At 62.5% G+C, this 55,711-nt stretch carries 56 protein-coding genes and 1 tRNA gene (2 of these 57 only partly in view); 20 read left to right on the top strand and 37 right to left on the bottom strand.

The genetic code is table 11. From position 1 onward, the window contains the following. The 5 genes from ACQR1W_RS12795 to ACQR1W_RS12775 form a co-directional block, all read right to left on the bottom strand. A protein-coding gene (locus tag ACQR1W_RS12795; RefSeq protein ID WP_434851083.1) for a hypothetical protein crosses the window boundary here: on the bottom strand, positions 1-1,019 show its 5' portion. 70 nt of this gene lie to the left of the window's left edge; only the first 1,019 of its 1,089 coding nucleotides appear in the window; its start codon is at positions 1,017-1,019; its stop codon lies off the left edge, out of view. A gap of 474 nt (positions 1,020-1,493) precedes the next feature. Continuing rightward, on the bottom strand, positions 1,494-1,871 hold the full coding sequence (locus ACQR1W_RS12790) for a hypothetical protein (RefSeq protein WP_434851082.1): 378 nt from the start codon (positions 1,869-1,871) through the stop codon (positions 1,494-1,496). Continuing rightward, positions 1,868-3,652, bottom strand: coding sequence for a hypothetical protein (locus ACQR1W_RS12785; RefSeq protein ID WP_434851081.1), 1,785 nt, complete (start codon positions 3,650-3,652; stop codon positions 1,868-1,870). Before ACQR1W_RS12785 ends, ACQR1W_RS12790 begins: the two co-directional genes overlap by 4 nt. Next, positions 3,649-5,109 carry a hypothetical protein gene (locus tag ACQR1W_RS12780; protein ID WP_434851080.1) on the bottom strand — a complete coding sequence of 487 codons (1,461 nt, stop codon included), beginning with the start codon at positions 5,107-5,109 and terminating at the stop codon, positions 3,649-3,651. The genes ACQR1W_RS12785 and ACQR1W_RS12780 overlap by 4 nt, the downstream gene beginning before the upstream one ends. A 120-nt stretch (positions 5,110-5,229) precedes the next feature. Beyond that, a complete protein-coding gene (locus ACQR1W_RS12775; protein ID WP_434851079.1) occupies positions 5,230-5,595 on the bottom strand; it encodes a hypothetical protein in 366 nt (121 codons plus the stop codon). Between the two features lie 337 nt (positions 5,596-5,932). On the opposite strand from ACQR1W_RS12775, the gene ACQR1W_RS12770 reads away from it, so the two are divergent. Continuing rightward, entirely contained in the window at positions 5,933-7,402 is a 1,470-nt protein-coding gene (locus ACQR1W_RS12770; protein ID WP_434851078.1) for an RES domain-containing protein, read from the top strand. A 15-nt stretch (positions 7,403-7,417) separates the two neighbouring features. Here the strand turns inward: ACQR1W_RS12770 and ACQR1W_RS12765 are convergent, their stop codons facing one another. Then, complete coding sequence (locus ACQR1W_RS12765; RefSeq protein WP_434851077.1) at positions 7,418-8,323, bottom strand: hypothetical protein; 906 nt, start codon at positions 8,321-8,323, stop codon at positions 7,418-7,420. Positions 8,324-8,422: 99 nt separating this feature from the next. On the opposite strand from ACQR1W_RS12765, the gene ACQR1W_RS12760 reads away from it, so the two are divergent. The 5 genes from ACQR1W_RS12760 to ACQR1W_RS12740 all read left to right on the top strand — a co-directional run bounded on the left by ACQR1W_RS12760 (position 8,423) and on the right by ACQR1W_RS12740 (position 11,396). After that, positions 8,423-8,797, top strand: coding sequence for a hypothetical protein (locus ACQR1W_RS12760; RefSeq protein ID WP_434851076.1), 375 nt, complete (start codon positions 8,423-8,425; stop codon positions 8,795-8,797). Between the two features lie 26 nt (positions 8,798-8,823). After that, entirely contained in the window at positions 8,824-9,273 is a 450-nt protein-coding gene (locus ACQR1W_RS12755) for a hypothetical protein (RefSeq protein ID WP_434851075.1), read from the top strand. Positions 9,274-9,275: 2 nt separating this feature from the next. Further along, the gene (locus tag ACQR1W_RS12750) at positions 9,276-10,004 is read left to right on the top strand and encodes an SOS response-associated peptidase (RefSeq protein ID WP_434851074.1); all 729 of its coding nucleotides are present in this window, start codon (positions 9,276-9,278) and stop codon (positions 10,002-10,004) included. A 128-nt stretch (positions 10,005-10,132) separates the two neighbouring features. Beyond that, positions 10,133-10,399, top strand: a complete 267-nt coding sequence (locus tag ACQR1W_RS12745) for a hypothetical protein (RefSeq protein ID WP_434851073.1) — start codon at positions 10,133-10,135, stop codon at positions 10,397-10,399. 97 nt (positions 10,400-10,496) lie between these two features. Beyond that, positions 10,497-11,396, top strand: coding sequence for a DUF4238 domain-containing protein (locus ACQR1W_RS12740; RefSeq protein WP_434851072.1), 900 nt, complete (start codon positions 10,497-10,499; stop codon positions 11,394-11,396). Here ACQR1W_RS12740 and ACQR1W_RS12735 read toward each other — a convergent pair. Then, positions 11,393-12,322, bottom strand: a complete 930-nt coding sequence (locus tag ACQR1W_RS12735) for a Ku protein (RefSeq protein ID WP_434851071.1) — start codon at positions 12,320-12,322, stop codon at positions 11,393-11,395. The genes ACQR1W_RS12740 and ACQR1W_RS12735 overlap by 4 nt on opposite strands. A gap of 173 nt (positions 12,323-12,495) precedes the next feature. Between ACQR1W_RS12735 and ACQR1W_RS12730 the strand changes: the two genes are divergently transcribed. After that, a complete protein-coding gene (locus tag ACQR1W_RS12730) occupies positions 12,496-12,720 on the top strand; it encodes a hypothetical protein (protein ID WP_434851070.1) in 225 nt (74 codons plus the stop codon). Between the two features lie 38 nt (positions 12,721-12,758). Here the strand turns inward: ACQR1W_RS12730 and ACQR1W_RS12725 are convergent, their stop codons facing one another. The 16 genes from ACQR1W_RS12725 to ACQR1W_RS12650 form a co-directional block, all read right to left on the bottom strand. Beyond that, entirely contained in the window at positions 12,759-14,144 is a 1,386-nt protein-coding gene (locus ACQR1W_RS12725) for a hypothetical protein (protein WP_434851069.1), read from the bottom strand. A 345-nt stretch (positions 14,145-14,489) separates the two neighbouring features. Continuing rightward, complete coding sequence (locus ACQR1W_RS12720) at positions 14,490-16,085, bottom strand: ATP-binding protein (protein ID WP_434851068.1); 1,596 nt, start codon at positions 16,083-16,085, stop codon at positions 14,490-14,492. Beyond that, positions 16,078-17,925 carry a PIN-like domain-containing protein gene (locus tag ACQR1W_RS12715; protein WP_434851067.1) on the bottom strand — a complete coding sequence of 616 codons (1,848 nt, stop codon included), beginning with the start codon at positions 17,923-17,925 and terminating at the stop codon, positions 16,078-16,080. Before ACQR1W_RS12715 ends, ACQR1W_RS12720 begins: the two co-directional genes overlap by 8 nt. Before the next feature lie 207 nt (positions 17,926-18,132). Beyond that, the gene (locus tag ACQR1W_RS12710) at positions 18,133-19,620 is read right to left on the bottom strand and encodes an ATP-binding protein (protein WP_434851066.1); all 1,488 of its coding nucleotides are present in this window, start codon (positions 19,618-19,620) and stop codon (positions 18,133-18,135) included. Continuing rightward, the gene (locus tag ACQR1W_RS12705) at positions 19,617-21,239 is read right to left on the bottom strand and encodes a radical SAM protein (protein WP_434851065.1); all 1,623 of its coding nucleotides are present in this window, start codon (positions 21,237-21,239) and stop codon (positions 19,617-19,619) included. Before ACQR1W_RS12705 ends, ACQR1W_RS12710 begins: the two co-directional genes overlap by 4 nt. Positions 21,240-21,396: 157 nt before the next feature. Continuing rightward, positions 21,397-22,821 (bottom strand): DEAD/DEAH box helicase, encoded by a 1,425-nt coding sequence (locus ACQR1W_RS12700; RefSeq protein WP_434851064.1) that lies wholly within the window; start codon positions 22,819-22,821, stop codon positions 21,397-21,399. Next, positions 22,811-23,251, bottom strand: coding sequence for a hypothetical protein (locus ACQR1W_RS12695; RefSeq protein WP_434851063.1), 441 nt, complete (start codon positions 23,249-23,251; stop codon positions 22,811-22,813). Before ACQR1W_RS12695 ends, ACQR1W_RS12700 begins: the two co-directional genes overlap by 11 nt. Then, positions 23,248-24,291, bottom strand: a complete 1,044-nt coding sequence (locus ACQR1W_RS12690; protein ID WP_434851062.1) for a hypothetical protein — start codon at positions 24,289-24,291, stop codon at positions 23,248-23,250. The genes ACQR1W_RS12695 and ACQR1W_RS12690 overlap by 4 nt, the downstream gene beginning before the upstream one ends. Positions 24,292-24,303: 12 nt before the next feature. After that, the gene (locus tag ACQR1W_RS12685) at positions 24,304-25,356 is read right to left on the bottom strand and encodes a hypothetical protein (protein WP_434851061.1); all 1,053 of its coding nucleotides are present in this window, start codon (positions 25,354-25,356) and stop codon (positions 24,304-24,306) included. After that, positions 25,343-26,359, bottom strand: a complete 1,017-nt coding sequence (locus ACQR1W_RS12680; protein WP_434851060.1) for a hypothetical protein — start codon at positions 26,357-26,359, stop codon at positions 25,343-25,345. Before ACQR1W_RS12680 ends, ACQR1W_RS12685 begins: the two co-directional genes overlap by 14 nt. A gap of 211 nt (positions 26,360-26,570) precedes the next feature. Next, on the bottom strand, positions 26,571-27,539 hold the full coding sequence (locus tag ACQR1W_RS12675) for a 3'-5' exonuclease (RefSeq protein WP_434851059.1): 969 nt from the start codon (positions 27,537-27,539) through the stop codon (positions 26,571-26,573). 105 nt (positions 27,540-27,644) lie between these two features. Next, on the bottom strand, positions 27,645-28,391 hold the full coding sequence (locus ACQR1W_RS12670) for a hypothetical protein (RefSeq protein WP_434851058.1): 747 nt from the start codon (positions 28,389-28,391) through the stop codon (positions 27,645-27,647). Between the two features lie 20 nt (positions 28,392-28,411). Then, complete coding sequence (locus tag ACQR1W_RS12665) at positions 28,412-28,747, bottom strand: hypothetical protein (protein ID WP_434851057.1); 336 nt, start codon at positions 28,745-28,747, stop codon at positions 28,412-28,414. A gap of 29 nt (positions 28,748-28,776) precedes the next feature. Further along, entirely contained in the window at positions 28,777-29,010 is a 234-nt protein-coding gene (locus tag ACQR1W_RS12660) for a DNA-binding protein (protein ID WP_434851056.1), read from the bottom strand. Between the two features lie 10 nt (positions 29,011-29,020). Further along, positions 29,021-29,602: a hypothetical protein gene (locus tag ACQR1W_RS12655; protein WP_434851055.1), complete on the bottom strand. Its 582-nt coding sequence runs from the start codon at positions 29,600-29,602 to the stop codon at positions 29,021-29,023. 72 nt (positions 29,603-29,674) lie between these two features. Continuing rightward, positions 29,675-30,169 (bottom strand): hypothetical protein, encoded by a 495-nt coding sequence (locus ACQR1W_RS12650; protein ID WP_434851054.1) that lies wholly within the window; start codon positions 30,167-30,169, stop codon positions 29,675-29,677. Positions 30,170-30,335: 166 nt separating this feature from the next. Between ACQR1W_RS12650 and ACQR1W_RS12645 the strand changes: the two genes are divergently transcribed. The 3 genes from ACQR1W_RS12645 to ACQR1W_RS12635 are packed head-to-tail and all read left to right on the top strand — an operon-like array spanning position 30,336 to position 32,513. Further along, positions 30,336-31,499 carry a tyrosine-type recombinase/integrase gene (locus ACQR1W_RS12645; protein WP_434851053.1) on the top strand — a complete coding sequence of 388 codons (1,164 nt, stop codon included), beginning with the start codon at positions 30,336-30,338 and terminating at the stop codon, positions 31,497-31,499. Between the two features lie 37 nt (positions 31,500-31,536). Continuing rightward, positions 31,537-32,205, top strand: coding sequence for a hypothetical protein (locus tag ACQR1W_RS12640; RefSeq protein WP_434851052.1), 669 nt, complete (start codon positions 31,537-31,539; stop codon positions 32,203-32,205). Between the two features lie 38 nt (positions 32,206-32,243). Next, entirely contained in the window at positions 32,244-32,513 is a 270-nt protein-coding gene (locus tag ACQR1W_RS12635; protein ID WP_434851051.1) for a hypothetical protein, read from the top strand. A 207-nt stretch (positions 32,514-32,720) separates the two neighbouring features. On the opposite strand, the gene ACQR1W_RS12630 is transcribed toward ACQR1W_RS12635, so the two are convergent. Further along, entirely contained in the window at positions 32,721-33,635 is a 915-nt protein-coding gene (locus ACQR1W_RS12630) for a hypothetical protein (RefSeq protein ID WP_434851050.1), read from the bottom strand. A 777-nt stretch (positions 33,636-34,412) separates the two neighbouring features. On the opposite strand from ACQR1W_RS12630, the gene ACQR1W_RS12625 reads away from it, so the two are divergent. Both ACQR1W_RS12625 and ACQR1W_RS12620 read left to right on the top strand, forming a co-directional pair. Further along, the gene (locus ACQR1W_RS12625) at positions 34,413-35,888 is read left to right on the top strand and encodes a hypothetical protein (protein ID WP_434851049.1); all 1,476 of its coding nucleotides are present in this window, start codon (positions 34,413-34,415) and stop codon (positions 35,886-35,888) included. A 5-nt stretch (positions 35,889-35,893) separates the two neighbouring features. After that, on the top strand, positions 35,894-36,985 hold the full coding sequence (locus tag ACQR1W_RS12620) for a hypothetical protein (RefSeq protein WP_434851048.1): 1,092 nt from the start codon (positions 35,894-35,896) through the stop codon (positions 36,983-36,985). A gap of 302 nt (positions 36,986-37,287) precedes the next feature. On the opposite strand, the gene ACQR1W_RS12615 is transcribed toward ACQR1W_RS12620, so the two are convergent. The 6 genes from ACQR1W_RS12615 to ACQR1W_RS12590 all read right to left on the bottom strand — a co-directional run bounded on the left by ACQR1W_RS12615 (position 37,288) and on the right by ACQR1W_RS12590 (position 41,440). Beyond that, complete coding sequence (locus ACQR1W_RS12615; RefSeq protein WP_434851047.1) at positions 37,288-38,130, bottom strand: hypothetical protein; 843 nt, start codon at positions 38,128-38,130, stop codon at positions 37,288-37,290. A 216-nt stretch (positions 38,131-38,346) separates the two neighbouring features. Next, positions 38,347-39,567, bottom strand: a complete 1,221-nt coding sequence (locus ACQR1W_RS12610; RefSeq protein WP_434851046.1) for a hypothetical protein — start codon at positions 39,565-39,567, stop codon at positions 38,347-38,349. A 110-nt stretch (positions 39,568-39,677) separates the two neighbouring features. Continuing rightward, positions 39,678-40,154: a hypothetical protein gene (locus ACQR1W_RS12605; RefSeq protein WP_434851045.1), complete on the bottom strand. Its 477-nt coding sequence runs from the start codon at positions 40,152-40,154 to the stop codon at positions 39,678-39,680. A gap of 1 nt (position 40,155) precedes the next feature. Beyond that, the gene (locus ACQR1W_RS12600; protein WP_434851044.1) at positions 40,156-40,386 is read right to left on the bottom strand and encodes a DUF3310 domain-containing protein; all 231 of its coding nucleotides are present in this window, start codon (positions 40,384-40,386) and stop codon (positions 40,156-40,158) included. A 159-nt stretch (positions 40,387-40,545) separates the two neighbouring features. After that, positions 40,546-40,983, bottom strand: coding sequence for a hypothetical protein (locus ACQR1W_RS12595; protein ID WP_434851043.1), 438 nt, complete (start codon positions 40,981-40,983; stop codon positions 40,546-40,548). A 10-nt stretch (positions 40,984-40,993) separates the two neighbouring features. Beyond that, positions 40,994-41,440 carry a hypothetical protein gene (locus ACQR1W_RS12590; RefSeq protein WP_434851042.1) on the bottom strand — a complete coding sequence of 149 codons (447 nt, stop codon included), beginning with the start codon at positions 41,438-41,440 and terminating at the stop codon, positions 40,994-40,996. A gap of 364 nt (positions 41,441-41,804) precedes the next feature. Between ACQR1W_RS12590 and ACQR1W_RS12585 the strand changes: the two genes are divergently transcribed. After that, positions 41,805-44,036 carry a hypothetical protein gene (locus ACQR1W_RS12585; RefSeq protein WP_434851160.1) on the top strand — a complete coding sequence of 744 codons (2,232 nt, stop codon included), beginning with the start codon at positions 41,805-41,807 and terminating at the stop codon, positions 44,034-44,036. A gap of 278 nt (positions 44,037-44,314) precedes the next feature. Here the strand turns inward: ACQR1W_RS12585 and ACQR1W_RS12580 are convergent, their stop codons facing one another. The 3 genes from ACQR1W_RS12580 to ACQR1W_RS12570 form a co-directional block, all read right to left on the bottom strand. Then, positions 44,315-44,866, bottom strand: coding sequence for a hypothetical protein (locus ACQR1W_RS12580; RefSeq protein WP_434851041.1), 552 nt, complete (start codon positions 44,864-44,866; stop codon positions 44,315-44,317). 241 nt (positions 44,867-45,107) lie between these two features. Further along, positions 45,108-45,184 (bottom strand) — tRNA-Arg (locus tag ACQR1W_RS12575). Positions 45,185-45,285: 101 nt separating this feature from the next. After that, positions 45,286-46,323, bottom strand: coding sequence for an alpha/beta hydrolase (locus tag ACQR1W_RS12570; protein ID WP_434851040.1), 1,038 nt, complete (start codon positions 46,321-46,323; stop codon positions 45,286-45,288). Positions 46,324-46,654: 331 nt separating this feature from the next. Here ACQR1W_RS12570 and ACQR1W_RS12565 point away from each other — a divergent pair, with 331 nt between their 5' ends. From ACQR1W_RS12565 to ACQR1W_RS12555, 3 genes are read left to right on the top strand one after another with little or no spacing between them, the layout of a single operon-like run. Then, positions 46,655-47,578 carry a spermidine synthase gene (locus tag ACQR1W_RS12565; RefSeq protein ID WP_434851039.1) on the top strand — a complete coding sequence of 308 codons (924 nt, stop codon included), beginning with the start codon at positions 46,655-46,657 and terminating at the stop codon, positions 47,576-47,578. Beyond that, positions 47,575-48,192, top strand: coding sequence for a fused MFS/spermidine synthase (locus ACQR1W_RS12560; protein ID WP_008974578.1), 618 nt, complete (start codon positions 47,575-47,577; stop codon positions 48,190-48,192). The genes ACQR1W_RS12565 and ACQR1W_RS12560 overlap by 4 nt, the downstream gene beginning before the upstream one ends. Positions 48,193-48,213: 21 nt before the next feature. Further along, complete coding sequence (locus tag ACQR1W_RS12555; protein WP_434851038.1) at positions 48,214-49,149, top strand: M28 family peptidase; 936 nt, start codon at positions 48,214-48,216, stop codon at positions 49,147-49,149. Here the strand turns inward: ACQR1W_RS12555 and ACQR1W_RS12550 are convergent. Together ACQR1W_RS12550 and ACQR1W_RS12545 are read right to left on the bottom strand one after the other, a co-directional pair. Beyond that, entirely contained in the window at positions 49,146-49,595 is a 450-nt protein-coding gene (locus ACQR1W_RS12550) for a hypothetical protein (protein ID WP_434851037.1), read from the bottom strand. The genes ACQR1W_RS12555 and ACQR1W_RS12550 overlap by 4 nt on opposite strands. Positions 49,596-49,646: 51 nt before the next feature. Next, positions 49,647-51,794, bottom strand: a complete 2,148-nt coding sequence (locus ACQR1W_RS12545; RefSeq protein WP_434851036.1) for an FAD-dependent oxidoreductase — start codon at positions 51,792-51,794, stop codon at positions 49,647-49,649. Positions 51,795-52,134: 340 nt separating this feature from the next. Here ACQR1W_RS12545 and ACQR1W_RS12540 point away from each other — a divergent pair, with 340 nt between their 5' ends. Continuing rightward, complete coding sequence (locus ACQR1W_RS12540; RefSeq protein WP_434851035.1) at positions 52,135-52,842, top strand: hypothetical protein; 708 nt, start codon at positions 52,135-52,137, stop codon at positions 52,840-52,842. A 39-nt stretch (positions 52,843-52,881) separates the two neighbouring features. Here the strand turns inward: ACQR1W_RS12540 and ACQR1W_RS12535 are convergent, their stop codons facing one another. Further along, the gene (locus ACQR1W_RS12535) at positions 52,882-53,121 is read right to left on the bottom strand and encodes a hypothetical protein (RefSeq protein ID WP_434851034.1); all 240 of its coding nucleotides are present in this window, start codon (positions 53,119-53,121) and stop codon (positions 52,882-52,884) included. 227 nt (positions 53,122-53,348) lie between these two features. Here ACQR1W_RS12535 and ACQR1W_RS12530 point away from each other — a divergent pair, with 227 nt between their 5' ends. Both ACQR1W_RS12530 and ACQR1W_RS12525 read left to right on the top strand, forming a co-directional pair. Further along, positions 53,349-53,921, top strand: a complete 573-nt coding sequence (locus ACQR1W_RS12530; protein ID WP_434851033.1) for a YidB family protein — start codon at positions 53,349-53,351, stop codon at positions 53,919-53,921. A gap of 38 nt (positions 53,922-53,959) precedes the next feature. Then, a complete protein-coding gene (locus tag ACQR1W_RS12525) occupies positions 53,960-54,226 on the top strand; it encodes a GlsB/YeaQ/YmgE family stress response membrane protein (protein WP_008970973.1) in 267 nt (88 codons plus the stop codon). A gap of 127 nt (positions 54,227-54,353) precedes the next feature. Here the strand turns inward: ACQR1W_RS12525 and ACQR1W_RS12520 are convergent, their stop codons facing one another. Further along, a complete protein-coding gene (locus ACQR1W_RS12520; protein ID WP_434851032.1) occupies positions 54,354-55,136 on the bottom strand; it encodes an SDR family NAD(P)-dependent oxidoreductase in 783 nt (260 codons plus the stop codon). Positions 55,137-55,349: 213 nt separating this feature from the next. On the opposite strand from ACQR1W_RS12520, the gene ACQR1W_RS12515 reads away from it, so the two are divergent. Further along, positions 55,350-55,711 carry the 5' portion of an acyl-CoA dehydrogenase family protein gene (locus ACQR1W_RS12515; RefSeq protein WP_434851031.1) on the top strand. 715 nt of this gene lie beyond the right edge of the window, so only the first 362 of its 1,077 coding nucleotides appear in the window; it begins with the start codon at positions 55,350-55,352; its stop codon lies beyond the right edge, outside the window.

The raw sequence follows: 55,711 nt of genomic DNA, 5'->3' as shown, positions 1-55,711 counted from the left end.
ACGACGAGCCAATGGTGGCGCCGGTCCGGTCTCGGCTCATTGGCCGCCAGGCCGGTCACGATGTCGACCACTCCGTCCTCGCGGACGACGGCGTAGCTGTCCGCCTCGTTCGGGGTGACGAAGGCCCGGTCGACGAGAATCCGAGCGCTTCGTCCGGATCGGTCCGGACCGGTCGCCAGGATGACGGCGGTATCGCTGCCGCAGTTCATCTGCTCGGAAAGAAACCCGGCCGGGAAGGAGAACAGCCTGCCCGACGTCGTGTGCGGCGGCTTTCTGCTTTGTGCGGCGCGGTACAGCTCGAGGGCGGTTATTTCCGGGACCGAGTCCTGAGGTGGTTCGGGAGACGAGCCTCTGGTTCGGGGATAGGCCTCGGGGTTTGGGGCTGGCGGTGTCTGCGCCGTACCCTCGCGCAGCTTGGCGAAGACGTCGCGGACCGCGGACTCGCGGCGTGAGTGCAGATCCAGCAGCGCATCGAGGTCTGCCTCGACGGCCGCCGGAAGACCCGAGGGCCGGGTGCCGGATATCAGCCAATCGGCGCTGCAGGCGAACGCCTTCGCATAGAAACGGCCGACCTCGGGCGAGATGACGTTCTGGCCCAGCTCGTGCGCGGACAATGTGCTGCGCGGCAGATCCAGTGACTCGGCCGCCACCATGACCGACCCGTATCCCGCCGCCCTTCGCGCCAGCCGGAGCCGCCTGCCGGCTGCCGCGGCGGCCTTCTTGACGCTGTCGCCTTCGTTATCGATGCGAGCGCGGAAGCGCGCCTCACGGACTGGGTCCACCGGCGGTCCTTGCCCCGTCCCCTTCTCGAGCCATACCGGGTCGACCTTGAAGGCCGCGGCGTAGACCTCGATCATCTCCGGGCCTATGAACCCGGTCGCGGTTTCGTGGGCCCGCAGCGTCGGCTCGCTCCAGCCGTGCGCCAGCGCGGCCGCGCGGCCGGACCTGAAGCCGGCGGCAACGCGCGCGGCATGCAGTCGGTTGGCTATTTCAGGGTTGCCTTCGTAAGGCCCGAACATCGGTCGTGTCCTTCGTCTGCGTCGACGCTTAGCAGAGCTCCGGCCGCGCTGAAAACGTCGAGACCGCGGCGCCGACTGCGGCGTCTGGAGGCGGTTCATGACGCCCCCCGCTCGCATAACCGATCGAAAATTTTAGGTCGGTTTTGCGAGAAAGCGTTGCGGCGCAGCGCTTTCTCGCAAAGCTGCTGGTAGTCCGGGAAGTCATCCCCCTATCGAAATCGCGGTTTTGCGGGCGATTTTTCGCGCGTTTCGGCCCGTTTCGCAACGACTCGGGCGCCTCGGCGCCGTTCGCGACGGCCCGCGCCGCACCCAACCCTCCAAAGAAAAATGCGCAAAAGTAGTATCTGGATACTCCTTTTCCGCCCATCGCCGCGACGACGCCGGCCATAACCGGCACCGGCGTGGGCGCGATCCAAAAATGAAAAGGGTCCCGCGAGGGACCCTTGGGATGACGTCTCATGTCGGCGGCCTCCTCTACGGGCCGTTTCGTGTGGATGGTTTGGCCGACGGCGCCGCGGCCGCGGTCGCGCGCGAGAGCCTCGACCAGAGCACGACGCCCTCCTCGAAGTCCGGCGCCGGGTCGACGGCGACGACGACCGCGGCGCCGAGCGACCTCAGGATCGCGAACAGCTTCCACAGATCGATGTCCTTGTAGCCGCCGTGCTGCATGATGTGCTGGAGCTCGGCCCGCGTCATCCCGTTCGCCTCGGCGACCTCCTCGAAGCCGACCTTGCGCTTCAGCCCGAGGTGCAGGATCTGGCCGGCGAGGAACAGCCGCAGCCCTTTGCCGTCCTCGCCGACGGCGGCCGCGCCGGGCTCCGGCTCGGCCAGGTACTGGATCTTCGCGTTCATCTTCGTTCTCCTTCTGCTGGATGGAATCGGGTGACTTTCCGGACCGGCGCCGCGACGGCTACCGCGCGCCCGGCCGCTTCGCTTCCCCGCGCCGCCGGCGGGCAGGCGGACTTTCGCGCCTCGCCGGCGAGGCCGCGCTTGTTGACGCCGAGCCGGACCATGCAGGGCTGCAGCGTGCGTGCTTCGATGGCCACGTCGAACTCGGCGCGCGCCCAGGCCGCGATGGCCGCCCAGGTCTTCGTCGGGTTGGCGATCGCGTGCGCCTTGATCTCGGGCAGGTACGGACCGATGGCCCTGAGTTCGGGCGATGCGCGTCCCGGCGCCTTGACGACGCCCATCGCCTTGATCCTCGCCGACACCTGGTGAGGCGACATGCTGATCCGGTGCTCGGCTTCGAGGCGCCGGCAGATCGTCTCTAGGGACGGTGGGGGATAGACCGAGATCCATGCCCGGACGTCGATCTCGACCTCGAGGGTGAAGGCGACCGTCGGCACCGTCGCCAGCGGGATGCCGCGTGCGCGCAGCGAGGAACGAAGCGCCTCGGTGGTGATGGTGACGCCCTTCTCCACGAGCAGCCCGGCGACGAGGTCCAGATCGGCGACGCCGCCGTCCGGGATCGTCGCGCGGATCTCGTCGAGATGCGGATCGACGACGCTCGGCCGTGCGCGACGGAGCCGGCCCGCGAGCCCCCATTCCTTGAGCTGCCGCCGCAGCTTCCACTCGGGCACGACGAGACCGTGTTCGCTCTCGAGCCAGGCCACCATGTCTTCGCCCGTGGTCGTTCGCGGACCTTCGAGTTTGGCCCGGATGACGGCCTCGAGGGGCTCGAAGGCGGCGAGCGGATTCTTCCTCGCGCGCGGAACGTAGTCGTACAGGATCCTGAAGCTCACGCCGTAATGGGCGTAGACCGCCTTCGGCTCGCGCCCCGAGGCGAGCGCCTCGCGCACGGCCTCCTTGAGCTCGTCGGGGTACGAGGTGCGCGCGCGCTTCGCTTCGGCGAGCGCCTTCTTGGTGGCGGCCGACAGCTCGCGCAGCGGATGGGCGGCGTCGCGCCGCGCGACCGCGCCCTGCCAGCGCAGCATGTCGCGGTCGAGCTTGCCGAGCGGATGATGGGCCTCGATCAGCTTCTTCCTGTTGGACGGGGACGGAATCCGGTCCGGAGGGGTGCGGTGGGCGAAACCGTAGCCGCGCAGGTAGGCGGCCGTGTCCTTGTCGGGGCTCGCGTCGGTCCAGGCGATATAGGCGTGGTGCAGGGCGGTGAGCAGCCGCGCGCCCGCGATGCCGATCCGCTCGCCGACGACGGTGAACTGCTTTCGGATCGACAGCCTGCTCGTCGGGCCGCCGTCGGAATCGACGAAGAGCCGATCGCATGTGGTGATCTTGTCGGCGAGTCTGCGGTAGTTGCGCAGCGCGATCGCGGCGAGCTCGGGCAGCGGCACCGTGCGGGCGGCGACCAGGCCGTCGCCGGGAAGATCGATCCAGTCGCGCAAAGGGCGTTCCGGATCGTAGGTGATTTCGGGGAGCTCCTCGACCGTCGCCCCGGTGCACGCCACGAAGAGCGCCAGCGCGGGGCCGCGCGGAACGAGGTCCTCCGGCGACCGCGGATTCCGGTAGAGCTCGGCTTCGCCAAGATCGAGGACGTCGTCGCGGCCGGCGAGCCCCGCGTCGCGGAGCCCGACCGCGGCCGGGCCGACGTAGCCTCTGTAAGGAGGGTGACGCGCCGCCGGTCGCGCGGACGGCGCGACGGCGGTCGTCATGACGGTGTCGGCGGCGACACTCACGCCGTCGCCCCGTCGGCCTCGCGGAAGGGCTTGACGTAGTGGCGCGGCCGCGGCGACGGCAGTGGATCGAAGTGGCGGAGCCTGCGGAAGGCGAGGAGCTTCGCCGGGTCATCGAACTCCCGCAGCACTTCGGCGAAGTGCCCCTCCTCCTTCCAGTCAGTGTAGTACTCGGCCAGCGTCTTCTCGGTCGTGCCCAACATCAGCGCGGCTCCGGAGCGCGTCTGCCCGCTCTGATAGGCATAGTTAACAGACGTATGCTTAAGGGTGTGAAGCGTGATGCCGCGGAGCCCCACGCTGCGCACCAGGGTCCTGAACTGGCGGTCGATGTGGTTGCGATAGGGCTTGCCGTTGCCGTCGAGCACCAGGTAGCGGACCTTGCCGTCGTCGACGATCCGTCCCGTCGCGCGGTCGATGTGGCCGTCCATGCGGGCCCAGCGGGCGAGCATGCGCGCGAGCGGCGCGTGGATCGGAGAAGGCGGACGCGCCTTGTTGGTGTCCTCCTCCTCGTATCCGCGGCGATGGACGAGGCCACGGCCGTCGCCGTCGCAATCGATGCAGGAGATGTCCGGGCGGAAGCCGTACGTCATCATGATCGAGACTTCGTGGCGGGTGCCGGTCTTGATGATGAACCGGATCAGGCGGCTGAGGTGGTAGTAGGCACGCTTCTTCGCGCCCTTGTGGCGGATCCAGACGGTGCGCACGGTGCCGTCCTCGTCGATCACCGTCTTGGTCTTGAGCCGGCCGGTCTTCTTGTCGATCTCGTAGAGGCAGCCCCACAGCAGGCGCGCGAGCTCCTGCTTGCGCAGCCAGCGCTTGGCCTTCTTGACCTTGCGGCGCTTCGGCACGTGGATGGCCTTCGACCACAGCAGGCCCTTGCGCTCGACGAAGGATTCGACGGCCTTCTTGAGCAGCTTGAGGATGCGCAGCCCCGTCGGCTCCGGATCCTTGGGATCCATGTCCGGATGCGCCGCGTAGTAGGCCATGCGCTCGCCGACGTAGTCGGCGAGGAAATCGATCGAGTGCTGCGAGGTGTAGTCCGCGAGCGCCAGCCGGCCCATCAGCCGCTTGATCGTCGTGTACTGGTGCCTGATGGTGCGCGCCGTGCGCTTCTGCGGCGGCGTGAACGCGATCTTCTCCTTCTGCTCGATGTCGTCGTCGAGGATCTCGGCGATGGTCAGCTCGTCCGGCGCGTGCTCGCCGAGAAGACCGACCATCTGCTTGCGCTTACGGGTGGCCAGCACCGCCTCGGCGCCGGCCTTGTTTTCCTGGCTGCACTTCGTCGAGATCGGTTTGGCGCCGTCGCCCTCGATGTACCAGAAGCGCCTGCCGACGCGCTTCTTGCCGGCCTTCGACATCCAGACCGGGGCGGGGTGGAGCACCAGGTGCAACGCCACGGGCGTCGGCCCCGACTTTCCGAGGCTTGCCAGCGCCTCGGAGTGGTTTCTGATCGTCTGCATTTCCGTGAGGTCCTTGCGGTTGGTTTGTCCTGGGGCCTATCCCCTGGCCACATCGTTCATACTTCTAATAATTTGCTAGTGTCAACATTGACTGAAAGAAGGCCCCGACATCGTTAACGATCACTTAACGGGGCGGCGGAAGCCTGTCGCGCTCGTCCGCGCCTCCTCCGACGTCATGCCGATGCCGCGACGGGGTGCCGCGGCCGCGGACGGTGCCTGGCTCAGCCGAGGAGCCCGTTCGCAGCGGCTCATCTCCGCGATCTGCCGACGCGTCGTCAGTCGCTTCCGGGCGATCATCACGGTCCCGAGCACCCCGGCCTCCGCCGCGGTCCGCAGGCTGCGCGCGGTGAGCGGGCCGCGCGGCCCGCCGGGTCCGCGCGGCCAGTGCAGCGCCGCCGCCTCCTCCAGGGTAAGCAATTCGTCGAGTCCCCATTCAGAAGGACTCGGCCTGAGCTTGACCCGCTCCGGAATCTCTCTGTCGTTCATCGATGCGTCTCCTTCAAATCCTTCGCTTGCGAGTCCTTGGGCCGAGGGCCGCGCCCCTATCGGGTGGCCTCGATCGCCGCTTCGCTATCGGGTCGTCGCGGGCCTTGCGCTGTCTCATTTATCGCTCCTTTATTGGTGACATAATGTAACCGATAAAAATGCGAACGCAAGCGGCCTTCGCCGCGTTGGTTAACGACGGCACGTGGAACGGACGCCGCGATCTTCCGGCTCGGTCGGACAGCGTTGTCGCCGGACCGCGGTGCGCCCGGACCGTCAAACGCCTTCTTGAAGCCCCGAGGTCCGCGGCCTAGATCTCCGACGATCGTCCCGCCAATGATTGTCCGAGCCTCCCCTGTCCGACGAAGACCCGCCCGAAACCAAGAACGTCTGCTTCGCCTGCGTCGGCGACGAATATCTTTCGGCCAAAATCAAGAGGCTCGGCGCTTCGAAGCCCTGCTCCTATTGCGGCGAGAAGCGCCGCGTCATCCCGATCGAGGAGCTCGCCGACCACGTCGAAACGGCGTTCGAGCAGCACTATGAGCGCACGTCTCCCGATCCCGACGATTTCGAGCACATGATGATGAGCGACCGCGAGAGCGGCTACACGTTCCTTCGTCACGGCGATCCGGTCGTCTGGGCCATCGCCGGCGCCGCGGAGATCGACGAGACCATCGCAGCGGACGTGCAGCGGATCCTGGAAGAGCGGCACGCCGACATCGAGATGGCGAAGGCCGGAGAGGAGTGCGAGTTTGCCTCCGAATCCTACTACGAGGCGCAGGACACGAACGACGTGGAGTTGCGCCACGAGTGGCAGTATTTCGAGCATAGCCTGAAGACGCAAAGTCGCTTCTTCAACAAGCATGCCGAAGCCGTGCTCGCCGAGCTATTCGATGGACTCTTGGAGCACGAAACGTTCGATGGGCGGCGCGTGGTCATCGAGCTCGGACCCGGACGGGAGATCGCCTCCTTGTTTCGCACCCGTGTCTTTCAGTCCGAGGGCCCGCTCAAGGAAGCCCTAGAGCGACCCGATAAGGGCCTCGGCCCGCCGCCCGAGGGCGTCGCGACCGGGGGACGGATGAATGCCCGCGGCATTTCGGTCTTCTACGGTGCGCTCGAGGCCGAGATCGCGCTCGCGGAAATCCGGCCGCCCGTCGGCAGCCGGGTCATGCTGGGCAAATTCGAACTCGCGCGCGTCCTGAAGGTGCTGGACGTGGAAGCGCTGCGCTCGGTGCTCGTGAAGGGGAGCGTGTTCGACGGAGGTCACCTTCACAAGCTCGAACGGGCGAAGTTCCTCGGCAGGCTCAGCGAGCGGATCACGAGACCGATCATGCCTGACGACGAGCCCTCCGACTACCTCGTGACCCAGGCGATCGCGGAGTATCTGGCAAGCCGCGTGGGACTGGATGGAATCCTGTACCCTTCCGCTCAGGCGGGCGGCGCGAAGAAGAACGTCGTCCTCTTCCATCATGCCTCACGCGTGAAACCGCTCGAGCTTCCTCCCAACACCGAATTGGAAGCGCGCACCCGCATGACGACTTCGGACGGACAGGAGGCGGACTATTGGGTCTCGGAGGAGGTACCCGAGCCTAAGCCGGCGCCCGTGCCGCAGCGTGACCGCGCGTTCCCGTTCATCGCCCTGGAGCCGAGCGAAACCGAGAGCGCCGGCGACGCCGATTTTCGGGACGTCACCCTGAATCTCGATCTCGAAAGCGTGGAGGTCCATCACGTCGAAGCCGTCTCGTTCCGGACCACGGCCCACAGCGTGCGTCGTCATCGCTGGCAGAAGAGAAGCGAGCCCGACTTCTAGCCCGGCGCACGCGCGCTACAGGCCGTATCGGCTCACGAGCTCGGCGGGGGGCATCAGGGTTATCCCCTTCGCTCGCAAGGCTGCGCGATTGTCGGGATGAAGAAGACTGCTCGGACCGGCGGTCTTGCCGTGATCGATCGTGCAAAACACGTCGTTCCCGCAGGCGAAGTGCGACCCGACGATGAGACCGTCGCACCATTCTCCGATCATTGGACCAACCGCGCCCCTCAGCCTCTTCCGCCCGTCGGGATCGGCATCCCACGCCCGCCGGAAGGCCGAGCGCCACGTCGCTGGTCCCTTCATCGGAGTATCGCCGAACGTCTTCGGATACTTCTCGTCCAACTCCTCGCCGGAGCGCGTCAGTTTCTCCAAGTCCCCAAGCGGACGGCAGAAGTCGAAGAAGCGCTGCTGTCGTTCGGCGCCGGTAAAAATGTCGTCGCCGGCCCACTCGAACCCGTCGAAGAATATCTCCGCACCGATGAGCGGCGCGTGAAGGAGCTTCGCACCGAGCTTCGCGACATCGTCCATTCGCGCGACGGCTCTTGGATCCAGCGAGGGTCGCGATCCGTTCGCGTCGGCCACGGCAAGGTAGGATAGCTTGTCTTCGAAGCTCAGGCACTCGATGAACAGCGTCGCTTCCGACACGAATCCGAGGATCCGGCCGTCCGGTATGGCCTCGCGGACCTTGCGTGCGTCCTCGGGGTCGACCTTGTCGGGCCATCTGTGGGGATCGTGAATGACGTTGCAGACGTTTGTGTCGAACGTCACGCGCGGTGATGCGGTTCTTGACATGGAGCTCTGGGGAATTCGGTTGGCGCCGGCTCCGATTTGGGGTGTCACCCCCGAAAAATGAAGGGGTGCATGGGACAGTGCCGTCGATGGCGCGCCAGGCGCGTTCTCCTCGCACAAGAGGCTCACCATTCCTGAAGTCTGCAGGGCTGACCGAGGCCTCCGAGACTCGACTTTGTTCTTATTTTGTTCTATTCGATCGCGATGAGCGATCGCCCCGCGAGTTGGCGCATGCCGACATCCAAACAAATCGAAAAGCTGGCCGCTTTGGTCGGCAAGAACGTGCCTCGGACGCCTCCCATCGGCCCGAACGACGAACTGCCGCCCGAGTATTGGGATTCCGTTCTCGGGCGAGCCTCGGCCGACGCCAGGACATCCCGCCTTCCCATCGAGGCGATGCGGCTCGCCGAGATACCACATCTGCTCAGAGTTACCTGCCGGCGCTGTAAGCGAACGGTCGAGATCCAGAGGGTAGACTCCATTCGGATGTACGGACCGCAGGCGACCTGGAGACGTGTCGGACAGCGACTTCTCGACGATACCTGCGAGGCGCGCACCGGCCGCCACGAAGAGGACGGCTGCTGGCCCGGCTACGAATCGACGTAATCGCCGCTTTCGAAGGGCCGTCCTCCATGTCCGCGAAACATCACCCTACACCGCTCTCGGGAGGCGACCGCAAGGCTTTGAAGAAGGAACTCGGCAAAGCGCGTGCGAAGACGACGATCCTTTCGGAGCAGTCCGCCGAAGTCCGCGCCAAGGGCGAAGCTCTGATCAGACAGGCCGACCGATTGCTGTCCGAGAGCTGGAACGAAAGGATGTGGGCGGATGGAGAACCGACCGATCCGTCGCCGACCGTCGACCAAGCCATCAACGGCGGCTATCCTTGGCTCGAAATCGCGTGCTCGCGCCGCAGGACCGAGCGCGACGTCGATCTCGCGGCCTTGCCGCATCCACCGACCACGTTCGTCCACGATCTGGCGAGCAGGCTCCGGTGCAGCAAGTGCGCCAAAGCCGGTCGTCGGCCGCCCGCGACGCTGCTGCAGCTCTCGCAGCGGCCTCGGCACCCTTCGTCGGAGACCTGACCGTGTGCAATCTCTACTCGATGACCAAAAACGCCGATGCGATCCGCCGATTGTTCGGAGCGCTCAACAGCCGCGTGGGCAACCTGCCTTCGATGCCCGGCATCTTTCCGGATCAGCCGGCGCCGATCGTCCGCGACGGGACCGATGGTCGCGAGATCGTCATGGTTCGATGGGGCATGCCGTCATCGCAAAGGGCGCAGATGGACGCCACGAAGAAGCGAGCCGAGAGGCTCGAGGCCAAGGGCAAGCCGGTCGATTTCAAGGAATTGCTCCGGTTGGAGCCGGACAGCGGCACCACCAATATCCGCAACGTCGGCAGCGCGCACTGGAAACGGTGGCTCGCGCCGGAGAACCGTTGCCTCGTGCCGTTCACGTCGTTCAGCGAATACGACACGATCGATGGCAAAAAGGTCCCGGTGTGGTTCGCTCCGGACGAGAGCCGCCCGTTGCTGGCCTTCGCCGGTCTCTGGACGAATTGGACGGCCGTGCGCAAGGTCAAGGAAGGCGAAGTGACCGTCGACGTGTACGGCTTCCTGACCTGCGATCCCAATGCCGAGGTGAAGCGTGTCCATCCCAAGGCAATGCCTGTGATCCTGACCTCGGCGGAAGAATACGACACTTGGCTTCGTGCCCCCTGGGACGAAGCTAAGGCGCTGCAACGGCCGCTGTCGGACGGCGCGCTTGAGATCGTGGCGACGGGCGAGAAGGAAGACCCCGGGCCGGCCCGGTAGCGTTCGTTGTGCAAGGAACGGCGGAACACGTGGACAAGACACGCCCCCCACGATTCCGAATCCCTGCCCTGTGCTAACCGGCCGGAACGGGACGGGACGCGAAGGATTCGTCCCGGCAGGAGCCGTCGATGCTGATGTCCAAGGAGAGACGGCCCGCGGTCCGGACGCTGCGCGGCTGGGCTATCTCGGTGCTCGACGAAGCCGGCGCCCTCCGCGAATGCGAAGAGCACGGCTGGATGCTGGATCGCGCCGACCCGCACGCCCGCGACCGCGCCTTCGATCTCGCCCGTCGGGATCCGTCGCCGATGACGTCTCCGGAGGCTGCCGCCGCCGCGATTGCGGAGGCGTTGACGGAGATCGGCGATACGTGCCCGGAATGCCCACCCGACTGTTAGACGCCGGGTCGTTTGCGCCGTCGTTTCGCCCGCTTTTACGTTCAGGAGCCAATGGCCGCCAGTCCGTGCGACACGACGGAATTCCCGTGAGCCGACGATGAATGCACCGCAGAAGCCCAAGCGCCGTCATCATCACGTTTGGCAGCATTACCTCCGTCCATGGACGACGGACGGAGCGCTCTATTGCCTGCAAAACGGCCGCATCTTCCCTACCGGCACGCGGACGGTCGCCGTGCAGAACGATTTCTACAAGCTCCACCCGCTGACGGCCCAGGACGTGGCGTTGCTGAAGCTGTTCATCGGTCAGGGCAGTTCTTACGCCGCCAAGACCCATACCGAATTGCTGAATAGGCTCACGCTGCCCTTCCGGCTTGCCGAACAGATCAAGGATAGCGCGCATCGCGCCCTGATCGACGCCGGGCTGGACGAGTACGCGTCCAACGTTCTCGAAGACTACCACGCCAGTATCGAGGCTTCGTTCATTCCGGCACTCGAAAGAGCCCTGAAGGGAGACATCGGTTTCTACGCGGACGACAAGGAATGCATCGCGTTTCTGAATTACCTCTGCACGCAGTACATGCGTACCCGCGGCATCAAGGAGCGCGTGCTCGAAATGGGTCCTTCCATGGAGCGCATTTGGAACATCTTCATCCACATGTCCTCGACGAACATCGGCGCCTCGCTCTATCGCGAGCGCAAGCAACGCGCGCTGATCATAGTCAATAACCGGACGGATACGCCCTTCATCACCGGCGACCAGCCCGCCATCAACCTGAAGAGCACCCGTCCTGCCCTGACGGACCGACTTTCGATCTTCTATCCGATCTCACCACGCTCCGCGCTGCTGATGGCCGATGTCGACGAGGAACCGATGTTTCCTGCCGACGGGCTCACGCGCGATCAGGCCTCGACGCTCAATCGCATGATCTTTAGCGCTTCTTACACGCAAGCGTTCGCGCGCTCGGCGGAATGCCTCGAGGCGATGGTAGCGGCCTAAGCCGACTTCCGCTGCGGCCTGGCCGTCGGTTTCTTCTCGGCAGCCTCCTTCGCCGGCTTTTTGCCGGCGATCGGCATCAACATCTCTTTCTGGCCGGCCGCAGCCTTCCGAGGCTTCTTGGCGGTCTTCTTCGGCGTCTTGGTCTCGGCCGTGGCACCCCCGACGCTTCGGCGCAGCGCCTCCATCAGGTCGACGACGTTGCTCGCCGCAGGCCGCTCCTTCGGAGTGATCGGCTTGCCCGCTCGCTTTTGATTGATGAGATCGATCAGAGCGGTTTCGTACTGATCCTCGAACTTGTCAGGATCGAAGCGTCCCGCCTTTTGATTGACGATGTGCCTGGCGAGATCGAGCATGTCCTTCGTCACTTTGACGTCCTGGATCTCGTCGAAGTATTCGTCCTGGCTGCGGACTTCGTAGGGGTACCGCAAAAGCGTGCCGACGAGCCCCTTCTCAAGCGGCTCGAGCGCGATGATGTGCTCACGGTTGGTCAACACGACATGGCCGATCGCGACTTTGTTCATCTCGCGGATGGTCTCGCGGATCACCGCGAAGGCGTCGTGCCCGACTTTGCCGTCGGGCCTCAGGTAGTAGGGACGGATCAGATAGCGGGGGTCGATCTCGTCGCGCTCGACGAACTCGTCGATCTCGATGGTGCGCGTGGATTCGAGCGCGAGATCTTCCAGCTCTTCTTTCGTCACCTCGATGAACTGATCCTTTTCGACCTGGTAGCCCTTTACGATATCCTCGTTGGACACCTCCTCGCCGGTGTCGGCGTCGACCTTGGCGTATTTGATCCGGTGGCCGGTCTTTCTGTTGAGCTGGTTGAACGAGATCTTCTCGCTCTCCGAAGTGGCTGGGTAAAGCGCGACTGGGCAGGTGACGAGCGACAGGCGCAGAAAGCCTTTCCAATTCGCGCGCGGGGCCATTACTCCGAACTCCAAAACTGATGGCGGCTCGGATTCAAGACGAACCGAGCGAGCTTGTTCCGACATGCCGCTGTCCGAATTTCATCGCCGAATACCCCGTTGCGCCAGAAGAACCGGCCGTCCGCTCACGATCGACTTGACTCCTCCGGAACAAAGAGAGAACAATAGAAGCTATGCTCGCAGCCCCCGAAGTCTTCGAAAAGGCCGACGACCTTGATGTGGCCGCTGCGGAGGCGATAGCCGCCTGTGGCGGAAATACGGTGGACGCCGTGAAAGCGCTGATCCTCGCGAACAGATTTCTCGAAATGCAACTCGAGGAAATGCGGACGGAGGTATCTGCAGGTTACTCGCGCGGCAGGCACAAGCTGCCACGCGACCGCGATGATGGGTTCGGCTAGACCTCTAACCCGCGTGGCATCGTTGTGCCGGATGGCACCTAAGGAACAAGCCTTTGATTGATCGCCTGGCTTATGAGCGAGGCCTGCAGGCTTGTATTCATCGCGTTCGACGCGACCGGCTTGCCGTCCTTCAGATCAGGCCTTCCCATTGTGATGATGAGCGTGTCCGTGTTCTTCGACGTTCCTGAAAGGAGCGGCGAATTGAGCGGCGCCGAGATGCGCACGAGTTTCCATGACGGCGTTATGCTGCCCGCCGCCGTGATATAGAAATTCACGGTTTCTTGGATCAGGTCGATAGGATCGTAGAGTAGGACAGTCGGTTTCGGGGGCTTCGCTGCCGGCTCCTTGCACATCGTCATGTCATTCAGCATGGCTTGGCCCTTCTCGAGGACCTTATCTCTCGCGTCCGTCAGCGTCTTGTAGTTGGAAATTATCTTGTCGAATTCGTCCGGGCCGGCATTGTCGATGTTGGACTTACTGATCGCGACAGCAGCGGCGCTGGCGACGGCCACTGTTCGGTCGCGCAGCATCTGGTTGTAACATTTCTTCGCGAGGTCGGTGGCCCCCGCGAGGGTGTACAACGGCTCCACGACGTTCTTGATGACCTCTTGCACGTTCTCCGAGATCTTCGGAGCATTCGCGACTGCGTCGGCGACGGCCTGCTTCTTGTCCTCCTTCTCCTTGGCCTGGCCCGCAGGCGTCGTGGACTGGAATTTTATTGTGGGCTGGTTATCGATCTCTCCGAAGAGTCCTTTGAATCTGGGGTCCTTGTTTATCGCCTCGACCGGCGTGAGCTTGATTATTGGGCTGTTCTTAGCTGCGTTCAGCGCTTTTTCGATGTTCGGGACTTCGTTTGCCGGAAGCGGTGGAGACGAACTCGAACCGGGGCCGACCTGCGTGCCCTTCTTCAGGAATCCGGCATCGATCGGAGACAGGGCCCGGTCGATGATCGAGCCGAAATCGAAATCGCTTTCGAGCAAGACGCCGGGTTCGAAATTGCAGCCGTCGTACAGCGAGTAGTAGACGGCGGGCTTGCCCAATTCGTCGCCGGCGTTCGCGAACGAGAGGAAGAACTCGTAATCTTCGCTCCGCACGGCTTGACCGGTAAACGTGCCGCCCACACCCAAGCTGAAGCTGGTGCCTGCCACGGCGAGCGGGTCGGTGACGGCGAGGCCCGGATTTATGGATGCTTGGTCGTCGACGGAAAGGGTCATATGAACCTTGGCGGCCCATTGAGTGAGAAATCCGAACCGTGTGCGATCCTGATTGGCGCGGCTGTAGACGGCCCTCGTGAGATCGCACTTGACCCGCTTTACGACCTGGTCGAAGCGGACGTTCGCAGGTCCGACGTTTTTTGGCACCTGCGTACAAGAACACAAGCAGACAGCCGTGAATACGGCCGCCACGCGCACACCAGTGGCCATTCTAGCCCCCAAAATTCCCCGGCAGATTGAACATTAATTATCGGTCGCTTGCAACGATGGGTTGCTTGTCCTCGTGTGGACGCGCGCGAGCGGGTTCGGTCGGGTGACGCGCCCGCGCTCCGGATCACGCGCCGTAGGAGCCCGGGCGTTTCCGTCTGGCACGAGCGACGGAGGAGGTAACGACCGATTCGGCGAGGATGGTCGGCGCGGTCCGCCTTACTCTAATGTCACCGGCTTGGTCCGGATCGCCGCGTTGAGCTTGGCCGGCTGCCGACGCGGTGGCAATCATCCTATGCCGCGACGAGTAACCAGCGCGACCATCCGGGTACTGCTGGATATGTGCGACTATTTGGTCCTGGTCAGTCGTCGCTTGATCTTCTGATAGGTAGCTGGATCGACATACGCGTTGACGATGTCGAGTACCTCCTGGAGAATCTCCTCCCTCAAACGCGCCTTGAGGGCCGCCAGCTTGTCGTCTTCTTCGAGGAAACGACCCACCAGCATCCGCGCTTGCGTCTCGACGGACTCGACAGATTTGGCGGCATCCTTGAGCAGCACGGATTTTTGAAGATTCGGATTGCCCTCATCTACCGCCGTCGCGTCGAGATCGTCGACGATCTTCAGCGCGGACGCCGCGCGCCGCCTCAATCTCTTCGCCGAGGTCATCAGTTCGACGACCTGATCGTAAGACGACTTGGAGCTCTGGGCGAGGCTGTTGCTGCGCTTCACCAGATCGCCGATATCGCCGACGACTGCTTCGACATCGAGTTGCCCCCGTTGCGAGGCCGCATACGCATCCGATGCCAACGGTGCACAGACCGTCGTTATCAATTCGGACTGGATTTCCAGCCAGGCGCCGGTCTCCTCGAAGCCGTCTCGCCGCGCGTTGGGAATCACGCTCTCGGGATCGATGTATATCTCGCCGACATAGTAGGTACTGAACCTTCCGTAGGATGGCTTCACCTTGGTGAAGAGCTTCTCCGCTATCTCCGTACCGTCGACTTGAATATTGCGCACCCGCATTCGGAGGCCGCGCGTACGCCAGTCGGTTACCGCTGCGGATTCGCTCATCCTGCCGACCCAAGCCCAATAGCGGCTTTCGGCCCCGCTGAAATACTCGATGGACTCTAGCTCCATCGTTCCTTTCGCGTGTTCGTAGGTCTCACCGTACGGCTTGAAGACCTGCTCTGGCTCTCCGTCAGCTGCTACGAAGACGTCGATGGTCTCCAACGCACCACCGAAGTTGGTGCGATATCCTTCCTCGATGGCGGATCTGCGTTTCCAGTCCGGATTGAACTCCACCGGCACCGTCTCGGAGAGATACGCCCTGACTTCGGACGGGTTCGTAAGGACCTCCGGGGCCTTCGACAGTCCCTTGAGGGTGACCTCGAAGAAATGATCTTCGGATTTCGAAGCATCTTCCGTCGGACTCATCTTGATGGACCGCGCCAGCAGCCGCGACAGCTCGACCTCTCCTCCCTCGTCGGGATTCATCGCTTTCAACAGCGTGTCGCAATCGAACGTCAATTTGCTGATCGTGGCCTCGCCTGGAAACGACGTCCGAAATATCAGTTCGTCGCAGTAGGCCATTCCCGCCAAGCGTCCGATGCCCCGAAAGCCGGCGTCGCGCTGCCGATCCTTCTTTGAAGCGCCGATCGACGTGAGGGTCTTCCAGGCCTGGTCCGCGGAGACGCCTATTCCGTTGTCGAGGATGACGATTTCGTCGGCGCGGATCGTGACCGTCACCTTGCCCCTACCGCTGAGAAAGCCCACCCGCTGCGCTGCCCGAATGCCGTCGAAGGAATTCTGCACATATTCGCGCAGGGTGTGACGCGGCTCGCCGTACATGCCGAGCGTCAGGGTCTCCAGGACGAAGGCGCCGATGTGGGGAACGGGCGGCTGCGGCGCGTCGTCCGTCTTCGTAGCTTCCTGTTCACTCACCGTCTGAATCCTCTTCGTCCGCCAGCGCGCTCAGTCCGCCATCACTCGTAGTATCGATCAAGGCAAACCCCGCGTCCGGCATCCAAGCGAATTTCTTCGCGTCTAGTTCGTCGGACAGAAGGTCGGACGGAATGAAGTACTCGTCCGCCACCAACATCCGGATCTCTTTGCCCGAACAGCCCTCGGCGGGTTGCTTCGAAAGTAGGTTGCTCAAGTTGCGTCTGCTCCTCTGCGGCACGCCGCCGACCAAGACAGGTTGGTCGGCGACCCGCACATCGCGGAGGGTCCGGCGGCCGGACCCGCCGTCGATGGCATCCAGCTTGAACTTTACCTTCTGCCTGCCGGAGCCGGGCGTATACGGAAGCTCGGCTGTCGCGTCGTCCAGAAACTCGCGCAGCCGAGAGAACGCGTCCCTATAGTGAACGTCGGCCTCCAGCGACAGTACCGTCGCTCTCAGTTCCAACCGAGGACGCTTGAGCAGTTGCGAGTATTTGTCGAAATACGCCGTCGCGGCAATACCGAGCACGAGCTGGTTCACCGCCCGAGGAGGCAGACGGCTCTTCAACCCTTCGACGATGGCGGGTATCAGAGCTGGAATTTCGCTGCGGCCGCTCAGCGACAGCTCTGCCAGAAGTCGGCCGAATCTGACGGGCGCGAGCGTGCCGGCGGCCAAGGCATCCTGCTTGGATCGGATCAGCGTCTCTTGATCGATCGTGGGTGCTTGCCCGTAGGCGGCAACGTCAGCGGAGACGTCGCTTCCCATGATTTCTCGCAAGCCCAATTCCGCCGCGCTGGTATCCGCCGCCGAAGGCGCTGCTGGTTCGGCAGGCGGGACGGGTGCAGCGGCCGCAGCGCCCGCTGCAGCTTCGGTTTGCGTATCACCGGCCGCGGCTCCTTCCAACGCGCTGCCGGCGAGTTTCGGCAGCAGATCCGGCCGGTGCGCGGCGGCAAGCCAGTTCGCAGTCACGTTCCGTACGCCGGCCTTCCGCGCCGCGTAGTCGACGAGCGATGCGAGGAAGCCGGGTTGAAGTATGTAGACGCGCCCGGTGTTGGACAGCGCCTTGAACTCGTGGACCAAGAGCGGATGGGCGAGGGTTACGTCGAAATTTCGTTCGCGGTTGGGCTTCGTGGCCTTGTCGTCCAGCTTGATCATCGGCGCAGTCGACACCCAGTCGGTCTTCTCGTCCCGCGACACGAAGACGACGTCGACGGGTCCGGTAAGCCCCACTGCGCCGATGTCCGCCAGTATCTCTTCCCATATGATGACGTCGCCGAACCTATTCTCCGGCTTTTTGTCGTGGAAACCCGGAGGAATACGGTGTCCATAACGAAAGCTTCCGACCTCGTCGAGCTTCGCCACGATCGGCGCGATATCGGAGTCCAGAAGGTGTGCGTTGATGAAGTCGATGACCTCTTCCGCGGCGGCACCGAAGCCCGTATCGTCGCCAACGACGTTGGCGAATTCCCTGATCTTGGCGAAAGTCTGCTCGACCTCGCTGACGAACGACGCGCGGCCGGGATAACCTCTGAGGCGACAGATGCTCTCGTCGGCGCGTTCCGAAGCCAGTCTCGTGAACTCGTCGATCTTCTTCTGAGTCTCGCTCACCAGTGTCTTGACGTTCGCACCGACCGTGTTGGCGACGAGATGGTGATGTAGCTCGTGGGCTGCCCACACGGGTACCTTCACCACCCGGCTCCGGCACCACGCCAGGAATTCCTCGCGGGCCGCGGTCCCGAGCCGTATCAGCCACATGAGAAGCGAGGTATCGAGATAGAATCTGGTTCCGGGCGCGTCGACGGCGCCGGTCAGCTCGTCCATGAAGGCGCGATAGTCGCGCACGAAAGGATCAAGTCTCATTCGCAGGCCCCGATGCATGATCGCCGGCCCCGAAGGTCCGGCCAGGGCGCCTGCTCTCCGCGTCGCGCGGCGGCCTCCTCGGCCATCCGATCGCCACGTCCTTGGATTGAAAGTACGGCGAGCATCTTCCCCCGCGCGAAGTCTAGTATGGCCGCCGCCGGAACGCGAGACCGTCTTTCGACGAACTGGCTAGTCAACCAACCTTTTGATTTCCATCACCAGCTTTTCGCGCTGCTCCCGGTTGGTGACGAATTTCGCGATGAGCGTCGCGACCTCGGATACGGCTACGGTCGCGGGCCCCCGCCGCGGGGTCAGGGCGGAAAGCTTCTTCTGCACCTTGGCCAATCGCGTGACCGACCGTTTGCGGTCCTGCTCGTCCTCGATCTTGCCCGCCTTCGCGGTCGCGCGCACCGCAGCGGCTTTGAGCTTGGAGAGCTCGGCGCGCTCGATACGAGGCTTCTGCTGCTTCAGCCGATCCTCAATCTGCCGGGTCAGGTTTTCGACGACCTGAAGCGCCGTTCTCGAAATGGATGCCTGCCGGCAGCGCTGGGAGATCTTCGCGGCGACAGGCCCGACCTGCACCAGCACGTTCGAGTAGTGATGGTTAGCCTCGAAATTGTCGCGACGCGCATTGGGCACGATGCGACGATCGAGCATGTGGATTTCGCCAATCGTCCAGGAGTTGAAGCGCGTCTCCTTGTAGGAGTCTTCGAACAGGTTGGACTCTCCCACCTGCAGGTCTCCGACGCGAGCGCGCAATCCCCGCACACCCAGATTCGCCGGCAGGCTGCGGACATAATCGTGATGGGCCAGCCACCCGATGGCACCCACGTCCCCGTCAACGTCCGCCAGCTCGAAAAACTCGATCTCCTTGACGCGCGAACTCTTGTCGACCGAGTCCGCAAGCAACTCGTCCCTGTGGGGACGCGTGATGACCCGACCGTTGACGCTCAAGTCCAGCCGAGACAGCTTCTGCCTCTTCTTCAATTCCGTGTCGATTTGGGCGCCGAACGAGAAATCGGAGGAGAACGGGACCGGGGCCACCTGGCCGAGATACTCGCCGATGAGATGCTCGTTGAGGAGGAGGTCGCTGCGAAGTCTCGCGACGTCGCTCATCCTGACTTCGAAGAACGAAGGATCAGAGGCAGCGGCGCTCTCCGTCGTGATCGAAACCGCGCCCGCCATGACCATGCGAAGGTCGTCGGCACCGGCGGTGGTTGCGACCAACTCCTTGAGCTTCCTGCAGTCCCAGGTCACCCGTGCGACGCGGTTCGCACCCTTAACCTTGGTGACAAATTCGATCTGACGGCAGTACGCCAACCCGGAGAGGCGCCCGACCCCGCGGAATCCTCTAGCAGCAGTACCCCTCTTGCGCGAGCCGCCGACGGCGAGCAGCACGTCCGCCACCTTGTCCTCAGGAATCCCAACGCCATCGTCCCTGATCGCTACGCTGCGCGCACCATGATCGATGCTTACCGCAACCCGGCCGGCACCGGAATCTCCCGCCCCGCGAGACTGATCGATGGAGTCCGCAGAGTTCTGCACGTACTCGCGATAGATGGACAGCGGAGATACGTACATTCCGCTCGTCAATATCTCGATGACGTCCTTCCCGACCCTGACATCCTCGGGGCTAACGACCCGTTCTTGCGCGTCGGACTTGGCGTTCAGCTTCATACCGCGATCTCCTTGGACCTGCGCCGTGTGGGCGCAGCCTTCGGCACCTCGACGAATTCGACCTCTTCGAGACCTGCATCCTCGACGAACTCGGCCGGCGACAACCGCACGTCGGGCGATGAATCCCTGCGTTCCCGCTGTAGTTTACGGACTTCCAACTCTCGTTCGCGCTCCATGGGCACATAGAAGCGCGCCGCTCGCAGCACATTTCCGGTCAAAGACTCCAGATCATGCTTATACCTGCCCGGCGTACGACCCGACAGGAATGCAACGAGATCAGCCTTCTCGGATACGGACAGCTTGCGCATCGCCGCGTGATATTCGTCGAGCTCGGGACGGCCTTCGTAGAGCTCGAACCAGCGACGATTGAAGATCATATGATGCGGACGCAGCAGGATCGCCTCAAATTGCTCCGCGGTGTCGCCGAAGGCCGCCTTGAAGAACTCCGGCTCACCCGAAACCACACCCTGCGTCGCCTGCAGAACGATCTGGACCGAGCGGAGGATGTACCGATTCCACTTCGCCCCGACATGGGACCGATCTGGCAGATCGGTCGGCTGGTAACGCATCGGGAACGAATAGATCCGGATGCCAAGCTCTTCGTTGAGGCGCACGTTCAGGTGCATCCTCTCGAACAGATCGAGCGGCGTGTCGTGGAAATTGTAGAGCATGTAGTTCGACAAATCGTTCATGCCGAACTCGTGGGAATATCTGATTGCGGTCTCGTACGGCCCCTTCAATCCGAGGTGATCGAAGGCGATGCGCAGCGGACTAAGGCAGATCGAAGACAACTCCCTTAGATACATCCGATCCTTGCAAAGGATCCTGGCATCCACGCCCTGATTGAAGTCCACCCGGCGCTGAACGCCTCTGTCGCCGCGACGCAGCTTGGCGCCCGGCGTGAAGCCGAGATCACGGATTTCCGCGATGATTTCCTTGAATCGAGCCGAGGCCACCACGTTGTTGTCCATCAGCAGCAGATCGCGGCGAGGGCCATAGATGGCATCGACCGCATTGACGAATTCGGTCAACGGCGTCGCATCGCGCTGCGCACCCTCCAATTTCGGAACGCCGCAGAAGTGACATTTTCGGATACAGCCCCGCGAAGCATATGCGAAGTAGGCGTCCTGAACTGGATACTCGTAGTCGATCTGCTCGAGAATCTTGTAGTCGGGGACAAGATCCTCGATTGGGGTGCCGCTCGTGTCTCCGGCGTAGAAGTCGCCGTCGTACTCGTCCAATCCCAGGGCGATGGCCGGTGGCTTGTCGAGCAGACCCTTGATGAAACGAATGCCGCGCCAACGCGGCTCGGAGAGAAACCTGTCGTGCATGAGCGAGGCGGCGATGCCGCCCACGAACACCCTTTGGGTCTGCCCGTGGACCGCATCGACGGCAAAATCTATCGCCTCGGCGATCTTCGCGTATTCAAACGAGAACAGGGTCGTGATGTAGACACGGTCCCAATGACTGAGAAGCACCGAGCGGTCGATGCCCTTGACGAAAACCACCTCGTCACGCTTCCCGCGGGGGCCGTGATACTGAGCGATCTTCATCAAACCAATAGGCGGATACTTGTTCTTGTAGCCAGGCTCGATCAGTAAGATGCGCTTGTTCGGCATTGCCTCTTTCCCCGTCCCGCACGACACTACACGTGCACGGTCGGTTTTGCGATCGCAAAGTTGTGAAATGGGCGGATTTTTCCCCCGGGCCCGCCAACTCGGCCGCTTTTAGCCAGCAAACAGCCGGCTGTCACCAGCGACCTCGCGCCGGACCGAATCAGGCTTCCGGCCAGAGCAGCGCCCGCAGGATCTCGGGCTTTTCAAGCGCGGCATCCGCGGGCAGGATACCGTCGACGTCCTGCTGGACGTACCGGGCGAGCCTCGTCTTCTGCTCCAGGCAGAAGTCCACGAACTCGTCGATTGAGTCCTTGGCCAGGAGCAGGACGATCTCGCAGTCGCGGGTCTGCGAGATGCGGTGGATGCGGTCCTGAGACTGCAGATAGTCCACGAGGTTGAACGTCCGGTCCAGGTAGATGGCGACGTTGGCCTCGGTCAGCGTGAGCCCCTCCCGCGCCGCCGCCGGGTTGGCCACCATGAGCTTCACGTCCGGATCCGTCTTGAACGCCCTGACCGAGGCGTCGCGCTCGGAGGCGGTCAGCGCGCCATGCAGCGACACCGGACGGAACGCGGCATACCGCCGCTCCAGCGAGGCAATGTTGGCGACGAAAGAGGTCCAGACGATGACCTTCCGCGCGGACGGCCGCGATAGGGCTTCATCCAGCAGCGAATCAAGGGCGAGGAACTTGCATGGCTCCTCCTCGTAGGAGCCGTCGAGCATCGAGGGGTCCGAGGCCAATTGAGCGAGGCGAACGAGCCTCGCGAGGATGGCCTCGGCCTGGTGCAGCACCTGCGCTCCGTCGAGCGACTGGACCCATATCGCCAATTCGTTCCGCAGCGTGTCGTACAGTGTGAGCTGTCGCCCGCTCATCGGGAGGCGCAGCCGCGTGACCGTCTTCGTCGGCAATGCGACGGCTGTATCCTTCAGCCTCCGCTTGGACATGCCACCGATGCGTTCGCGCAGATCCTGGAGCCCGGCGTAGCCTCCATTCTCGCTGCGGTAGCGCCCCCTGAACTCCGTCAGGGTCGCGCCGAGCGTCTCGCCATCGTCGAGAAAGTAAAACTGACTCCAGAGATCGTCGGGCGTGTTCGCCACGGGCGTGCCCGACAGGATGTACCGCCGGCGGGCGCTGCCCCGAAGCTGCAGGACGGCCGCCGTGACCTTGGCATCCGGCGTCTTGATGCGATGGCTTTCGTCCAAGACCAGGGCCATAGGCTTGAAGCGCAGGAGCGCCTTCAAGGAGGCGAGTTCCGCGCTCACCGCTTCATAGTTGACGACATAAAAGACGGCACGGAGCTTCGCGAAGGACGTACGTCGCGCCTTCCGTCCGGACCCGAAGACCGCGACGGGCAGATCGCTGAATTTGGCGATCTCCTCCGCCCAGTTCGTCTTGAGGCCGTTCGGGCACACGATCACCGCGCCCGCGAGCTCCCCGCTGCCGACCTGCACCGCGATGGCATCGATCAACTGCTTGCTCTTGCCGAGTCCTTGTTCGTCGAACAGCGCGGCGCGCTCGTTGACACGGAGGAATTCCGCACCCTCGACCTGATGCGGCAGCGGCGGGGGATTCGGTTCACGCCGCACGGCCCGTCTCCGTCAGAAGAACTTCTGGGACGTGGATCCTGATCACGTTGCGGGCCGATATGAGTCCGGCCGACCGCAGAGCCTCGTCGAGCATGGGGGCCGCCTCGCGGGGAACGGCTACGTAGAGCGGACAGAGCGATGCCCCGTCCTTCATCCGCACGGCGCCGAAGGTGCGTAATTGGGAAAGTGTCCTGCGCGACAGGATGTCGCCTGCCGACTTGGCCTCGGCGAACGCGATGAGTCTGCCACCGTCCTTCGCCGCCCATGCGTCAGGCCTGCGGCCGGCGAGCGAGAACGGCGTCGGCAGCGCGTTGAAGGAGCCACCGCGGTCGGCCACGCCGTCGAAGCCGGCCACGACGAAACCGTCGGCCGTCATCCGCCTGACGGCCCACAAGAGCAGCGCCTGATGTTGCCGGCCGGGCATGATCACCTATTCCGTCCGGCGCCAGCCCGCCGCGACGGCTCGCGCGGGGCGAGGCGCTCGATGTTATCGAGCACGTCGGCGACGGTCTGGCGCAACGCCTCCAGGATCTCGATCCTTTCCGGGCTTTGCTTGGCTTCGACGAGCTCGACCACGGACATGTCGGCGAGCCTCGCCCGCGCGCGCTCCATGAGCAGATACATCTCTTGCTCGCGCGGATTGCGCTCCGAAAGATATTCTTCCGCCGCGTCGAAGCCATCGACCTCGAGAAGCCGCAAGGCCTCCTTTGCGTCGAGGATTTTCGGCAGCTTGCGGACCTTCATGCCCGTGTCGACGCGACCGTCGCGCACCCAACCGGCGAAGCGCTGCGGCAGATCCGGCATGGTCTCGCGATGACGCTGGATCCGACCGTTTTTCGAGAATTCGAGAAAGTAGGAGAACTTGCTGCGGTGCTCCGCGTCGGTCGGATCCTGCGCAATTGGGAAGTAGAGACGATCCATGAGATTGGCCGCCTCGATGTGCTGACGCACGTCGTTGGTCGTCATCCGGTAGCGCTCGGCCACCTCCGCCTCGATGAGACCGCTTGTCACCAACGCCCGCATCTGCAGGGCCTTCTCGTAGGGTGCCCAGCCCCGCACCGAGCCGAGGTGGATCTCGTTGAGAAGATCCTGCACCGTGTGTTCGGGCGTACCGTCAGGGATGACCCACGCCGGCATGGTACGGAACGCCGGATTGTCCGGATGCTCTTCCTTGGCTGCACGCAGCGCAACCACGCGCCGGTTTCCCTCGGCGACAGTGCGGTCGTGTCGCAGATAGATCGGCTCCTGCACACCGCCCGAGAGGATGATCGACCGCTTCAGCGCTTCCGTATCCTCCTGGCTAGTGAGGAGAAGCGTGCACGCCGCATCGTCCGGCTCGAGATCGCCGAGCTGACGCATCGAGAATCCAACGCGAGGGTTCGTCGGGTCGAGCAGCACCTCGTCGGGATCGATCTCGACGAGTTCGAGATCCACCTTGGTTCCCTGGATATTCCGCACGTAACGCGCCATTGTGTACTCCGATCAGATTCCGCAAAGATCCACGAATCGTTCAAGCGCCTCGTTCAAACCGCGCACGATGGCTTTGGCGCTTCCGCTGTCGTCCTTCCGCACCCGCTGAATGTCGTCCAACCGCGCGTCTTCAAGGGCTTGCGTCATCTCGATCATCATCTTGAACAACGGCGAACTGAGTTCCGGGCGATCCTGCTTGAGGATCTTCATTGCCGCATCGCGGCCCTGTTTGTTGAAGGCCGCCAGAGCTCGCGGGTTGCTGACGATGTCCTTCAACTCGCGAACGTGCTGTCCCTGGGAGATCTTCTCCGTGCCGACCCATTGGACGAAATCGTCGAGCGCCTCTGGCGAGCGCGTGATCCATTCGCGTAGTTCGGGCTTGTTGAATAGCTCGAGGAAGTAGCTGAATTTCCGCACGGCGCCTGGTACCGGGAAGGCCACCAGGTACTTGTTCTTCATCGCGTCGAAGGCGCGGATGTTGTGGTTCACCGCCGTCTTGGACGTCTTAAGTATTTTTGCGATCTCCTCCTGGACCATTCCGAACTGCGCGTACAGTTGGTAGATGTGACCGGCCTTCTCGAACGCCGACCACTTGTTCTTTCCACCTACGTGAAGCTCGCCGAGCAGAATGGCCACCTGCCGGTCCGAGATGTCGGCAGGGAGGACGCGCGCCGGAATCGTCCGCCACGTCGGATCGTCGGGGAAATTCTCCCGCAGCTTGCGGTACACCACCGTCCTGCAGTTCCCCTCGGCCACGACCATGTTGCTGCGGACGATGATCCGCTCGATCAGCCCACGATTGGACTGGATCGAACGATACAGGTCGTGGACGTCAGAATCGGACCACAGGATGTCGCGAAGCGCCGTCTGCATCGCCTCGCCGTCGCCGTGATGGCCGGCCGCGACCGTGTTCGCGACCCGCGGATTGGTGGGGTCGAGCAGCACGTCGTCAAGCGCGACATCCTGGCCGCGGACCTGAACCTTCATCTTGTCGAGCGTGATCTCCTCGACCTGTTCGACGACGACCTTGGCCGCCGCTTCCGTTGTGCGGCTATGCCTTGCCATTTCTTCCGCTCCTCACGATACCCACGACGTCAGCGACGGCGTCGACTGCGTCTCGCAGATCCTTGACCAGCTTTCGCGCCGGCGCTGATTTCTTCAGCAGCGCGATGTCGGATTGATCCATCTTGCCCAGCGCCTTGATCAGCGCGTCGACCTGGCGCAGCACCTTAGAGCCCGCCGTGGGGTCGTCGTCGACCAACACCTTCTTCGCGGCCGTGAAGCCGGATTTCCTCAGCTCTGCCTTGGCTTTCTTATTGCCGAAGACCTCGTCCAGCTTGCGGACCTCGATGCCCTTGATCTTGTCTTCGGCGATCAGCTTCGCCACGACCTTGCGGGTGGACGGATCGTTGCGGTGGGGCTCGTTCTTCTTCGCTTTGATGAACTCGAGCGCATGGCTCCACTTCGACTCGAGTATCTCCATGGCGTTGCCGTTCTTCGCGTGAGGAAGAACCTCTTTGACCAGATAGGCGTATGCCTCGAGATATTGCCGGACCTCGCGCTCGCCCATGCGCGTTTCGTCGGCGATCTGCGGAATGCTCCACTTGTAGATTTCCGCCAGGGTGTGGATGTGTTCGGCTTGGGCATAGGCCCGCCAACGCGTCTTGCCCGCGATGTGATAGGCGGCCATCAGCATTGCCATGGCCCTTTCGTCCACGCCGCGCGGCAGCCGCATTACCGGCACCGTCTGCCATTTCTTCTCCGCCTTCGCCCCTTCGTGAAGCGCCGCGACCACCGTCGTTCTGGTGTTTCCCTCGACGACGAGACCGTCGTGACTGATGATGATCGGTTCGTGCAATCCGCCCGCCTTGCGGATGGCCTTGTGCAGGCCGTCGTAGCCCGGCTGGGCCCTTATCAGCGCCGCCAGCGATTTCGGATCCTTCTTGCCGCCGCTCTGCTTGAGCAGAAGACGGATCCGAGGGTTGTCGGGATTGAGTCTGATGGCATCTATACCGACGGTTTCGTGGATGACTTCGACCGGGGTGCCGGCCACCATAAGGCGCGCCATAAGAAGGGTTCCGCTCAGTATCAAATGTTAAATCGATACTGATGGATACTACGCGGACCAAACGCGATTGCAAGCACTGTAAAGGTCGAAATTTCTCCCGTTACGGTAAAATGGTAGGCATTCTGGCCTAGCGAGACTGATTTTCGGTCTTTGATCCGACGACGACGTGCTGACCTCGGCCCCTCGAAAAGCGGCGGCCCCGAGGCGGCCCTCAGTATCGGGCCGAATATCGATCGTATGCCGTAACCCGACGAGAAAGGATTTCGACGTCAAGCCTCCGGTAGACCTCGCGGCGCAGAAATTGGAGTTCAGGGTCGTGCGCCTCGTCGACAATGTCGATGTACCAGGCCCGCGGCCGACCGTCGCTGCCATCACTCCAACGATAGCCACGCCGCTTCAAGCCGTCTCGCAACTCATAAGGTGCACCGGTCGCCCAGACACGCCATCGCGGGGCGCGGGCGGACTCTAGAAGAACCGCCAGCGCGGTGCGCCCGCAGCGCGGGAGGCGGCGAGAAAGGATCTCGATTCCGGCCACGCAATCGTGCACGGCGCGATGGCCGTCGAAGAAAAGCCCATGTCCGGCCGCGAGATGCGCAAGCCTCGAACCTTCGAACCCTTCGTCCCGCCATGGCACTTCGGTCAAGGAACAGGCCCAAGGCAGTTCGGCGAACGTGCTGCAAAACCGCTCGCAGAACCGGCGGTCGAAGGCGGCATTGTGAGCGATCACGACCGCAGCCTGGCTCAGGAAGTTCGAGACCTCTGCCGGGTCGATCGAATGTCCGGCTACCGACTCGTCGGACAGGCCGGTCAGCATCGTTACGCTCGCCGGAATGGGCAGTCCGGGGTCGCGCAAGCCGCTGAAGGCCGGGAAAATTGAACAGACTTCCCCGCCCTCGTCATACTCGAACGGCACCATCGCCAGCTCGATGATCTCGTCGCGCTCCACGTCCAGACCCGTGGTTTCGACGTCGACGAAAACGCCCCGTCGCAGCGCCCCGCCGGAGACCGCCGGTCTCGCGGTCGGCTCGATGCGGCGAAGGACGCGGTACCGGCCAGTCGCCTCGAGCAATTCGACCATCCGCTCCAGATCTTCGATGGGAGCATCGACCAGGTCCTGCGGCGAACCGGAAGAATGATCTCTTCGAATTGGTAGACGTCCGCCCAGTGTCGGGTAGCCCATAAACTGTCCTGATTTGTTCAGTTACATTTTGTCACCGAATGTCGGGGGACGCAAAGCCTTTCTGAAGAAAGCGATAATGAGCGGATCCAACCCGGGTCCGCCGCTTCAGAAAAGTTCGTCACGCCCATCGTTCGCGCCGCCCGCCTCGTGCTCGGCCGATTTTTCGCCCTCGCCGTCGTCGAACCAAGCAGCCGTATCGACGGTCATCACGGTGTCCGTTACCGCCGGGTGATGCTCGAAAGGGCTTTCCGTGTACAGGAACGACACGTCTCCATCAGAAAGGTCGAAGTGCAGCGCGCCTATCGATTCCATATGAAGGTTCCAGCCGATCGTTAGCCCGACGTCGCCGCGCACGTCGCTCGGCCGCTTTCCGTCTTCCGACCTTGCGCAGGCGTCGCGCAAGACAGCGGAACGCTGCTTACCGAACCAATCCTTGTCGGTCCCCACGGACGTCCGAGCGTTACGTCTGTCGCTGCTCGCCTCCCGGCCGAAATCGCACTGGAATTCCATCGCGATCACCTTCGCGGCCGCCGAAGCGACGGATTTCGCGTCTGCCGCCGTGCTGGAACAGGCGGCAAGGAGAAAAGCCGAATACTTAGAACTCGCCATGGCGGCGGTCTCGACGTCGGTGGCTCGCGGGGCGATCGAGGATTCAAGCAACGCCTGGACCGCCAGTCTCGCTCGCGCGGGCTCGACGCCGAGAATTCTCGCGATCTCCGTCGCGAATTCCGGCGTTTCAAATGCAGCTCGCCGCTCGACCGATCGATCCGGACGATCGGCCCCACCGTCGATTGCGTTGCCCTTCAACAAGACCATGCCGCGTTCGGTGGCCGAAAAGTGATCTGAACTCATGCTGCGTTTCCTCGATGTCACTATCCGGCCTGCGCGTTCGGTTGGCCAAACAGCGGGAGCTCGTCGACCGGCTCCTGCTTCGGAAGAGCCTTGCGCCTGACCCTGGTCTTCGGTCGGGTCATCCATTCGCACCAGTTCAAGTGGGCCGCCAACGGCACCGAGTATTCATGGCGAACGATCTGACCGAACCTGTCGGCGGCGAGCGCGGTCGTGTGCCGCTCGACCAAGCCGGCCTCAATGAGACGCGAAAGCGTCTGGGTCGAGCTCTTCGGCGGGGCCCCCGCGGCGATCCGGTCGAACGCGGCCCTCTCCGCTTTCGACATTCCTTCGCAAGGATGCTTCACGTCAGCCTTCATACCCATGATCCCAACCGGTTCGACCGGGCCTATCCGCGAGGAGCCGCGGCGCCGCTCTCGCGCGCTTCGATCCAGGCATGCAGCTTGAGCCTCCTGGCGTAGAGCTTGTTGCCGATCTTGAAGACGGGAAGATCGTGATGTTCGGCCAGGTGATAGACCTCCCTGCGGAGCTGTTCATCCGCGCTGCCGAAGAGAAATTCGGCGATGCGATGCGCGCCGCCGATGAGATCCGCGTCGTCCGAGGTTTTGACGTCCTTCCCCATGTCGGTACGCTCAGGCCTTGAGGCACGCCGCGAGCTTGCGCAACGTGATCTCGGTGCACTGGCCCGTACGCACTGAGTCGAGCTCGCCCCGGCGCCCGTAGATCCACTCTTCCGAGTGAACTCCGTGGACGCCTAAGGTTAGCGAGGCGGAAAACTCCGGAGCACGGATCTCGAAATTGGCGTAGACGCCGAACTTCTTGCCGCGCCCACGCTGCGCCTCGTAGTCGCCGCGCAGCTTATCCTCATCCATGAAGAAGGCTATCGCCGCCGCCAAACCATCGACGACCGAGTGGTCACGATCCAACCCGAGCCTGACCGGCGGAAGGTGGTGCCGGTGATAAAACTCGTGACGAGGAGCCCGTGTCCGACCTTGCGGACGAGACTCGAGCTTCTCGAGCTCGACCAAGGTCGAGGCGCTCTCCTGTATCGCCGGCGAAGCGTAGATGACGCAGTAGAGAGCTGCGGCATCACGGGGCGCCATCTGAGGGGCGGTGATGCCGCGTCCCTTATTCGGAATGACTAGCTCGGCCTCCCGGAGGCTCCTCATGTGACCAACGACGCGAGACAACGGTTCGCCGGTGAGACCCGCCATGCATTCCACCAACTGGCGCGAATTAGCCATGACGCTGCACTTCCGCGAGACAGGCATACATCATCGTTCCACTCACGGAGCGGGGAAGCCGACCTCGGGCAGCGATGCCTCGGCCTTCTTGCGCAGGCCGGTCGGCCTGATCTGGTCCACGATGTCGTCGGCGACGGCGCGGTCGATCTGCGCGAGTTCGCTCAAACGCGAGGCGAACTGCTCGCGGCGCGCCCCGGCCTCGGCTTCGCCGACTTCCATATCCTTCATCGAAGCGACCATGGTGCGTGCGGTCACGACGTGCAGCTCGTGCCAGTTCTGGTAACCGGTCATCTTGGCGAAGATCTCCTCGCAACGACGGAGCCCGATCTCCTTGCCGCGAGCCGCCAAGGCGCGCTTGAGGGACTTCGCCACGGTCCTCGGATGACCAGCACCAACGAAATCAATGCGCACGACAGGCTCCTGAGTGGCCGAAAGGCGTTCGTAAGGATTGAGGTCCGGCGCATCGCCGACGCACCGGCCCATTTGACAAACCACCCTAACTGTGATTTTTACATCTGGCAAGTGCAATTTTCCCATCTGCGAAATGCGCTAATTCCAGCAGGTAGTCGGGTCAAGCGGCGGGTGGCGGCTAACTGTCGGGGATCCGAAGGAGCGATGGACTTCCCAGGCCGCCCTCGAGCCAACCTGTCATCGATGCAGCTAGAGGCAGCGGTCGACGCCCCCGACGTGAACCTGAGTAACCATGGCGAGTATCAGAAAGCGTACGCTGAAGCCGACCAGGAAGGGCCAACGGCGAACCGTCTGGCAGGTCGACTACCGCGATAGCTCCCGCAACCGTAGGCACAAGCAGTTTCGCACCAGGAAGGAAGCGGATGACTGGCTCGTGGAAGCACGAGCGGAGGTCGCCGCAGGCACGCACGTGCCGGCCAGCCAATCCAAGACCTTCCGGGAAGTCGCAAAGGCCTGGATCCAGGACTGCAAGGCGAACGGTCTCGAGCGCTCGACGACCGACGTCTACGAACAGCGTTTCAGGGACTTCAGCGAGCCGCTCTGGGGCGATCGGAAGATCGGACAGCTCAGCACTGCCGACGTCAAGCAGTTCTACGAAGACGTCCTCGACAAGTCGCGGTCGCACGAGACCGTGCGCCGCGTCCGAATCGAGGTCGGCGCCGTGCTTCACTACGCACAGGCGAAGGGCTGGCTCGTCAAGAACGTCATCTCGTTGACGCCCTACAAGCACAAAAAGAAGAAGAAGCGGCCTCCGATGCCCTCCGTGGAGGAGGTGAAGGCGATCATCGAGAAGACGGCAGCAAAGTGGGCCGACTATCTGGCGATGCTGTTCGTGCTCGTGTTCTGCGGCCTGCGGGGATCCGAGCTGCGGGCTCTGTGCTGGACCGACGTCGACTTCAAGAAGGGAACGATCTCGATCACGAAGCGGGCCGACCGGTGGGGACTCGTCGCCCAGCCGAAGTCCGACGCCGGGACACGCGACGTGGTCATGAACGACACGACCGCGAAAGCCCTGAAGGAATGGAAAATGAGGTGCCCCAAAAGCGATTTGGGCCTCGTGTTTCCTACCTCCCGGGGCACCGTACAGAACCACGCAAATCTGATGAATCGATTCCTCAGGCTGGCGCAGATCGAAGCCGGCGTGACGAGGGGGAAGCTGGTCAAAGATAACGGCAAGCAGACCAGCAAGGCGGTCGCCAAATACGGCATGCACGCCTTTAGGCATTTCTGCGCTGCGTTGTGGATCGAGGCCGATTTTTCGCCGAAGCGGATTCAGACGATGATGGGCCACGCCAGCATCGTCCAAACCTTCGACATCTACGGATACTTATTCGAAGCCCGGATGAACGTCGAGAAGGCCCGTGATCGCGCAGAGGCGATCGTGATGGCGAGCTGAGGGAGGGAGAAAAATGACATCAAGCAGTAGAGCAAAAATGCTGAAGAACGGATTAGATGCAAGGCGGCGTCTATTCGAGTCGACGCGCTTTCGCGAGGAGATGGCGGAGCAACTCTCTCTCGATCTCCTTTTGGTCGTCCGCTCGACCGACGCGCTGATCGAGGCCGAGTTGATCCCCTCCGCCTTGTCCACCAACGCAAGATCTCTCGCCGCGGACGGCGCGGCCATATTGCTGGCCATCGGCAGCCAACAGCGGAGCGCTGACGCAATCGCACGGGTTACGGCAAGACTTGGTTGCATGGACTTGCAGGCCGAAACAGGCGGACAGGAGCCTTCACGTGGCGCAGCCGACATCTTTCCGCGGACGAAGTCGATCTCGTTCGGGACCGCTTTGGCCGAACTGCTCCTCAACCTTTGGAAGGCCGCGTATCAATCTTCGACATCCGGCTTCACCGGAGTCGCCGTCAGCATGCTGTGGAACGACGTGCGGGGTAGCGTCCTGTTCGGCGTCATCGAGCAGCCGATGGGGCGACGCAAGAAAGTATACGCCACCGAAGCCTTCCGCATCCCGAGCATCGTGAAAAACGAATGGGATTTCGTGCAACTGCCGACGACCGGCGGCATCAAATACGCGCCGCGCTCAATACTTCGCTTCGGAGCGCTCCTCGACTCATCCGTGGCGAATACCGCGGCTCGTTTCGGGTAACGCCACCGAGGCAATCCCAACCAGCGAGAACACATTCGATGAAGGCCGAAGTCACGATCACAATCGACACAGATGATTTGCAGTCCGTCACCGACACGTACCTGGCAAGCCTTTGGCACGTCGCTCAAGCAAATCCGGCAGATCCGTTCCAAGACCGTGAAGCGGGCAGGCTTGCCGAGTATATCGGACGCGAAATCATAACGCGGTTCTTGCGCCGGACTCCTCCGGAACTCTGGAGCCATAATGGCAGCGCATACGACTTTCACCAGCTTCTCGTCGTGAAGCAGCCCGAGCCGTCGGAATCGTGAGGCGGAGGCTCGGATGAAGACGACTAATTCTCCGTTGTGGATCGAAGCGAACACTGTTGGCACGCGGAACTTCGTGCGCTGATCGAACAGAACTTGAGATTCGCGTCGTCGATAGCCTAGCCATTCCAGCCGGATTGCAAGAGACGACTCGCAGAAAACGCTCCGGGGCGTACCCCGGAGCGCTCGTCGTGACCCGGCAGTCCCGACTTATCCGACGTTGGCGACGAGTTGGCCGCGCGTACCGGATTCGCCATTGGGACCGCGCGGACCGAAGTTGCCGGCGGGGCCGGAGGGGCCGTTTGGGCCGCCGCCGCAGTAGGTCGATCCGTGACCGCCTTGGCCGCCGGGGCCACCCGGGCCGCCAGGGCCGCCGGCACCACCCTCGCCACCGGCGCCTTCGAGTGCGGCGAAGTCGACCTGATCGACCTGGGCCGCGATACGACCTTTGAGGACGAGGATGCCGCCGTTGCCGCCGCGACCTCCACGTGCACCCTGCTCACCGTCCTTGCCGGGCTGGCCGGGGCCGCCGGCACCACCGCCGTGCGCGCAATCGAACAGGTGGTCGGCGGCGTTGGATCCGGGGCTGCCGGGGGCGCCGGCAGGGCCCGCGCGACCGACGCCGCCCGCCTGGCCGTTCTGACCGAAGAGGTCGATCTTCAGGACCCCGTTGTCCACGAGTTTGCCGTTCAGGATCACGCGCCCGCCGGCATTGCCGGCGCGCCCGGTGATCCCCGGCGCCGCAGCCATCGTGTCCATGTCAGGCGACTCGAACGAGACGATCTGGCCTCGCTGCGACAAGATGCGGTGAGCATCGACCTCGAGGATCGCACCGTTGGTGACGATCTTGGCCCCGTTGCGCAGTTCCAGGCGGCTGAGATGAAGCGTGACGTCGGGCGCGGCGCCGGGCCGGCCGATGATCAGCGCTCCGCCATCCAGCACCAGCGCCGGACGGGTCTCGAGCCAGTCGTCGGGCGCCTCGCCGTCGGGCTGGCGCTCGAACACCGCAGACGGCAGTTCGGCGATGTTGACCGATCGTGCCGTGAACGTCAGTTCGCTACCTGCGTTCGCAGGGTTAGCGAAGAAGGCAACCACCGCGGCGGTCGCCAAAGCTCGCATTATCATTGTGCACTCCTCAATTCTGCCACCGGCTTTCGACCCCGGCATTTGAGGGACGGTCCGAATGCTCGACGATCCCGCACGATGAGCGTCGATTTCTTTTTGAATCTGGGCGCCGGAAAGCCGCCGGCGCGCGCCGCACGAAATTAGGACGACGCGATGCGCCAATCCGGGAGAACGGTATGGATAAGGCCCGCACGACCACGTGCGAGCAGTCCCCAGATTCATGGCGTGATCGGTCCAATCGCCGAGCAACCCGGGCGGAGGAAGCCAGACGGTATTAGATTACGGCCCGCAGGTTCGATGACCGGTGCCGGAGCTCGATTTTTTTCTTCGGCGCCGCCGGAAGTCGAGCCGGGCGTGCCGTACCGAGTGAGGGGGCACTCGACCAGTCCAAGGAGGACGACATGTGCAAGTGCAAGGACGAGCGTACCGCATAGCTTCAACTCTGAACGAGAGGATCGCATGCGAGTCCGAATCGTAAAGCTGACTGTCGCCTGCCGTCGCCGATGCGAGGAAGGCGTTGTTGGTTGAACGGACGGACTTTCAGGCTCCGCTCGCGAACCACGGTTTAACAGGTCCTTTCCCGCCGCCGGGCAGCGCAGATACGCGCAACCCCGTCGGCGGTATCGGAGAGACGGTCCGAAATCCCGGTCATCCGGGAAGACTGCGTCGATTTTTTCACGGATGTCCGGGACGTTGCCCATCCTGCCATAGTGGGAGTGGCACCGAGAAGATCGACAAGTTTGAGGCGTCAAAAGGCACCATACCGTAGGAAGCCAAATGTGTTCGAACCTGACTGATGAGAAGCTTCAGTTGATCCAGCTTCGAGCCTTCGTCGCGTTGTCGTCTGACAAGCAACTTGCGTTCGAGGCCGAACTGCAGAACTGGTTCACGAACTTTGTCGAAGCCGACGAAGCCGAGCAGGCAGTCGGCACATTGAGTAGCAAGCTCTTTGGACCGAAATCGGAGAGAAAGAGCGCGCCGATCCAAAAGTCGGCGGGGCAACGACAGAGGGATGCTCGACTGCTCTACGATTGGCTGCTCCGACGGGCGCGCCGGATATTCCGGACGATGAGCAGGGATATCAGGCGGCGGAAAATCCGGAGAAGGCTGCTCTGGGAGTTGCCGGATGACGAAATGAAGCGCGTTCTGTGCGAACTTGAAATACTTTGCCGGAAGGCGGTCGGCGCGGATGAAGCGGGTGAGGTCTTCAGCGAAGCCTTCATCAAGCTCTTCTCCGTGACGCAGAAGACCGCACTCCCGGCATCCGAAATGCCTGCGGATCGTGAAACGAGAAACTGGAAGCGCCGGGCAGATTGGTTGCTCCGAGAAGCTCGCCGTATCAGTTGGCGCCGGCTTCTGATCGACATCTATCGGGCTCGTTGGGGCAGAAAATTCGAACTCGTTCAGCCCGACGAGGAGGCAGATCTGGAGAACGAGGCGTCCCCCGAAATCATCGATTCGGAGGAAGAACGGTCCGGCGAGAAATTGAAGGGGTTGATGGTCGCGGCCAGGGGACATTTCGCCCCCCGGAGCGACGCACTCGCAGTGCTCGATCTTCTGTCGGGAGCGGAGGCGCACCACCTTTCGGAAACGGGCAAGATCGCGTTCGTCGGCGGTCGGTGGCCGATCCAGAAGATCGCCGACCTGCTCAACCGAAATTCGCCGCACCCGCCGTGGACGCAAAGAAGGGTCGATAACGCGAGGCAATCGATCATGAGGTGGATAGCCGGACTGAGATACGCGATGGGCCGGAACTGGGATGAAGCAGTCAAGATCGCCACTCGCGTGGAAAACGACGTTCTTCCGTTGTTGGAGGAACTCGTCGCTGCGGGACGGGACGACGTTCCGCGTTCGAGAGCCGAACTGCGCGGACTGGCGACGACATGGACGGAACACGAGCTTCGATTGACGAGATCGATCGTCGACGCACTGCGCCGCAAGGATCGCCCCGATCTGCAACAATGCGTGAGCGAGGTGACGCTTCGCTTGTCGCTGTCCGGGTCCGCGCTTCGCCTTCTCGAACGCATCGCCGAAGACGGCACTCTGCAGGACAAGTTCGAAGGACGTTGGGAACCGGTCGAAATCGAGGCGATCCTCAATCGCCTCGAGAACGGCTCGTTCTGGACTGCCCGAAAAGTCGACGACGCCAAGAGTCGGCTCCAGGATTGGCTGAAGTCGGTCAAGTCGGTCGACATCGATCTGTCCGACCTGGAAGTTCTTTTCGCTCGCGTGGCAGAGCGACCGAAGGAGTGAAGAAAATGAAGGAAAACAAGCAATCCATCCTGCGCGGGATCCTGTCGCTAGACGCCGAGCAGAACGATGAGCCGGATTTCGTGCCCGGACCGACCCTGAACGAACGCGTCATGGCCGAACTGAAGAAGGCGCATGGGCCCGGTGTTTCCTATTCGCGAGAGCAACGAGTCGAGGCTCGTGCGAAGGCTATCGACGAGATGGCGAAGGAATTGGCGGATTCCGGCAATCGCAGGATGGCCACGGCGACGACGCGCCCGAAGTCGGCGTCGGCCGTCGAGCGGACGGACGCGGCAGGTCCGTCGATAGCCGGATTGTTTGAGCTACTGGGCCGCTCGCTCATGCCTGCGACGCGGTGGGGAGCGGCCGCCGCTACCCTGTTCTCCTGCATCCTTGTCGCATCGCTCGCATATCTTTCGTGGAAGCCAAGCAGCGAATCCCTCACGTCATTGCTGGGCTCGCCTCGATCTAGCGTCGGGCCACGCTCTGCGCAGCCGGTGATTGCCAGCATTCCTCTCTTGCTGCCGGATGACGCGGAAACGATAGAGTTCGTCGGCTATTGGGGAGACTACGTGAAGACCGCCAAGAACAATACCGAAGTGGGAAGCGAGCGCATCAGCCTCACGGTGTCTCCAAAATCGAACTTCGTGAGCGGACACGTCGTCCAGAAGGATGACAAGGGTGAGCATCGGTTTTCCGTATTGGGAGTCAGGGCACAGTCTCCCGACAAACGGCGCGATGAATTCTCTCTGAGCTTTATAGGAGAGCCGAAGGACGACGATACTCGCCCAGAGGCCGAGAAGAATGCCTCGGCCCTGACGACCGGAACCTACGTGTTGAGAAAGTTCGACGACAAATCCTATACAGGAGTCGCGGTGTATTGGGACAAATGCAATCAGGTATGGGTCCAATGTCCGTACGCCTTGGAGCGCGGCACGAAAGCGGATGGCAATCCTGGGAGTTACACGAAGGGTCGCTGGCCGACTCGCTTCGATTTGGGTCAGCTCGAAAACCAGTGTCATGAGGTGATCCAGAAGCTCGTCGATCCGACAGTCGCCGATAGGGGTTCGCCTCCGGAGGATCCTTCAAAGTGCTCCTGACTTGACGATTGCAACAGCCGGGCCGGTCCGATGCCTTGTCGGACCGGCCCGTCTGGTTCACCGACCCAAACTCGCCAACGCGGCATCACCAGCATCGGACAAGGGTTGGGTCCGTTCTCCAGATCCAGTGCAGCGAATTCCTCCAAGATGGCTCGATGAGTTGCCGAATTCTCTCTGGGACGATGCCGCCTTGGGAGACCTCGGTCCCTGACGCGCCTTCCGGTCGATGGCCGGTTACGCCGAGATACGAGCGGGCTCGAACTCCTCGGCCCTGGCGCGGCAGCTAGGAGCCGATGCCGACCTTATTGACGTGCGATGTCCTGCAGCACCGCCGCCGTGGGACGGATTCTATATTTGACGGGGCATTCCGCTTTGCGGTCTTGCTCCGGAATGGCTTGCACCGCGACGAGGCCCGGAGCCGCCAGGTTGGCTTGGGCTGCCATGACCAACATGTCTTCGGCCAGCACGAGAAGGTTGCGAACACCACAGGCCATGTCTTCTACAATCGGTAAGGGGCCATACTCCGGTTTGCCGTCCCTCTCGATGCCCCAGGTCGCCTCTCGGAGTTCGGTCCCCTCCCGAGTGAAATTCTTGATCACCAGCTCGGTCGGCTTCGGATGCTCCACGGCGTTGCGCATGAGCACGAAGGGCTCGACGCACGCCTTGTACTGACGGATGAATCTCGCATTGACGTGCCCCTCCCCGAATTTGTCGACGATAAAGTCCTGGACGGATGGGCGACCTTTCTTGCCCTGGACCCATTCGCTCGCATCTTCGTACTGGGTCCCCCAAAGCAAATTCACCAACTTCAGTAGATCACGAAGATAGTTCTTCGCTTCGTAAAGGAAGTTCTCGCACTCGGCCTTGAGGTTCGGGATCTGAGGGATTTCGACCGACACATCTCCGCGTCGCGGCGGCTTGAATTGGCTCCGGCGTTCGCCGGCCTCCTTCCGGAGCCGCTGCTCGATCTCAGAACATCTTTGCAGGCGAGGGAGGAGCTCCGATACCGACAACTGGACGAACTTCGCTTGGTCCACCGCGGACAGATTGGTGTGATTGAGTATTTCGATCGGCTGCACGGTCAAGCGAGCCACGATCGAATCGGGCGTGCCACGCTCCGACTGCTTCGTTATCTCGAACAGCATGCGATTGTCCCACCGTCGATAAGGCTGGATCACAAGTGCTATCGCGCGGCGCGAAGTCCCGCAATGAGGATGTTGGCTCCGCGACGCGCGGCCGGCCGCCTGGCCGCCTGGGGGCGAAAGGCCGCTCCCCGCGCCTGTGCCACGCCGGGTCGCGGCAAAGCGCTGCGAAAGCGGCGCTCAACGGTCGACTCGATCAAACGTCGAGGCTTTCCCGTTTCATTCACGATCCGCCTCGCGAACGCTTGCTATTTCGTAGAGTTCGTCGAGCCACACCCCGACGGCGCGACGTATCGCGTCCACGGTAGGCACTGACAACTTCACTTCGATCTCGCGCTCGTCCAGATGGATGGGTTGGCTGACATAATGACGACCTACGCTCAAGTGGACACCGCGCAACCCGACGCCGCCCATCACGACCTGAAGCGGCCACCCGTTGCCGTAGTCGTCGGAAAGCCCCACAAAGTTCTCCAGCACCCTGCCAAAGATGTTCCGAACATTGGTGGCGTGGACCAGAACGTCGTCCCGGTGATGCATGAAAATTTCGGTTGTGACGGCCCAGAGCTCGCCATTCTCGAAAAGCTGCGTGAAAGCTCGCGGCTCGGTGGCGGTGCCGTGCGGCTCGTAGGCGATGGCTCCGTAGGCGTTGCGGTCCGCGGCGGCGGCCATGCCGTTCCTTAGCAGCAGGTCGACGCGCCGGTTCAAGACGTCTTCATGCAATCGAGTGAGCTTCAGATCGGCATCTCGGGCCGCGACCGGCATCAGACGCAAGTACATGCCCCGCCGCTGCGCGAAGTGGTAGTCGATCGTATCCGGAGCCGGCGCGTGATTCCGAGCGAGTATTTCTCCCTCCGCGTGGAATACGGCCTTGGTGAAAGTGGAGGGTATCGGCTCGTGGCCAGGCCGCGATGGCCCTGCCATGCTCAGATAAGGCCGCAAGGCCGCAACGAACTGAGCCCTTAGTTTGGCTCGTTCGGACGCGATCTGCGCCTTGGTCGAATCCGGCGCGAGATCGAAGTGGAGCGGCCAGGACTTCTGCCGCAGGTCGAAGGGTAACTCGCCGCCGTCGCCGTAGTGTCGATTCTGGACCATCAGCACCCGCTTGGACGTCAGCGCGCGATGCGCGTGGCCATATTCGATCGCGACATTCGAGTTTATCAGTTTCTTTCCGTCCGGCGTTTGCCCGATCAAGGTAACGTCGGCTACGAAGACGTCCGCACGCTCGATTTTCTCAAAGATCGTGGCGGCAAGATCCGGACTACCTGGAACGCCCTGCCGGTCGGAGTCCAGCGTCATGCTGGCGGCGGCGTCCCGTTCCGCCGGTTCGAGAAGTTCGTGATCGGCTTTCAGATGTTCGATCGCTTCGCGTAGCGCGTCGCGCACGAAATAATGCCCGGTCTGCCTTGGCGAGTCTGACTGCCATGACCAGAAGATTATCATCGGAAGCGAGCCCACCTTGCGACGGGTTTCCCGTCAGAGGACTGTATCTCAGTTAAACGTCACGGAAGATCAAACCGAACGCCGACCGACATCGGCTGATGAATGGCGGGTTATGAAAGCTCTTCCTTGATGCGTACCCACTCACGCTTCAGGAGGCGCCGAGAGACAGTGAACATCTTCGCCTCTGCGCTGGCGAAGTCGGCATCAGTCGAGATCGCATCGATCTTTTCTATTTCGCTGAGCAATTCAACCGTGTCCGGTTCATCGGGATTGAGAAGGATAGCCAGCTTTGTTCTCAAGCCGGCCAATTTGCGCTCATCCTCGCTCGTCGCCGACTGACCGGACGGTATCGTAGAAACGATCGCATGGTGGTCGCACAGCGTATCTATGACCTTATTGATCCATGCCTGCCGGAATTCGGCCTTCTTATGCCGCCCGGAGTTCTCCGAATTCTTGAGTGCGGCATTCGCGGATATCAACGCTGCGGTTGCTTGCTTGCGGCCTACAAAAAACTGAAAGCCCGCGCCGGTCGCGGCTACAGCCGCAGCCGCCCACGCTGCAAGTGCTGAAATCGCGGCTGCCTGCATGTCAAGTTCCCTGCTCTTTCGTTGCAGCTTCCATACGCGCGATCTTCCTATCGAGATACCAGCGCGCCTTCTTTAAATCCTCGAGTTCATCGCCCTTCTTGCCGGCCCGAGACACGTACTTGACTACGTTGCCGAGATAGAAATCGAGGTCCCATGCCTCCACAACCTTGATCGCTTCATAGGGATTGTCTTCTCCGCCATAGTGCGCTGGGTGGTCAACGGCATCGTTCATTCAGAGCTCCGGAACAAAGGGCCGGTTCGATTTTTGAAACCCGCGACGTCGTCGCCGACATTGCCGAGACATGACCTACACCGCGGTCCGGCGTCCGCCAATAGTGAAACGGGCGGCGCCGTGACGTCAGGCGCTTTCGACGTCTGCAGCGTGAGTCCGTCAATCGTCGAACTCGGATGAAATCGGCGGCTCCTTTCCGGGTTTGGGGGCGGGCTCGGGAGCGCTCGTATTCTGCTTCTTGATCCGCATCGCCAAGATGGTCGCGTAGAGGTCGCGCGGAGCGGCTTTGTCGAGATCCTGGAGATCTCGATAATTGGCCAGAAAATCCAGAATGCTCGGCCTCAAGGGGCGCGTTTCCGTCGGCGACCTCGTTTTCAGCTTGCGGTCGAGATCCAGCTTCGTGAGCTCAATGGCATGTTTACGCCATTCGACTTCCCTATCCTGCCGGTCGCGCGCGCCTACGACAAATTTCGTGATCAAGCCCGTTATGACGGCGACGATCACCGCGCCGGTAGCGGTGGTTAGAGCTGTCACGGCCGCCAAGGTGGTCGGCTGCAGCTTGGACAGCTCTTGGAAGAAATCCTGCAAGGCGCTCATCGAGTAGCTCTCAGGCCGACATGGCTCCGCCCGCCTGACCTTCCGTTCTTCCGACGATGAATTTTCTTTCCAGAACGTTTCCGTCCGAGTCCTTGGCGATCACGACCAATTCGGCTCCGCCCACGCCCAGCGGCATGCGCATCTCCTCATGGCAGGGCGGATCGGGACAATCGCTCTCCTGAACGACCTTCCCATTGATTCTGACGGTGATCCGTGTCGTGCCGATGCCACCTAAAATCGTAAATCGAAAATTCCTGCCTTCAACGGGGGGCTTTGCATCCAATTCCATGTCAGAAGCCAATCGTTCAATGAAAGGACGTCGCGAGTACAACTTAGCAGACATTTTCCAAAAGGCAGCAACTTTGGTTTGAAGACCCGCGAATTCAGCGTCCCGAATGCTTGCCCTCGGAGCTTCGTCGCCCGACGCCGTTCGTGGCGACCGATGCAGGTCTTTCAACCTGCAGCTTTATCGGCTTTTGGGGCGAATCCCGACATCTTGGGATTGGCGCGCGGCAACACACGCAAAAGCCCGGTTCGGGGACGGCTCGGGCTCAAGACGACCGGGACGGCCCGGCTCCGACGATCGCGCCCCGATTGATGCTCAGTGCGGGAGGCTCTCGATTTCACGATCGAGGACATGAGGCTCGTGCTAAGGTTGCTTCGCGCCGCCGCATTCCGATTTCCAAGGGCTATTTCCAATGACTCCCGAGATCAGTCGAACCCTCGAAGGGTCCAGAGTACCCAACAAGAAGGTCTTTTTCCTAGGATGTTTCGAGAAGCGACTGACGGTACTTTCACAACAACGGAGGGCCATCAACTTGGTGGACGCCATCTTGGAGTCCGGCCTCGTTCGTCGCCCTAACGGTCGGGTTGCGATTATTGGCGCTGGCGCATCAGGACTGACGGCTGCAGCCGCTTTCGTAGTCGGAGCGCCAGACTTGAAGGAGGTCGCTCTCTTCGAAAAGAGTGATAAATTATTGCATCTTCAACAGGGTAGCGATCGTTACCTGCATCCGCATCTTTACGATTGGCCTGCTGTCGGTTCGCTCGACTTTGACGCGCGTCTACCAATCTTGAATTGGGCTGCCGGCACGGCAGGCGAAGTGGCGTCTCAAATCTTAACCCAGTTCGAGGAGATCAAGTCGAACGCTAAAGGACTCAATGTTCTTACACAACGAGAGGTCGCCTCGGTCGATCCCCAAGGTGACGTCGGCTGCCGACTGTCGGTCGTCGCGGCGCCTAGCGAGAGCGCTGTCGTCTACGATGCCGTGATCATCGCCGTCGGATACGGTTACGAGCGAGAGATCGTGGGTGAGAACAAATCGTATTGGGTCCCCTCGCCGCTGATCGGCGCGCTACAGCCGAAATCCACGCTATTCATATCCGGTAACGGCGATGGAGGTCTGGTCGATTTCACGATGGCAGCATTCAACAGGATGACCCACACGCATATCACGCAGTTCATCACGGGTTATCCCGATCTCGAGAGCACGCGCAAAGCCCTTCTCGATATCGAGAAAGCCGCATGGGCCGCGACAGAAGATCAATTCGACGTCTTCGAGCAATATAGATCATTACCTTTGCCGAATGGTCTGCTGCTGAACGTTTTGGACCTGCTTCGTCCCAACTGCGAAGTTTGGTTACATACCCGCGAGCCGAAGCTGTTCCGGCGCGATACCGCCGTCCTGAACCGCTTTGCCGCTTTCCTCGCCATCATCGCAGACGAGAGAACGAACCGCGGCCTTATCAGGTATCGGCTCGGCAGCGAACCCACGGTGAGCCCGGAGACCATATCGATCGGACAAGAACGTGTAAGTCCAACCCATAGATTTCTCCGCTTCGGCGCCGAGAGCAAAAAGAATATGGAGCCGTTCAAATCGCTGGCGAACGCGGCCCCGCGTCCACCCTCCGCATCTTCGTTTCGACCGGCTACGCCGAAGTTGAACAAGTCGGCGACACAGAGATTCGGCTCGAACTCCAGAATCGAGGATGTTCGCATCGTCGTAATCACGACACTTGACCGCGAGTACGAGCTTTTCCTCAAGCACTTCGAAGGCAGCGTCGCTCGCACAATCCACGTCGAAGATACGGCTATCGACATCGTCGAGAACGACGACATCGCCGAACCCATCGGACTGGTTCGCTTGGGAGAAGCAGGCAGTCTCGCGGCAGGCGTCGCGGCGGCCCGGGTGCTCGAGGTATTCGATCCAGGGATGGTCGTTAATATAGGCTTTGCGGCCGGAGTCGATCCGCAGACTCAGCGTCTAGGCGATCTGATCGTTGCCGATAGGATCACCGCCGTTGCGATAGGGGAGAAGGTGGATTCGACCGCGAAGACCGCGAACGTTCGTTCATCGCTGGTGGTCTCGATCGAGGCCAACTGGCACGATTGGCCCCTCGGCGAGACGATCGGAGGCGCAAAGCGAGGAGTTTCTTTCGGAACCATCGTTAGCGTCGACAAGGTGCTTGCTAAGCAAGAGCAGGTGCAAGCGCTTCTTTCTCGAGATCGGAGAACGGTCGGTATCGACATGGAAAGCTATGGAATAGCCGCCGCGCTTTTCGATCGCGAGACACAATTTCTCATGGTTCGCGGGATAGCCGATTTCGCGGACGGAGCTAAGGCGGATATAGCGACTAAGGAAAGCGCGATGGAAGGAGCTGTACGTCTTTTCGGCGAAGCCTTGCGCAGGGATCTACTGCCCCCAAGATCCGGAACCTTAGACAAAGCGTCCGCGCGTGCCCACGACTACACCGTCAAGCTCGACAGAACGGAGGTGTTGAACGGCACAGCCAACACCTACTTCCAGGTATCGACGAACAGAGCTTTGAGCGAGTTCGAATACCGGAATTCCATAATAGAAAAAATTGCGAGCAAGTTCAGCTTGGATAGACTGAGAAGCTTGTGCATCGCCATGAACGTCGATTTCGAGCGGCTCAACGGCAAGACCCGAGGCGAAAAAGCGGCGAGCCTACTCTATCACGTCGAGCACGATCTCGGCGTCTCGGCGAGAGACCTCGACTGGGTCGCGACGCGATTCAGGTCGAGCGATTGAGCGTCGATACCTCGCTCAGGTTTGGGCACCCTGCGTCCTAGTGCGCCATCTCGCTATGCGAACCGACCCCAATAGCACCGCCAGGGCAGTTCACCCGCCTGAGCTTGGAGGCCTCACCCCCTCGGTCAGCGAGCAGGCCCAAGGCAGGTCCACGAAGGCAGCGCGAAGTCGTTTGCAGAACCGGCGGTCGTAGCCAGCGGTTGTGTCCGGACGCAAGTGGCATCATGGGCGCTAGATCGGCCTCCGACGGTTGCCGAACTAAGCGCTGGGCTACTGAATCAAACCGCAAATTCCTCCTGCTCAGCCAGCTCGTTCCAGAAGTCGGCGATCGCTTCAGCGAGCGCTCGGTAATCCCGCTCGGTCGCGAGATACTCGTCTTCATGTTTGGCGGCATTGATGAGGCGGCGCTGAGAGTCGATCGTTTCGAGAACCGCTTCCGCAACGCTCGCGCCGAAAAGCGAGAGCTGCGAGCGCACTCGATCTACGTGCGAGATGGCACCACTCGCGCTCCGAATCTTGGCCTTCCAATCGGGCTTCGGGCCTCCGTTGAGCTGGTGCTGGCCGTCGAAGAAGCTCTTGGTGGCCTTTTCCCATTCATGATACTCGCGCAACCAAGCTCCCTGTATCAGAGACTCGACGACCCATGCTTCCATGGGCTGCTCCAGCGCAGCCATCACGGGATCGCCGGCGAAGCTTGCTCTTGCTCTCGCGGCGTGCTGGCCGATCACCTCGATCGCATGTTCGACGGCCGTTTCCCTGTGGCCGGCGTGAACGAAAAAGTATCCCGCCGTGCCGACAACGATAGGGTAAGGGGGACGCTTAAGTTTCAAATCGTGTCTCCGGACATTGAATCGTCCGCGCCCGAACGGCCCGATCGAAAGGCGAACATGGGAGCGCCTCGTGTTGCATCCGTGTTGCACGGAGCAGATGTCACTCCATGTAACCCCTTGTAATCCCACGTACTGTACGGAGCATACGGAATCGGCCCAAAGACGCCGAAATCGGCGCCGGAACGGAGCGCGTACATCGAAGAAGTGCCCGTCGTTATTGGGTTTCTTGCGTCAGAGCGAGTGGCGATCCCGGGATGACTCGAACATCCGACCTACGGTTTAGGAAACCGCCGCTCTATCCAGCTGAGCTACGGGACCGGATCCGGCACGATGTGCAGGAGCAGCGCCGGCTTCATAGCAGACGAAGGCCCGGATCGGAAGCCTCCGCGTCTGCCCTCACCGGGCCTCTTCCCGCCGCTTCAATGGCCGCCGTGATCCGCCGGACAGCCCGGCAGATCGAACAGTGCCTGCAGGCCGCAGGCCGAGGTCAGCATCTTGTCGGCATCATGGCCGACGCCCTCGACATCCCACAGCAGGTGATTCGGCGTGCCGTGATCGCGCCCCGCCATCGCGGCGGCATAAGCGTGCCCGCGCGCATAGCGGAATGGCCCCTGCGCTTCCGCCATGCAGCTCTTGTCGAGCGCCGGGTGGTTCGGATTGATGTCGCGGGTTCCGAGCAGGTAGATCACCCGACGCGCCGCGTAATGCTGCTCGAGTTCGGCCGGTGTCGCAGCGGCGAGGTATTCGGGGCGCGCCTGCATGCCATATTTCCAATTGTCAAAGCCGGGACAGGACGCGGCGATAGCTGGCTCCGGCCGTTCGGCCGAGAAATAGGCGTAAGAGGAGGGATTGGCGACCACGTAACGGACGGCGATATGGCTGGCCTGCAGCGCCGCCTCGCCGCGCCCCGCGATCGCGTAGCGCTGCACCACCTGGCCCCCGCCGGAATGGCCGGCCACCACGACATCAGTCAGCTTCGGAAACAGGCTTCGATCGGCGAGGCGCGCCAATATGGCATCGAGGGCTTCGAATGAACTCGCCGGCGTCGGCCCGGTGGCGGCATCGCCGCCTTCCCAGCCCTCCAAGGTCCAGCGCAAGGTGTCCTGCGGCAGCTGATGCGCCTCGACGTCGATCTGGCTGAGGAATTGCGGGACGATCATGATGGTCGCCTGACCGGCCGCGCCGGCGGCTGCCTGGGCCGTTTTGGCCGACGCATAATAAACGTCGGCATTGCGCAGCCGGCCATGCAGGACCACGACCGCGCGGGTGATGTCGGGCAGCGGGTGCGACCAGTCGGCCGAGACATAAAGCGGCAAAATGCCACGATCGCCTACCGCCAGCCGGGACTCCGCGACCGCCTTCACCGGCCTCCGGTTCGGCGCCACCTCATCTTCGGCAAAAACCCGTCCGCTCAGAAGGAGACAAAACAGCAGCAGAGCCCCACGCAGCATGGTCATTCCAGCGATCTCCCTCGGCGGCCTCGCCAGATGCGGGGAGCGGCCCGCGCGAGTCAACCCGTGCCGGAACAACGGTCCGGGAACTGACCAGGGCACAGCCGGTTGTCCGGCCGTGGGGGCCGATCACAGCCCCGTTTGGGACCAGCGGTTTCACTATCCGAGCCGGGGCCGATGGTCTAAGAGAGCGGCGCCGGCGCGGAACCGGGCTATCGCCCCGAGATCCCGCCGGACGTGCCTGCGCCCGGTGGCCGATGGATCAGCTCTATCCACCCCGGTCCTGCCTGCCACGACACGCCGCCTGATCATCCAGCCGAGGGAAACAGACACGTCGATGCGCATCCGATCGGTTATTTTCGGCATCCTCGCCTGCTGCCTCGCCGCCGCAGCCAGCCAGGCGCAGGACACCCGCAATCTCCTGGAGTCGAAAGAGTCGCTCTACAACAACATCTATGTGTACGAGCAGACGCCCTATCGCAGCATGACCTTCGGCCACAACCGCCGCATCTACACCGAGAGCGTCTACAACACCCGCGACGAGAAGGATCTGCCGGTCGACTACACGCGCTTCATGACCGCCGCCTTGATGTACGCCAAGGACGTGCATTCGGTTCTGGAGATCGGCTTTGGCGGCGGCCGCACCGCCTGGTATCTGCACCGCTTCCTGCCCGACGTTCCCGTGACCTCGGTCGAGCTCGACCCGACCGTGCTGGAGCTCGCCAAGAAATATTTCGGCATCAAGGAGGAGCCCAATTTCCACGTCGCCAACCGCGACGGCCGGCTGTTCCTGCAGGAATCCAAGGATCGCTACGACATCATCCTGATCGACGCCTATCGCGGCCCGTTCGTGCCGTTCCATCTGTTGACCAAGGAATTCTATCAGCTGGTCAAGGATCACCTCGCCGACGGCGGCGTGGTCGCGCAGAATGTCGAGCCGTCGACCATGCTGTTCGATTCGGCGGTGAAGACGATCAACGCGGTGTTTCCGCAGCTCGACTTCTACCGCGCCGAGGGCAACATCGTGACGGTCGCCTATCTCGGCGATGAGCGAAAGCCGGAGGACCTGGCGGCGCTCGCGCAGGAGCGCGACAAGGCCTATGGCCTGCGCTATCGGCTGGCCGACATGCTGGCGGAACGCCGCCGCATCGACGTCAACGGAGGTGATGTGATCGATGCCAATGCCAAGATCTTGAGCGACGACTTCGCGCCGGTGGAGAATTTGAAGAGCATCGAGCGTCACAACAGGAAACTGCCGTGACCGCTGCTCTCTCCCGCGCGGGCCTGCTTGCGATCTATATTTGCTCCTTCATCGTCGGCAGCGTGCTGATGGGCTTCGAGATGCTCGGCAGCCGCTATCTGTTTCCCTATTTCGGCGGCGGCATCGGCACCTGGGCAAGCCTGATCTCGACCGTGCTCTGCGCCCTCGCCATCGGCTATTTCGCCGGCAGTGCCATCGTCGACCGCCATCCGTCGCCGCGGACCATCGGCACCATGATCTTGATTGCCGCGGCCTATCTCGCGCTGGTGCCGGCGACGGCCGATCCGGTGATGGCCAATATCCTGGACCACATCGGCGACGGCCCCAGCGCGACGCTTTTGGCATCGACCGCCCTGCTGCTGATCCCATTGACTCTGCTTGGCACCTTCTCACCGATCGCGGTCAGCCTGTTGACCCGATCGGCCGCCGAGGCCGGCCGTGTCGCGGGCCTCGTCTATGGCGTCTCGACGATCGGCAATGTCGTCGGCACGCTGTTCACGACGTTCACGCTGATCCCTTTGATCGGTTCGCGCGCGATCACCTATCTCTTCGCGCTGGCACTTGCGGTCTGTGCCGGCATCCTCTTCATCCCATTCGGGAAGCGAGCGTCGTAGCTTGGTCGAGCGAGGTCACGGATGACGGGTTTGTATCGGCATGTCGCGGCCGCAGCGCTCTTGCTCTGCGTGGCACAACCAACCGTGGCGGCGGAACCGGCGACGGAGCTGTGGGACGGACAGCGCGCGCTCGGCTCGATCGCCGATCTCCTGCGCTTCACGCCGCGCTCGATGGGAGCCCCCGGACATCAACAGACGATCGACTACATCAAGTCGGCGATGGCCAAGAGCGCGACCGATGCGGTGCTGACGCAGAGCTTCACCGAGACCGGCGAGGACGGCAAGCCGATCCATCTGACCAACATCATCGCCCGCTTCCAGGTGCAGAACCCGCGACGCATCATCGTCGCCACGCATTACGACAGCATCGTCAAGGCCTATCGCGACCCCAAGACGCCGGATGCGCCGATGCCGGGCGCCAACAACTCGGCCTCCGCCGTTGCGCTGCTGCTGGAGACCGCACGCGTGCTGTCGCTCTCGCCCAAGCCCGACATCGGCATCGACATGATCTTCTTCGACGGCGAGGAAGGACCGAAATCGCTCGGTGCGGGGGATCCGACCTGGCACCCGCTCGGCTCGCCCCATTTCGTCACACATCTGAAGGACTATTACCCGAACCGCAGGCCGGAGGAGATTGTCGATTTCGACATGGTCTGCGACAAGGATCTTGCACTCAAGCCCGACCCGTCGTCGCTTGCCTCGGCGGGACCGGAGGTGCAGAAATTCTGGGCCATCGGCAAGGCGATCGCACCGTCGGCATTCCCGACGACGCCCACTGCTTATCCGATCAGTGACGATCACACCGCGTTTCAGGAGGCCGGCATTCCCGGTTTTCTGGTGATCGATTTCGACTACGAGCCCTATTTCAACACCACGCAAGATACGATCGATCAATGTTCGGCGGCCAGCCTGCAGACGGTCGGCCGCACCTTGCTCAAATATCTCTACACGCCCTAATCTTCGGCATCATCCGTGCGCGAGCGTGCCGCGCGGATCGCCTCCGCGAGCCCGTGCGGATCATTGGTGCCGATCCGGCGCACGTCGTTCGAAGCGAGCCTCAGCTCAACGGCATCGAGGCCGGACACGCTATAGAGCCGGAAGCCCGAGCCAAATCGAAGGCCCAAGCCGTGCCACCAGCCATTGCGGACCACGGCGATTTCCTGGATCGCGATGAGCGGCACCTTGTGACGCCAAAGTCCCGGACCGAAATGCCAGCGCAGCTCGCGCCTGCCCACCTCGACCGTCAGCGACGAGAACAGCACTGCGACAACCGATTCGACGATCAGCAACGTCATGGCCGATGAATGGTGGTCTGCATTCCATAGCAGCAGGGCGCCGAATGTGCCGGACACAAGACAGGTCGCGACACTGAACGTCCCCGGCTGCGTGTGACGATACGGCACGGCCACTTCCCCCAAAGCAGGCCGCGACAGTATAGCGCATCTGCGCCTCGCCTAAGCCGGTGCCGGCACCCGTATCGCTACTGGCTGCATCGCTTCGGCAGGTTTGCGTGCCAGCAACCCTGGCACCAGCGCTTCGGCAGCTTCCGCGCCCGAGATCACGACCGCCTCGACGCCCGCGCCGGCATTGCCGCCGCCGGCAATGACGAGATTGCGCAGCGGCGATTTCGCGCCCCTCAACTGCCCCCGCCCCGACACGCCGTAGATCGCGCCCGAACTGGCCCAGTCATAGCGCGCATAGGTGACGGGGCTGGCATCGGTGCGATAGACGATGTGCTGGGAGAGGCCGGGAATGATGGTCTCGGCAGCCGCGATCATGCTGTCGCCGATCGCCTGCTTGCGCGCCTCGTAGTCTGGTGAGCGCCGCCATTGCTTCCAATCGTCTCCGCCGCTCTGGTCCGGGAACCATGCCTTGGTGTCCTGGTGCGGCACGAGGCTGATCAAGGTCATCGTGGCATGCCCTTGCGGCGCCGCCGAGGGATCGAGCTTGGACATCACGGCAATTCCAACGCCCATCGGCGCATCGAGGTGGGTGGCGGGCGCGATGTCCGGAACGATGTCGAGGCCAAGATGCACGCTGAAGGCGGAGTTCGCAGGCTCAGCTGCAGCAACGCGCGCCTGGAAATCGCGCGGCAAAGCATCGGGCGCGATGAGGTCGAGGAAGGTGTGGCGGAGATCGGCGTTCGAGACCACGGCCTGCGCTCGGATCGTGCTGCCGTCGCCCAGCACGACACCTGAGGCGCGCCCCCGCTCCACAAGAATGCGGCGCACCGGCGATTTCAGCCGGACCTCGCCGCCGCGCGCTTCGATGGCTTCGACCAGCACGTCGGCAAAGTGGCCGGAGCCACCAAGCGGATAGTAGCCGCCCTTGAAATAATAACCGAAGATCGGGACCATCTGCGCGCAGGTCAACCGCTCGGTGCCGTCGCCGAGGTAGCCCGACAGCGCATTGAGATAGCGCACCGCCTGCGGGTCAGACACATGCGCCGACACCAGTTCGTCGAACGGGCGATCCATCCAGCGGAAGGCCTGCGGATGCTTCTTGGGAAAGGCCAGCATCGCCTCAAGAGATTCCGGCATGCCCGGAATGCCGCCGCGGCCCTCGCCGGTCGAATACATGTCTTCGAAGATGGCGTGGAGGATGTCGAACAGCCTGGTCAGGCCGGTTGCGCTGTCGGGAAACGCCTCGCAGAGCAGCCGCACATAGCCGCGCCAGTCCTCCGGCACATCGATCCGCTTGCCCGCCAGATGATAGCTGTGGGTGACACGCTTCCACTGCAGGCGATCGGCGACGCCAAGCCGTTGCAGCAGGCTATCGACGGGGCCGCCGTTCCACACGCCGGAAAAATCGTGCGGCCCGGCGTCGAAGCGATACAGCACAGGCTTGTTGTCGTGATGGGCCTTGCGCAGATAGGTGTGGCAAAAGCCGCCCGCCACGACGTGGTGGTCGAAGACCTTGACCCTGAGGCCGACATCGGCGAGCAGCGCCGCAGCGGTCAGCCCGCCAATGCCCGCTCCGACCACGGCAACATCGCAATCCTGCTCCGGGGTCTTTGTAAAGGCGGTTTCGGCAAAGGCCGGCGCGGGCCAGCGAAACTCTTCGCGTAGAGCACGCAAACGCTGCAGGATGACGCGAATGGCAAGCTGCGGCCCGAAGATCGAGATCAACGCGCCGACGATGACAATCGATGTCGTGATCCACGACGCGACGCCGGCCCAGCGACACACCGCCAGCGCGGCAAACAACACCCCCCACAATCCACTCATGGCGGCATTGACGAGACGGAACTGCGGCGTCAGTGCATTTTCCGGATAGGCCAAGCGCGAATAATCGGCAGTCCAGGGCCGACCGACGATCAGGGAGACGAAGCTGATAGCAGCGAGACCCGCGAAGGAAAGCCACGGCGCGTTCGCGGCCATCCACTCCGGCGCCACATCGGCACCGATTGCCAGGAGCACGAACAAAGCGAGGCTGCCGAGTTCCAGGACGACAAGCTCGTGGCGCATAGCGCGCCAGATGTTGAAAGCAAGCGAGAGCGTCAGGCCGGCCCAAGCCGCCCAATCCAAATGATGCGCGGCGAGCAATGCCCAGAATGCTGCAAATGGAAGCAGCGCAAGCTTGACGGTGAGGAATATCTTCATCTTCCGCCTCCGATCACGGCCGGCCGATTATCTTTCCATTGTCAAGATAAACTTATAGCCAAACCTGTGATCCGTCAATTCAATCTTTACATCGTCAAAATTAACGCGATTCTACCTGAGGGAGACAAACGGATCGTGGCATGATGCGCGACATGGCTTTTGCGCCACATCAAGGGTCATAAATCGGGTTTTCGCGCGAGATGAACAATCTGAATGTGTCGTCTTCATCACAACGCCAGAATGAGCCGCAAAGAAAGCCATAAAAAGCGCAGCATTGCGGTGACACATCGCCGCAAATTGGCGACAATTCGTCGTCATTTCACAGGATAGCCGCTAAGGATTGTCGTTCGTGTTCGCATCCCGCTTACCAGTTCTGCTTGTTGTCGCTGCGTCCGGATTGGCGACTTTGCAATCTGAACGTGCATACGCGCAATGGTGGAGCCGGGCGCCGGCTGACTTTGAAGAATGCGCCGATCTCGCCGAAAAATCCGCCACCAAGGAAGAGAAGACGGCAGCGCTTGCACAGTGCAACGCCAAATTTGCGGGCCGCCGCAAGCCGGGAGGCGGCTACACATATTATGATTTCATGCAGGACCGCGCCTTCGATATTGCCGGTCCCAATCCGACGCCGGAAGAGCAGAAATATATCGACCAGCAATATTCGCTCTATCTGGAAAACCACCGGCACGACAATGTCGCCACGGCTGTGATGGCGCGGTCGCGGCCGCAGGATTTGCAGCAGGCGTCGCTGCGCGATCTCCCGGCGCGGGCGGCAATCGAACCGGAGCATGCCGCGATCGAGCCGATGCGGGCCGGGGTCGACCCCAAGCGGGTGCCGCTTCCGATGCAGAGGCCGAGCAAACCGCCGGCAACCGCCGACGCGCGCATGGGTGGCAAGGCGGCGCCCTGTGTCAAGGAACCCGGCAAGGACTCCCTGTCCTGCAGCTTCCAGCTGCTGTCGGACAAGTTGAGTGACCTGAAGAAGTTTCTCACAGGACAAAGCCCCCCGCCCGCTCAGGGATCCAAGGCCAAACGGGCTGAGAAGTAGGGCTGAACCGAACCCGCGGAGCGCATGCGGGCGCCAATCTTACTCGGCACCGCGATCGGGCTTGTGATGGCGATGAGCGCGCAGGTGGTGACGGTGCGGAACGGGCGCGACCGTCACATCGGGCGATCCGGCGTGCTGCGCCGCCCTTTGCTCCTGCAGCCGCGCATCATAGCCCGGAGATGGCACCACTGTCGGGGGCGCCGCATCGGCAGACGTCATCATGCTGCAGGCCGCGATCGCGGCCACAGCGGAGCCGGCTAAAGCCCTGACAATGCGCATCCTCATCTCCTCCCGCGCGCCACGTCGTCGTCAGGCGCCGTCTGTATGAGTTGAGCCCCCCAGCCGGGCGTTTTCAAGGACAGCCGCGTTTTCGGGACCGACGGCCAATGCGACGCAAGGGCGCCCGGCCGAGGCTCGCACAGGGTTCAACAATGCTCGGCGGGGTGACTTGTAACCGTCATCACCGATCACTACGCTTATTGTCGGGGCACGTAGGGAGGCATGATATGGGCTTGCTCGACATCCTCAATGGCATGCAGAACGGGCCGAACGGGCCGTCGCATCCGAGCACGGAAAGGAACGGCGGCATGTCGCCGCTGACAATGGCGATCCTTGGGCTGCTCGCCTGGAAAGCGGTGAGGCATTTTTCGCCAGGAGCGCAGCCGAACGCCGCGCCAGCTCCGACGCCGCCGCAGACCCCCGCCCCGGCGCCGAGCGGCACCCCGTCCGGGGGAGGCCTCGGCAGTATTTTGGCCGGCGGCCTCGGCGGCCTGCTCGCAGGCGGTGCGGCCGGCAATGTCCTGTCCGGCGGGCTCGGCGATCTCATGAAACAGCTCCAGCAGAGCGGACAGGGCGATGCGGCCAACAGCTGGGTCGGCAAGGGGCCGAACCAGGCGATCTCGCCGAACGATCTCGCCAATGCGTTGGGAGCCGATCAACTCGACCAGCTCACGACGCAAAGCGGCATGTCGCGCGACGATCTGCTCAACGGGCTCAGCCAATATCTGCCGAAGGTGGTCGATCATCTCACGCCGGAGGGGCGGCTGCCGACCGAAAACGAGGTGTCAGGGCGGATCTAGCGAGATCGAGTGAACCTGTTCAGGGAGGACGCGGGTCCATGATATATGTCATCATCGTCGGGTTCATCGCCGGGATGATCGCGCGATTTCTATCGCCCGGCCCGAACAACCCATCTGGCTTCATCCTGACCACCGTGCTCGGCATTCTCGGCGCGTTCCTCGCCACCGCCATCGGACAGGCGATCGGGCATTATGGTCCCGATCAGGGCGCCGGCTTCATCACCGCGACGATCGGCGCCGTGGTCGTCCTGTTCATCTGGAACAGACTGGTCGCAAGCGGGATGATCCGGGATTTCAACCGCTGACGTTCTTGCCGTCATTCCCGGGCAGCGCGCAGCGCTGAGCCCGGAACCTCGAGATTCCGGGTCGATGCTCCGGACAAAAAAGCCCAGCTACCTTGTCGCGACGCATCGCCCCGGAATGACAGCCTAACTAACTGATCAGATGCATGCCTGCATCCATGCGCACGACCTCGCCGGTCATGTGGCCGGAGGCGGGGCTCGCCAGGAACGCAACCAGCTGCGCGATGTCCTCCGCCGTTGATGCGACCTTGAGCGGCACCCGCGCCACCACGGTGTCGCGCACCTGTTTCGCCTGCGCTTCGCCACGGCCCTTGGTGAACCAGGGCGTGTCGATATAGCCGGGGCAGACGGTATTGACGCGGATTGCAGGCGCAAGCGCGCGGGACAGCGACAGAGTCATGGTGTTGAGCGCGCCCTTGCTCGCCGCATAGGCGATCGACGAGCCGATGCCGCTGATGCCGGCGACCGAGGAGACATTGACCACCGCAGCGGGGCGCCCCGATGCTTTCGCGGATGCCTCCAGCAATGAGCGCGCGGCGCGCACCATCTGATACGGGCCGATCGTGTTGACCGCATAGATGCGCTGGAAGTCCTCAGCCGAGAGGCCGTCGAGCTGATCATGCGGCACATGCTTGGTGGTGCCCGCATTGTTGACCAGCGCATCCAGCCTGCCCCAGGGCGTGGCCGCGGCGACAATCTTTTTGCAATCCTCGTCGCGCGAGACATCGCCCTGCACCACCACGACCTCGGCGCCCTGCTTGCGGCAGAGCTCCGCCGTTGCTTCCGCCTCGCTCTTGCTGTTGGAGTAGTTGATGGCGATGCGAGCGCCGGCCTTGGCCAGAAGCAGCGCGGTGGCGGCTCCCAGTCCAGACGCCGAGCCCGTCACGATCGCGCACAGACCATCCTGCGCCATGCCGCATCCTCCCTTGTTGATCTCAGGTCCTTCTTAGCCAACTTCTTCGGGGCTGCAAATTCAGATGATCTCCGCCCTGCGGAAATAGCTTTTGCCCATGCCATTACCGGACATCGCCCTGCTGGCCGCGATGCTTGTCAGGACGCGGGGTTTTCCCCATCATGGCGCTAAACAAGCGGCGCCGCCTGCGCGCTGCAAAGGGCGAGGAACGCTGTGGCGGAAGGTGATCACCAGGCAGAGAATATCGTCGTCGCGACGGCCGAGAAGATCTTCTCCGATCTCGCGGACCCGCAAACCATCAATCACGACAAGGACGACCGCTGGCAGGCGCCGCTCTGGGAGGCGCTGAGCGATGCCGGCCTGCCACTTGCGCTGGTACCTGAACATCTCGGCGGCGCCGGCGTCGACGCTGCTGACGGTTTTGGCGTCCTCGCCGCGGCCGGGCGCTTTGCGTTGTCCGTGCCGCTCGCCGAGACGATGCTCGCCGGCTGGCTGCTTGCGCAAGCCGGGATCGCGCCGCCCGAGGGCGAGATGACGGTCGCGCCGGTGCGCCCGCAAGACGCGATCACCTTGCA

Origin of the sequence: Bradyrhizobium sp. HKCCYLS1011 (genome assembly GCF_051167795.1) — a bacterium.
In the GTDB taxonomy this organism is placed as follows: Bacteria; Pseudomonadota; Alphaproteobacteria; order Rhizobiales; family Xanthobacteraceae; genus Bradyrhizobium.
The sequence above is the reverse complement of the archived record's forward strand: the minus strand, read 5'-3'. Positions and strand labels throughout refer to the sequence as shown.

Excerpts from the sequence above, each read along its gene's own strand:
- ACQR1W_RS12610 (WP_434851046.1), bottom strand. The coding sequence starts at position 39,567 with ATGATAATCTTCTGGTCATGGCAGTCAGACTCGCCAAGGCAGACCGGG.
- ACQR1W_RS12630 (WP_434851050.1), bottom strand. The coding sequence starts at position 33,635 with ATGATAATGCGAGCTTTGGCGACCGCCGCGGTGGTTGCCTTCTTCGCT.
- ACQR1W_RS12740 (WP_434851072.1), top strand. The coding sequence starts at position 10,497 with ATGAATGCACCGCAGAAGCCCAAGCGCCGTCATCATCACGTTTGGCAG.
- ACQR1W_RS12725 (WP_434851069.1), bottom strand. The coding sequence starts at position 14,144 with ATGGCCACTGGTGTGCGCGTGGCGGCCGTATTCACGGCTGTCTGCTTG.
- ACQR1W_RS12670 (WP_434851058.1), bottom strand. The coding sequence starts at position 28,391 with ATGAGTTCAGATCACTTTTCGGCCACCGAACGCGGCATGGTCTTGTTG.
- ACQR1W_RS12625 (WP_434851049.1), top strand. The coding sequence starts at position 34,413 with ATGTGTTCGAACCTGACTGATGAGAAGCTTCAGTTGATCCAGCTTCGA.
- ACQR1W_RS12620 (WP_434851048.1), top strand. The coding sequence starts at position 35,894 with ATGAAGGAAAACAAGCAATCCATCCTGCGCGGGATCCTGTCGCTAGAC.
- ACQR1W_RS12570 (WP_434851040.1), bottom strand. The coding sequence starts at position 46,323 with ATGACCATGCTGCGTGGGGCTCTGCTGCTGTTTTGTCTCCTTCTGAGC.
- ACQR1W_RS12710 (WP_434851066.1), bottom strand. The coding sequence starts at position 19,620 with ATGAAGCTGAACGCCAAGTCCGACGCGCAAGAACGGGTCGTTAGCCCC.
- ACQR1W_RS12775 (WP_434851079.1), bottom strand. The coding sequence starts at position 5,595 with ATGAACGACAGAGAGATTCCGGAGCGGGTCAAGCTCAGGCCGAGTCCT.
- ACQR1W_RS12615 (WP_434851047.1), bottom strand. The coding sequence starts at position 38,130 with ATGCTGTTCGAGATAACGAAGCAGTCGGAGCGTGGCACGCCCGATTCG.
- ACQR1W_RS12640 (WP_434851052.1), top strand. The coding sequence starts at position 31,537 with ATGCTGAAGAACGGATTAGATGCAAGGCGGCGTCTATTCGAGTCGACG.
- ACQR1W_RS12760 (WP_434851076.1), top strand. The coding sequence starts at position 8,423 with ATGCCGACATCCAAACAAATCGAAAAGCTGGCCGCTTTGGTCGGCAAG.
- ACQR1W_RS12525 (WP_008970973.1), top strand. The coding sequence starts at position 53,960 with ATGATATATGTCATCATCGTCGGGTTCATCGCCGGGATGATCGCGCGA.
- ACQR1W_RS12790 (WP_434851082.1), bottom strand. The coding sequence starts at position 1,871 with ATGAACGCGAAGATCCAGTACCTGGCCGAGCCGGAGCCCGGCGCGGCC.
- ACQR1W_RS12665 (WP_434851057.1), bottom strand. The coding sequence starts at position 28,747 with ATGAAGGCTGACGTGAAGCATCCTTGCGAAGGAATGTCGAAAGCGGAG.
- ACQR1W_RS12685 (WP_434851061.1), bottom strand. The coding sequence starts at position 25,356 with ATGGCAAGGCATAGCCGCACAACGGAAGCGGCGGCCAAGGTCGTCGTC.
- ACQR1W_RS12555 (WP_434851038.1), top strand. The coding sequence starts at position 48,214 with ATGACGGGTTTGTATCGGCATGTCGCGGCCGCAGCGCTCTTGCTCTGC.
- ACQR1W_RS12530 (WP_434851033.1), top strand. The coding sequence starts at position 53,349 with ATGGGCTTGCTCGACATCCTCAATGGCATGCAGAACGGGCCGAACGGG.
- ACQR1W_RS12605 (WP_434851045.1), bottom strand. The coding sequence starts at position 40,154 with ATGCAGGCAGCCGCGATTTCAGCACTTGCAGCGTGGGCGGCTGCGGCT.
- ACQR1W_RS12745 (WP_434851073.1), top strand. The coding sequence starts at position 10,133 with ATGCTGATGTCCAAGGAGAGACGGCCCGCGGTCCGGACGCTGCGCGGC.
- ACQR1W_RS12650 (WP_434851054.1), bottom strand. The coding sequence starts at position 30,169 with ATGGGAAAATTGCACTTGCCAGATGTAAAAATCACAGTTAGGGTGGTT.
- ACQR1W_RS12565 (WP_434851039.1), top strand. The coding sequence starts at position 46,655 with ATGCGCATCCGATCGGTTATTTTCGGCATCCTCGCCTGCTGCCTCGCC.
- ACQR1W_RS12535 (WP_434851034.1), bottom strand. The coding sequence starts at position 53,121 with ATGCGCATTGTCAGGGCTTTAGCCGGCTCCGCTGTGGCCGCGATCGCG.
- ACQR1W_RS12645 (WP_434851053.1), top strand. The coding sequence starts at position 30,336 with ATGGCGAGTATCAGAAAGCGTACGCTGAAGCCGACCAGGAAGGGCCAA.
- ACQR1W_RS12635 (WP_434851051.1), top strand. The coding sequence starts at position 32,244 with ATGAAGGCCGAAGTCACGATCACAATCGACACAGATGATTTGCAGTCC.
- ACQR1W_RS12735 (WP_434851071.1), bottom strand. The coding sequence starts at position 12,322 with ATGGCCCCGCGCGCGAATTGGAAAGGCTTTCTGCGCCTGTCGCTCGTC.
- ACQR1W_RS12520 (WP_434851032.1), bottom strand. The coding sequence starts at position 55,136 with ATGGCGCAGGATGGTCTGTGCGCGATCGTGACGGGCTCGGCGTCTGGA.
- ACQR1W_RS12595 (WP_434851043.1), bottom strand. The coding sequence starts at position 40,983 with ATGAGCGCCTTGCAGGATTTCTTCCAAGAGCTGTCCAAGCTGCAGCCG.
- ACQR1W_RS12600 (WP_434851044.1), bottom strand. The coding sequence starts at position 40,386 with ATGAACGATGCCGTTGACCACCCAGCGCACTATGGCGGAGAAGACAAT.
- ACQR1W_RS12675 (WP_434851059.1), bottom strand. The coding sequence starts at position 27,539 with ATGGGCTACCCGACACTGGGCGGACGTCTACCAATTCGAAGAGATCAT.
- ACQR1W_RS12655 (WP_434851055.1), bottom strand. The coding sequence starts at position 29,602 with ATGGCGGGTCTCACCGGCGAACCGTTGTCTCGCGTCGTTGGTCACATG.
- ACQR1W_RS12680 (WP_434851060.1), bottom strand. The coding sequence starts at position 26,359 with ATGGCGCGCCTTATGGTGGCCGGCACCCCGGTCGAAGTCATCCACGAA.
- ACQR1W_RS12690 (WP_434851062.1), bottom strand. The coding sequence starts at position 24,291 with ATGGCGCGTTACGTGCGGAATATCCAGGGAACCAAGGTGGATCTCGAA.
- ACQR1W_RS12780 (WP_434851080.1), bottom strand. The coding sequence starts at position 5,109 with ATGCAGACGATCAGAAACCACTCCGAGGCGCTGGCAAGCCTCGGAAAG.
- ACQR1W_RS12545 (WP_434851036.1), bottom strand. The coding sequence starts at position 51,794 with ATGAAGATATTCCTCACCGTCAAGCTTGCGCTGCTTCCATTTGCAGCA.
- ACQR1W_RS12765 (WP_434851077.1), bottom strand. The coding sequence starts at position 8,323 with ATGGTGAGCCTCTTGTGCGAGGAGAACGCGCCTGGCGCGCCATCGACG.
- ACQR1W_RS12660 (WP_434851056.1), bottom strand. The coding sequence starts at position 29,010 with ATGGGGAAGGACGTCAAAACCTCGGACGACGCGGATCTCATCGGCGGC.
- ACQR1W_RS12705 (WP_434851065.1), bottom strand. The coding sequence starts at position 21,239 with ATGCCGAACAAGCGCATCTTACTGATCGAGCCTGGCTACAAGAACAAG.
- ACQR1W_RS12730 (WP_434851070.1), top strand. The coding sequence starts at position 12,496 with ATGCTCGCAGCCCCCGAAGTCTTCGAAAAGGCCGACGACCTTGATGTG.
- ACQR1W_RS12755 (WP_434851075.1), top strand. The coding sequence starts at position 8,824 with ATGTCCGCGAAACATCACCCTACACCGCTCTCGGGAGGCGACCGCAAG.